The following is a 57,671-nucleotide window of genomic DNA, read 5'->3' on the forward strand; positions in this document are numbered from 1 at the left end:
CCAGAAGCAGCGCACATCTGCCGCGAGAGCGTTTATTCATGAACCGAGCATTATTTTCGCAGATGAGCCGACGGGCGCGCTTGATTCAAAATCAGCCTCTGATCTATTAAATAAGCTAAGCCAGCTCAATCAGAAACGCAACGCTACGATTATCATGGTCACCCATGATCCTGTCGCCGCCAGCTACTGCGGAAGAGTGATTTTTATGAAGGACGGGCAAATGTATACACAGTTAAATAAAGGAGGCCAAGACAGACAAGCGTTTTTCCAGGACATCATGAAAACGCAAGGCGTGTTAGGCGGGGTGCAGCATGAACATTAATCAGCTCATCCTAAGAAATTTGAAAAAGAATCTCCGCAATTACTATTTGTATGTATTTGCGCTGATCTTTAGCGTGGCGCTTTATTTCGCCTTTGTCACACTCCAGTATGACCCTGCGATTGATGAAGTAAAGGCTTCAATCAAGGGAGCCGCGGCCATTAAAACCGCTTCGATTTTGCTTGTGTTCGTGGTGGCGATTTTCATTTTATATGCCAATACGATTTTTATTAAGAGACGGAGTAAAGAAATCGGGCTGTTTCAATTAATTGGAATGACCAAACATAAAATCTTTCGTCTCTTAAGTGCGGAAAATATCATGCTGTATTTCGGTTCCTTAGCGATCGGGGTATTGGCCGGATTTTCGATATCAAAGCTAGTCCTGATGATTCTGTTTAAAATTGTCGATGTCAAAGCTGATGCGAAACTCCATTTTTCCGGGCAAGCCTTGATCCAAACGATCATTGTGTTCTGCGGCATTTACCTTTTGATTATGATCATGAATTATACGTTTATCAAAAAACAAAGTATTTTATCTTTGTTTAAAGTGACCTCTTCGACTGAAGATCAAGTGAAGAGAATATCATTTTTCCAGATGCTGATCGGCGCTTTAGGCATCGTGCTGATTTTGACGGGATACTATGTGTCTTCTGAGCTGTTTGGCGGTAAATTTAAGACCATGAATGAACTGTTCGGCGCGATGAGCTTTATTCTGGGGGCCGTCATTGTCGGAACGTTTCTCTTCTATAAAGGCTCGGTGACCTTTATCTCGAATATCATCCGAAAAAGCAAGGGCGGCTACTTACGTATCTCTGAAGTTCTGTCACTGTCATCGATCATGTTCAGAATGAAATCAAACGCGCTGCTATTGACCATTATTACGACCGTTTCAGCGCTTGCCATTGGGTTGCTCTCACTTGCTTATATTTCGTATTACTCAGCTGAAAAGACCGCTGAACAAAATGTGGCCGCTGATTTTTCATTCATGAATGAGAAAGATGCCAAAACATTTGAAAGAAGTTTGAATGAACGCAACATTTCATATGTGAAGAAAGAAACCCCTTTCCTGCAAGCGAATGTGGACATTGCAAATATTATGGATGGAGACCCGAAGGAAATGCAGGGTGATCCCCATAACATGCAGCTTGCGGTTGTGAGTGACAAAGAGGTGGAACAGGTCGATGTGCCAGAAGGGGAAGCCTTTTTATCCGGATATAACGATCTTCTGCAAAAAATCATGGTATTAAAAGATTCAGGCAGCATGAAAGTGAAAAGCAAGCATAAGACGACATCTCTACAATACAAAGGGTTAAGGAAAGAATTTCTTCTCTCCTTTCCGTTTACAAGCGGGGGATTGCCCGCTGTCATAGTGGATGACAGCCTGTTTCAATATCTGAACAAAAATAAAGACCCCCATATTCAGCTGGCGCAATCTGAATGTATTGCCATCAATGTCAAGCATGAAGACCAGCTGGAAAAAGCGAATGAGCTATTTCAAAAGGTGAACAAAAAAGACCAGCATTTATCAAGGCTGGATGCAAGCATCGCACAAAAATCACTATTTGGTATCGTGATGTTCATCGTTGGCTTCTTAGGATTAACGTTTCTGATTACATCTGGCTGTATCCTTTATTTTAAACAAATGGGTGAGAGTGAAGATGAAAAACCAAATTATACGATTTTGAGAAAACTCGGGTTTACGCAAGGTGATCTGATGAAGGGGATACGCATCAAACAAATGTACAACTTCGGCATTCCGCTTGTTGTCGGCCTCTTCCACAGCTACTTTGCCGTCCAATCCGGCTGGTTCTTATTCGGATCAGAGGTGTGGGCGCCGATGATTCTGGTGATGGTGTTATACACCGCGCTCTACTCCATTTTTGGTTTTCTGTCCGTTCTTTATTATAAGAAAGTGATTAAATCGTCGTTGTGAAACAGGAAAAGCTCCAGAGGTGCTGGAGCTTTTCGTTATCGTTTTGGCGGCCTGTAACCGGCAGCTTCAGCTTCTTCCACTGAGCAAAACATTTCAGCCGGGTCGGTTGTCCGGTCATAGTATGTACTGCCCGGTGTGTGATAGATGCCGCTTTTGCTTCCTTTTATATTGCAGCCTTCTGCTGTGTCAGGTGTTTTGGTTTCATTCTTTGTATTGCCGGAAGAACTTCCAGCGGTTTCTTGTGAACTTGCAGTATGGCTTTTGGCCTCTTTTAATTGCTTTTCAAGCTGTGTTTTATCTTGCCGCAGTGTTTCATTTTCAGCTTTTACCGTTTTTGTATCTTCTTTGAGCTGTTTTTGATTTTCTTGAAGCTCTTTTATTTCTGCTTTTAATGTTTTTTGATTCTCTTTTCGTTCACTATTTTCTTTTTCAAGCTGCTGGAGTTTGTCTTGGTCTTTTTTGTGGTCCTTCAATGTCTTTGCTTCAGAGCTTGCTTCTTCATATTTTTTCTCAAGTGTTTTATGCTCTTTCGTAAGGCTTTGATACTCGGTGTTGAGCGCTGAATATTTTTTCTCGGCATTTGCTGCGGCAGCGTCAGGTTCTGTCAATGCTGCTCCGGTGAAGAGCAGCGCCAGGCCTCCAATCAAAAGCGGCCAAAAGAGTTTCTTTAAGAAACGTTGATCCTTTTTCAACACATATCCGATGAGATGATACAATCCATAGCCAAGTGCAATGAGACATGCAAGAAATCCTAATAACACTAAAGCCATTTCCATCATATTCCCCCTTTTTCTATTTATTGTACATTTTTCAAACCATATTTGTTAGATTTTTTCACGCTCATCAGTTGAAAAAAATGAGATAGACAGATAGAATAAATGTGCTATGATCACTCGATTTGTACGGAGCCGTTTTAGGTTTCGTTTTTTTCATGAGCTTTTTTAGGCGAGAAAGGGGGATGAGTATGCCGCGTGCTCTTAAAATTTTAGTCATTGGAATGTTTATTAATGTGACGGGTGCTTCTTTTTTATGGCCGCTTAATACGATTTATATCCATAATCATTTAGGAAAGTCATTAACAGTAGCCGGGCTTGTTTTGATGCTGAATTCAGGCGCCAGTGTGGCTGGGAATTTAAGCGGCGGTTTTTTGTTTGATAAAATCGGCGGCTTTAAATCGATTATGCTTGGAATTGCGATTACGTTAGCAAGCCTGCTGGGCCTTGTCTTTTTTCATGAGTGGCCGGCTTATATTGTGCTGCTGACGATTGTGGGTTTTGGTTCCGGTGTTGTTTTTCCGGCCAGTTACGCAATGGCTGGATCGGTGTGGCCTGAAGGAGGAAGAAAGGCGTTTAATGCGATTTATGTCGCGCAAAACGCGGGTGTGGCTGTCGGCTCAGCGCTTGGCGGTGTCGTGGCTTCTTTCTCGTTTTCATATGTATTTTTGGCGAATGCTGCATTATATCTGGCCTTTTTCTTTATCGTATATTTCGGATTTCGAAACATTCAGACGAAGGATGCGTCCCAAACGTCTGTGCTTGATTATGATGCTGTGAACAGCAAAGCGAAATTTGCCGCGCTCATCATATTAAGCAGCGGCTATGTACTCGGATGGCTGGCTTATTCTCAGTGGTCAACCACCATTGCTTCGTATACGCAAAGCATTGGAATTTCTCTTTCCTTATACAGTGTGCTGTGGACGGTTAACGGAATGTTAATTGTGTTTGGCCAGCCGCTTGTCAGCTTTGTGGTGAAAAAATGGGCGGAGTCGCTGAAAACGCAAATGGTCATCGGATTTATCATTTTTATTGTATCCTTCAGTATGCTGCTGACGGCAAACCACTTCCCGATGTTTCTGGCTGCAATGGTGATCCTGACCATCGGGGAAATGCTTGTCTGGCCTGCGGTGCCGACGATTGCCAACCAGCTTGCCCCTAAAGGGAAGGAAGGATTTTATCAAGGCTTTGTCAACAGCGCGGCGACAGGCGGCAGAATGATTGGTCCGTTGTTCGGCGGTTTGCTTGTCGATCACTTCGGCATTCAAGCTCTTGTGTTATCTCTTTTGGTTTTGCTGTTGATCAGTATTGCCACCACGCTTTTGTATGACAAACGAATAAAATCGGCTAAAGAAACAAATAAGCATGCATCAGTCTCTTCATAATAAAAGATCCCGCTGGATGAGCGGGATCTTTTTACATAATCGGAAGCACGCTAACGGCATCCTTTACATTTGAGTATGTTTGCAGTGATGAAAAATTGGCATCCAGTTTATTCATCTTCATGGCCAATTCGGGTTTAATGCCTGTAATGATTAATTCGGTTCCGGTCAATTTCAGCAAATGGCTCAGCTTGAAAATCTGATCGGCGGTTTGTTCATTTACTTGGGCCAGCCCTGATAAATCAATGATCAAATAATCATCTTTGGATGTTGATAAGATATTCGTCAATGTGCAAACGATGGAATTAAATCGTTCCTCCGTCAAGTTGCCGACTAGCGGAAGAGCTGAAATGCCGTTGCGAATCGGGACAATAGGCGTTGAAAGTGCAGTGATTTCTGTGAGGGAATCCTCGAGAAGCTTCTCATACTCTTTTTGCCGGGTGATGTCTTTTTGAATGCCGACAAAATAGGTCTTGCCTTCAATCTCTAGCGGGTCAATATTCAATTCATTCCAGAACATCGTCCCGTCTTTTTTATAGTTTTGGATTTGGACGGTAACCGGCTCTTTATTTTGTAAAGCGGTTTTAATGTTTTTTACTTCAGCGGGGTCGGTATGTTTCCCCTGTAAGAAGCGGCAGTTCTTTCCTAAAATCTCCTCGGCCTCATAGCCGGTCATTTGAACAAAGCCTTGGTTTACGTAGACAATCGGATTATCTTCAAGTGCGGGATCTGTAATGACCACACCGACTCGCGCGTGATCAAGCGCTTTTTTGATGACTTCCAGCTGTCCTTGTATTCCAAATGATTGAAAACTAGCCATATAATTCCCCCTTAGGCTGCCAGCTAACTGTGCAAAAGCCTGATATTCCCCTTTTTTTAATGAATTCTACAGTAACCGTAGCACAACACATGTTCTGATTCAAGCAAGCACAGTTTGTTGTTTGTCATTAAGGCTTGTCCTCGTATACACTAAAAATAAGAACAGAAATTGAACATATGAACGGAAGTAGCTAAATGAGTGACTAGGTCAATGTCACTGGGTGAAAAATGAATCTAATGCATCAAGCTTACCGATCATGTGTTCACATATAATGGAAGAAACAAGCTTTTTTCAGATTTGCCAGTATGTAGATATCGAAAATCATCGGAATCGTTTAAGGGGGCTGGATGGCCTGAAGTCGCTTTACGAAATAAGGGCTTTAGGAAGGTGATGATGAAGATGCTGCATCAGGTACTCATTGCTTGTGTAATTGGAGGAATCATGGGGATTCTCGGTCATGTGAAAAAGAGAGGCAGGCTGGAGAAGCCCAGAATGACGAAGCGGTTTATCTATCTTGGATTTTTGGAAGATTGGTTTATCGGAATGACGGCTTCCATTTTACTTGTATTATCCGCTGACCCCGATTCAGGAATTCAACTTGTCATCTTATCCATTATCTCAGGCTACGGCGGTGAAGCTGTTCTCAGAAGTTTTGACTTTGTGAGAGAACTGAACAGCGGCGGCGAATCGGCCGAGTCCAAACGTCAAACCAAAACTCCACCCGAATAATTGTCCTCAATCTTCGCCCGTTCAGGGTACATTCCCATTGTATACAAACCTGCTTGCACTTATGAACAGAATTCTATAAAATACAGTTAAGATTACGGTTGCGATAAGAACAATGAAGAGGAGCAGTAAGAAGCAGATATTGTTGCAGAGAGTTGACGGCTGGTGAAAGTCAATCAAATTTGTTTCCGAACTCACCTCAGAGTTGCAGCGGTGAAAAGCCGCTGACGCATAACTGCGTTAAAAGTATCAAGTGAGTGCGGCGCATGCCGCGCTAACGAGGGTGGTACCGCGGGAAAACGAAAGTCTCTCGTCCCTTTTAGGGATGAGGGAGTTTTTTTTAGTTTGGGAATATTCTGAATATAATTCTCTCCTTCCCGTCAATACTTGAACCATAAACGCCGTATTCAATCAGAAGGAGGTTTTTACTTTGAGTTTTCAGCACAAAGAGATAGAAAAGAAATGGCAGACATACTGGCTTGAAAACAAAACATTTGCCACTCTTGATCATAATGAAAAACAAAAATTTTACGCGCTGGACATGTTTCCTTATCCGTCTGGAGCGGGTTTGCACGTCGGCCATCCTGAAGGTTATACAGCCACGGATATCCTGTCCCGTCTGAAGCGCATGCAGGGCTATGATGTCCTTCATCCAATGGGCTGGGACGCATTCGGCTTGCCGGCTGAACAGTACGCGCTCGACACAGGGAACGATCCCGCTGTATTTACGAAGCAGAATATCGATAATTTCCGCCGCCAAATTCAGTCGCTTGGTTTCTCATATGACTGGGATCGTGAAATCAATACGACTGATCCTGAATACTATAAATGGACACAATGGATTTTCTTAAAGCTGTACGAAAAAGGCCTTGCTTACGTTGACGAAGTGCCTGTTAACTGGTGTCCTGCCCTCGGTACGGTTCTTGCCAACGAAGAAGTCATTGACGGCAAGAGCGAGCGAGGAGGCCACCCGGTAGAGAGACGGCCGATGAAGCAGTGGATGCTGAAAATTACCGCTTATGCGGACAGGCTTCTTGAAGACTTGGAAGAGCTTGATTGGCCGGAAAGCATCAAAGATATGCAGCGCAACTGGATCGGCCGTTCAGAAGGCGCGCACGTTCATTTTGCTGTAGATGGACATGATGAGTCCTTTACGGTGTTTACGACTAGACCAGATACGCTGTTTGGTGCTACATACACTGTGCTTGCCCCGGAACACGCGTTGGTGGAAACCATCACAACGGCTGATCAAAAAGAAGCTGTCGAAGCATATGTCAAAGACATTCAATCAAAAAGTGATTTGGAGAGAACTGATCTTGCGAAAACAAAGACAGGCGTTTTCACGGGAGCTTATGCGATCAATCCTGTAAACGGAGAAAAATTGCCGATCTGGATTGCCGATTACGTTCTTGCGTCTTACGGAACAGGTGCTGTTATGGCAGTTCCTGGGCACGATGAGCGTGATTTTGAATTCGCCAAAACGTTCGGCCTTCCAGTGAAGGAAGTTGTGAAAGGCGGAAATGTTGAGGAAGCAGCGTACACTGGCGACGGCGAGCATGTGAACTCTGATTTTCTGAACGGCCTTAACAAGCAGGAAGCGATTGAAAAAATAATCGCTTGGCTGGAAGAAACGAAAAACGGCGAGAAGAAAGTGACGTACCGTCTGCGCGACTGGCTCTTCAGCCGCCAGCGTTATTGGGGCGAGCCGATTCCGGTCATTCATTGGGAAGACGGAACATCAACGGCTGTGCCGGAAGAGGAGCTGCCGCTGATTTTGCCGAAGACGGATGAAATCAAACCGAGTGGAACAGGCGAATCACCGCTTGCGAACATAAAAGAGTGGGTGGAAGTCACAGACCCTGAGACAGGAAAAAAAGGTAGAAGAGAAACGAACACAATGCCGCAATGGGCGGGAAGCTGCTGGTATTTCTTGCGCTATATTGATCCGCACAACCCGGATCAGCTGGCATCACCAGAGAAATTGGAAAAATGGCTTCCGGTTGATATGTATATAGGCGGTGCAGAGCATGCCGTGCTTCACCTTCTGTATGCCCGCTTCTGGCATAAGTTCCTTTATGATATCGGTGTAGTGCCGACGAAAGAACCGTTCCAAAAGCTGTACAACCAAGGAATGATTCTCGGCGAAAACAACGAAAAAATGAGTAAATCTAAAGGGAACGTTGTCAATCCTGACGAAATCGTTGCTTCTCACGGCGCTGATACACTAAGATTGTACGAAATGTTCATGGGACCGCTTGATGCTTCAATCGCCTGGTCTGAATCAGGATTAGACGGCGCGCGCCGCTTCCTTGATCGTGTATGGCGCCTGTTTGTTGAAGAAAGCGGTGAGCTTAATGGCAAGATCGTTGAAGGCGCAGGTGAAACATTAGAGCGCGTATATCATGAAACGGTCATGAAAGTTACAGATCATTACGAAGGCCTTCGTTTCAATACGGGTATTTCCCAGCTGATGGTCTTTATTAACGAAGCTTATAAAGCGTCAGCGCTGCCAAAAGAATATATGGAAGGCTTCGTAAAGCTTCTTTCGCCAATCGCGCCTCACTTAGCGGAAGAGCTTTGGGAGAAGCTTGGCCATTCCGGTACGATTGCGTACGAAGCTTGGCCTGTATATGATGAAACAAAACTTGTGGATGATGAAGTTGAAATCGTTGTTCAGCTGAACGGAAAAGTAAAAGCGAAATTACAGGTTCCTGCCGATGCGACGAAAGAACAGCTGGAACAGCTTGCTCAAGCAGATGAAAAGGTCCAAGAGCAGCTTGAAGGCAAAACGGTTCGAAAAATCATCGCGGTGCCTGGCAAGCTAGTCAATATTGTGGCAAACTAAGCCTGAGAAAAAATCCCCTTTGCCAAAAGGGGTTTTTTCATCAGTCTCTAAATAGCAATCGCCCGGCTGACTTTGCTATACTGAACATGACCATTGTGAATAGGAGTGTTTTCTTTGGAAATAAAAGAAATCAGCACAGCCGCTTTAAAAGAAAAAATTGAGGCGGACGAAGAATTATATTTGATTGATGTCAGAGAAGATGAAGAGGTGGCGGAAGGCATGATCCCGCAAGCCGTTCATATTCGCATGGGGGATATTCCTGAAAAAATGGACTCCCTAGATAAAGACAAAGAGTACGTGTTTATCTGCCGCTCAGGAATGCGCAGCATGAATGTCTGCAGGTACTTGGATGAGCAGGGCTTTAAAACCGTCAACGTTGAAGGCGGCATGATGGCCTGGGAAGGCGAAACAAAACCAAAAAACTAGGGGAGAACGGTCCCCTAGTTTTTTTATTTATATTCCGGAATCCAATCGCCGTGTGCCGCGAATAAATCGTCACACATGGAGATGATGTCATTCATGGAAAGCTCCGCGCTTGTATGCGGATCAAGCATTGCGGCTTGGTAAACCGCTTCTTTTTTACGTGTGACAGCGGCTTCAATTGTCATCAGCTGTGTATTAATATTCGTCCGGTTTAAGGCTGCAAGCTGCTCAGGCAGTTCTCCGGCGAAGCACGGGGTGATTTTTTTTCTGTCGGCGACGCATGTCACTTCCACAACCGCTTTGGAAGGAAGATTGGTGATGAGTCCCGTATTCAAAACGTTTCCTCCGAAAGTGAACGGCTCGTTCGTTTCCATTGCTTCTATTATTCTTGAACCATATTCCTTTGAGCGTTCGTGCGTAAGGTTTTTATTATTGACGATATCATCCCGCATTTTCTCCCAATGTTGAATCTGTTTGACGCACCTTCTCGGATATTCGTCGAGCGGGATTTGCAGCTCGCTGATCAGCTCGGGATAGTTCCGCTTAATAAAGTATGGATGGTACTCTGCATTGTGTTCGGACGATTCCGTCACATAATAGCCGAACTTATCCATCAATTCAAACCGCACCATATCACGATGCTTTGTTTTTTGTTTTTCCTTCGCTCTCCTTTTGATTTCCGGGTAGAGATCTGCGCCGTCTTTTTTGACCTCTAGAAGCCAAGCCATATGATTGATGCCTGCGATGCGCTCCTCGATTCCGTCATGCTCCATTCCGAGTGATTTGAACAAATCCTTCGTACACACTTGAACACTGTGGCAGAGCCCGATGGTTTTGATATTGGTATAGCGGAGCATAGCGCCTGTAAGTGAGGCCATTGGATTTGTATAATTTAAAAACCACGCATCCGGGCACATGTCCTCCATATCTTTTGCGATATCAAATAAGACCGGGATGGTTCTGAGTGACCTGAAGATTCCGCCGATGCCGACTGTGTCGGCGATTGTCTGTCGCAGCCCGTATCGTTTAGGAATATCGAAATCTATGACTGTGCTCGGTTTATATCCTCCAACCTGGATCGCATTGATGACATAGCTTGCGTTCTGCAAGGCGAGTTTTCTGTCATCGTAGCTGTTGATGGCCACGCTTGGGTTATAGCGGTCTCTCAGATTTTCGAGCATGAGCTGGGATTCCTGCAGGCGCTTTGGATCAATGTCAAAAAGTGCGAATTCAAAGCCATTCAACGCTTCTGTTAACAAGCAGTCTCCCAAAACATTTTTGGCAAAAATAGTGCTCCCTGCACCGATAAATGTAATCTTTTTCATACTGATTCCTCCTCAAGTGTTATCCTTTTACTGCTCCAGATGACAGGCCGGCAATAAAGTATTTTTGCAGCGCCAAAAACAGAATAACCATAGGGAGCATCGCCATTAGCGCGGCTGCGGCAACTAAATGCAGATTGTTGGCGTTTTCTCCGAAAAACCCTGCCATGGCTACTGTTAATGTTTGAACCTTTTGATCTTGTAAAAAGAAAATCGCAAATTGATAGTCGTTCCATATGAAGACACAGGAAATAATACAGATGGTCGCAGTGATCGGCTTCAGCAGAGGAAACACGATCGTAAAAAAGATTTTCAGCATGCCTGCGCCATCTATTCTTGCGGCTTCTTCAAGCTCTTTCGGAATGGTCGAACGGATGAAGCCAGAATACAAGAATACCGTTAATGGCATATAAGCCGCTGTATTGATCAAAATGGCGATGGCGTGGGTATTGACCATTCCGGCATCCACCACCATTCGGTACAGAGGCACCATCGATGTTAATGGAGGGATGATCATGATGGAAATCAGCAAGACGAAAACGGCTCTATTCAGCTTCGTTTCCCGCCGGGCAAGCGGGTAGGCGGCAAGAGAGCCGAATATTATTAACAGCAAGGCAGAAAAACCTGTGATGATGATGGTGTTCATAAAAGAGTTTGCTAACGAAGCGCGCTCCCACGCTTCTGAAAAATTGTGAAAGGAGATGTCAGCTGGAAACAGCCATTTTGAACTGTAGTCTCCTTTTGCTTTTAATGAAGTAGTCAGAAGGATGTAAAAAGGAATAAAATGCGCACAGGCCACTATGGCGGCAAGAATCGTAATCATCCGCAATTTTTTTGAACGGACTGCATTCATGACATTTCCGTCTCCTTTCTTTTAAAGTACGCAAGCGCGCAGAAGCTGATGATCAAAATAACAAATGCCATAAATATGCCTTGTGTTGCGGCATAGCCGGCATCCTGCCGTTTGAAGTACAAATCATACATAAACGTGGACATGGATTGCGACGCATTTCCGGGGCCGCCTGCGGTAAGAGCGATAATGACATCAAACAGCTTTAAGCCTCCGATAATGTTGATGACCATATTAATTGTGATCGAGGGCATTAACAGCGGCAGCGTAATGCTGAAAAACTGCTGGCTTTGTTTCGCGCCATCCATTTGCGCAGCTTCATAGTAGTCTTTCGGAATGCTTTGCAGGCCGGCTAAGTAGACAACCATAGCAATCCCGACATATTGATACGTGTTAATCATGACAATGAGCCACGGGTTGAGCGATGGACTGGCGAGCGCATTGATCGGGCTGATGCCGAATACACCGAGCAAATCGTTAAGCGCGCCTCCGTCATAGGAGAAGAAAAAGTACCAAATATAGCCCATAATGAGCGGGCTGATCATCACCGGCAAATAGACAAATGTTCTCGTTACCGCTTTCATTTTGATGCTTTGATTCAAAAGCAGAGCGTACAAGAGCCCAACCACATTTTGAAAAAAAGTGCTGCCGAGCCCGTAAAGCAGCGTGTTTTTTAAGATGTGCCAAGTGTCGGGATCAGAAAACAGCCTTTCATATTGCGCGAATCCCACCCATTGGTAGACTTGTGAAAAGCCGTTCCAGTTTGTAAAGGTGATTAATGTCCCTTTCACAAACGGATAAATCATAAAGATCAGAACGGAGAGCAAAGCAGGAATATACATCCACCAAAGGGAGGACTGCTTTTTCGGCTTAACCTGTTTCACATGAACGTCTCTAGCGATCTCACTCATTGCTCTTCAGCTCCCTGTGTTTGCGATTGCTCCCGGAGTCGTTTGTATTCTCTTCCCAGCTTTTTCGAAATCTCTTGTGGCGTCAAAATGTCAGCCGCAAGCTCCTGCCCGACCGTGCCTAGGACATCCCACATTCCGTTTGGCAAGTATAAACGGTCGAAGTAAGGCTCGACTTTGACGTCTTGATAATGCTCGTAGTCGTTGGCGTAGAAAATATCAGCTTTCACATTGGTCAGCCCTGCTGGAAGCGATGTGGCTTCAGCCATTTGTTTGGCATTGGCGGGACGGGCCATAAATGCGATGAATTTTTTTGCTTCCTTTACGTGAGGGGAGTCTTTCCAGGCTGCAAGCGTGTAGCGTTCACCGCCAATCCATATCGGATCATCTCCGGCATGTATGGCAGGTGTCGGGATAATGCCAACCTTGACGTTCGGATTAATCTGGGCAACGTCTTGGCCAAGTGTGCCGCCTTGCATTGTAAAGGCGATTTTGTTTTGGGCCATTAATTCAATGAGCTGTGATTTTTTTGCGGTTACAGCGTCAATATTGATTAATTTTTCTTTCTGCATTTGTTTAAGGATGTCTGATAAATGAGTGAATTTGCTCCATTGAAACGTGCCGTTGATGAGCTGTTTTTTTTCATTATGGGCAGGATCTGTGATGAGAAGAGGTGTAGCGAATTGGTCGTAATATTGGGCGAATGAGCTTTTGTCATAGCCGGCAAACCAGAAGGGCACAATGCTGCCTTTGCTCTTTTCTTTGATCGTTCTCAGCGCTTTGATAAAGTCATCCATGGTTTCCGGCGGGTTAATGCCGTAACGGTCTAACATATTGCGGTTATACGCCAGCCCGTCTTTTGCCTGATTGATCGGATAAGCATACACCTTTCCGCTTTTACTTTTGAGGATGCTGTTTAAATTTGGATCGAGGTTTTGAGTCCATTCCATATCCCGGAGATCCGCTGTATATTCTCCGTACCTGATTTTTCCCCAGCCATGTGTATCGAATAGATCAGGCAAATCATTGGCTGCCATTCTGACACGCATCATATTTTCATAGTCATTGCCTGGGAAATGAAGACTGACACGGATGTCCCTGTGTTCCTTTTCAAACGCTTCCGCCAGTTTTCTGAACGTAGCTCTTTCGCTGTCCGTTGACATTGTAGAATAAATGGTTAACGTCTTTTTTGCGGGATTTGCTGAGCTTTTTTCTGCTGAGCAGCCGGGCAGAACAAGCAGAATGAGAGAGAGAAATAAAACAAAAGTGTGTTTCATCTGTTCCTCCTTATGATCATGATGAATATGTTCTTATGTCACCTCCTTAGCTGAAGATCCGCAGCTTTGTCTCACGATTAATGTTGTGGGCAAGGTAACGCGGTGAGGAAGCTTCCGGCCATTGAGGCGGTCAAGCAGCAGTTTTACGCCTGTTCGGCCCATTTCCTCTGTGTATACCTTCACCGTCGTTAAAGGCGTACTGGCAAATTCAGCTTCTTCAATGCCATTAAAACTGACGATCGCTGTATCGCGCGGCACTTGCAATCCGGCTTCCTGAAGCGCTTTTAACGCGCCGATCGCCATCGAATCACTGGCGATAAAGAATGCGTCCGGCAGATTGCCTGAAGCGATTGCTTGCTTCATCAGGCGATAACCCTCGCGCATGCTGTATTCTCCGACCAGCACATGCTCGGGCTGGGGGGCGGCGGAAGCTAAAAAGGCGGTCAGGCGTTTATCTTCAATGACTCTGCGAATGCTTTGGCCGTCCTTCAGCGTATGTTCTTTTTCCTGTCCGCCAATGTAGCCTAACCGTTTGTAACCTAGGCCGAAAAGGTGATCAATTGCTTGGTGTGAAGCGAATTCAAAATCAATACTGATAGAATCATATGCTTGCGGATCGGGTGAATGATTGATAAATACGGCATGCTCCAGCCTTCCGCTGATATGCTTAACCGCTTCATCATGAACACGGCCGATGACAATGACACCATCCAGTTCACGAAAGATATGCTCCTGAAAGGAACCGAGATGAATCCAATTCGTAATGAAAATTTCCTGTTCGAAGCATTCCTTTTCAATGCCTTTGCGAATCGAGGAAAAATAAGGGTCCTGCCTTTCTTGATCAAGGGGCAGACAGCTCAGCACGCCGATCAGCGGATGGGCCCGCTGTTTTTGCCCGCGGGTTTTCCGGCGTTTAGCAACCGTTTGATAGCCGAGCTCTTCTGCGATAGCGATGACCCTTTGCCTTGTTTCGCCTGCCACAGAAAGCGACTCATCTTCGTTCAAAATTCTGGAAACAGTTGCGCTGGAAACATTAGCTTTCATAGCGATATCTTTAATCCGAACCATAGGTATCCCTCTCATCTATTTTAGTAAAATGTTAACCCATCTGTTTTGATAAATTGATGCTATCACATGAAAGTAAGCGGTTACAACAGTTATTTTCAGAATATTTAATTATATTTACTGAATATTTAGTAAATGATTCAATTTGTTTTGGAAAAATAAAGGGGAAACCAGATTCATCTCGTAAATGTGAAGTAAGCGAATAAGGAAGGGTGAGAGAATGAGTATGGAAAGAAGAAAGCAGCTGTTTCGATTGCTTGGAGATTTGCCTGACAGGAGCGAAATCAGAACGGAGACATTGCGTACTGAAGAAAGAGAAGGAAACATCATTGAAACGCTCCTGCTCGATCTAAACGGACATGAAAAAGTGCCCGCTTATTTTGTGAAACCGAAGTCCGCAGAAGGGCCGTGCCCTGCCGTATTGTTTCAGCATTCGCACGGAGGCCAGTATGACAGAGGAAAAAGTGAATTGATGGAAGGAGCGGATTATTTGAAAGCGCCTTCTTTCGCTCGTGAACTGACTTCTCTCGGATACGGCGTACTTGCGATTGATCATTGGGGTTTTGGAGATCGGCGGGGAAAAACGGAAAGCGAGATGTTTAAAGAAATGCTTCTTACCGGAAGAGTGATGTGGGGCATGATGATTTATGACAGTGTAAGAGCGTTAGATTATATGCAGTCACGCCCTGATGTTCAGCCTGACAGAATCGGGACCATCGGCATGTCTATGGGAGGGTTGATGGCGTGGTGGACAGCGGCGCTTGATGGCCGGATTAAGGTGTGTGTGGATTTGTGCAGCCAGGTAGATCATCACGTGCTGATGAAAACGCAGAATCTTGACCGGCATGGTTTTTATTATTACGTCCCGTCGCTTGCAAAGCATTTTTCTGCCTCGGAGATCCAAAGCTTGATCGCGCCGCGCCCGCACCTTAGCCTTGTGGGTGTACACGACCGTTTAACGCCGGCTGAGGGTGTGAACAAAATCGAAAAAGAATTGGCAGCTGTGTATGCTGGACAGGGCGCTTCTGATTGCTATCGGGTGGTCCGTTCCGCTTCTGGCCATTTCGAAACGGCAGTGATGAGGCATGAAGCTGTGCAGTTTTTGCAAAAGTGGCTGTGACGTTTAGTGGAATTGGCAGAAAGACGCAGATATGATCGAAGGAAGTGGAACCGATGGAATTGCAAGACATTTTGGATTGGGCTTTCCGGCGGCATCTCAATCCATTAAGCTGGTATATTCGTCCCCTCTTTTTACTCGTATTGGTTTATGCTGCGTATCAGCGCAGCTGGAAAGGCATCATCATCATTTTTGTATTGATGATGAGCAGTATGGTCTGGTTTCCGGAACCTAAGAAGATCGATCTGCACATGCAAAAAGTGCTGGAATTCGAGCAAAAGCTGTTAGGCAGCCCGATCTCGGCTGTTTTAACAATTGCTTTCATGATGGTTTTTCTCGGTTTGATTTTGGCTGCTTTCTGGAAGCGGTCGCTTGTATATGGTTTCATCCTATTGAATGTGATACTTGTTGGGAAGGTGGCTTTGTCCTTATTTTTCACAGGTGAGAATGGCTGGGCGCCGTTAGGCAATACGGTTTTTGGGCTGTTGATGATAAATGGGATCGGCTTGTTTATCAAGTGTAGAAATCGAAAAAAACGCAGAGGAATAGACATCTAAGGCTAGGACCGTTTTCCTGTAAAACGGTTTTTTTTGCTCGTTTCAAGGACCAGCTCCAAACAAAATGAAGATTTCCTATATTGACAGAATCATATGGGAATAATAATATTCTAATTGTTAACTTTTTTTATATTAGGTTAACAATTAGAATGGGATGTGAGAGACGTTCTTCAGTTTTCAGTGAAAGGGCGAGAAGAGATGCAAGAAGAAATATTTTATAGTGTCAGAATGAGGGCTTCTATGAATGGATCTCATGAAGCCGGCGGAAAGCATATATCCGGCGGAGAGCGGCTTATTCCTTTCCATGAGATGAAGCGTACAGTCAATGCCTTATTAGAAAAAGGGTTATCACATTCAAGAGGAAAGCCCGATTTTATGCAAATTCAATTTGAAGAGGTTCATGAATCGATAAAAATCATTCAGCCATTGCCAGTGCAAACAAATGAAGTGAATTCCCCCCAAGAGGGACAAAAGCTTGCCCGATTGTTATTGGAAAGAGAAGGTGTTTCACGAGAAGTGATTGATAAAGCATATGAACAAATCCCTGAATGGTCGGGTGTCAGTGGAGCGGTTTTGTTTGATATTCACTCAGGCGAGCGGATGGACCAAACAAAAGGAAAAGGGGTGCGGGTCTCAAGAATGGATTGGCCGGACGCTAATTTTCAAAAATGGGCGCTTCGCTATCACGTGCCGGCACATTCAAGAATAAAAGAGGCCCTTGCACTTGCTTCTAAGGTTGGCGCGCATCCGGCAGCCGTCGCAGAATTATGCTGGTCAGATGACCCCGATTACATAACAGGCTACGTTGCAGGCAAGAAAATGGGCTATCAGCGTATTACAGCAATGAAAGAATACGGGAATAAAGAGGGCTGCCGCATCTTTTTTATTGATGGCTCTGAAGATGTCAACACGTACATACATGAACTGGAGAAACAGCCTATTTTGATAGAGTGGGAGGAAGACCATGATTCATGATTTGATAGAAAGCAGTAAAAAACACCTCTGGCTGCCGTTCACCCAAATGAAAGATTACGATGAAAATCCCTTAATCATTGAAAGCGGCAATGGAATCAAAGTCAAAGACATAAACGGCAAGGAATACTATGACGGTTTTTCTTCTGTTTGGCTTAATGTCCATGGGCACCGCAAAAAGGAATTAGATGACGCCATAAAAAAACAGCTCGGAAAAATCGCGCACTCCACGTTATTGGGCATGACCAACGTTCCTGCAACCCAGCTTGCCGAAACATTAGTCAACATCAGCCCAAAAAACCTCACGCGAGTGTTTTATTCAGACAGCGGTGCAGAAGCGATGGAAATCGCCCTGAAAATGGCGTTTCAATATTGGAAGAACATCGGAAGGCCTGAGAAACAAACATTTATCGCCATGAAAAATGGGTATCACGGTGATACGATTGGTGCCGTCAGTGTCGGTTCAATTGAACTGTTCCACCACGTATACGGGCCGTTAATGTTTGATAGTTACAAAGCGCCGATTCCTTACGTGTATCGCTCTGAAAGCGGCGATCCTGACGAGTGCCGTGATGAGTGCCTGCGAGAGCTTGAACAGCTACTCGAGGAACATCATGAGGAAATTGCCGCACTTTCCATTGAATCAATGGTTCAAGGAGCGTCTGGTATGATTGTGATGCCTGAAGGATATTTGGCGGGCGTGCGCGAGCTTTGTACAACATACGATGTCTTAATGATTGTTGATGAAGTCGCAACAGGCTTTGGCCGTACTGGGAAAATGTTTGCGTGCGAGCACGAGAATGTCCAGCCTGATCTGATGGCTGCCGGGAAAGGCATTACAGGAGGTTATTTGCCAATCGCCGTTACGTTTGCCACAGAAGACATCTATAAGGCATTCTATGATGATTATGATAACCAAAAAACCTTTTTTCACGGTCATTCCTATACGGGGAATCAGCTCGGCTGTGCGGTTGCCCTTGAAAATCTGCGGTTATTTGAATCTGAAAACATTGTGGAACAAGTTGCGGAAAAAAGTGAAAAGCTTCATTCCCTTCTTCAACATCTTCACGCTCTTCCCCACGTCGGCGACATTCGGCAGCTGGGCTTTATGTGCGGCGCAGAGCTTGTTCAGTCAAAGGAGACCAAAAAGCCTTACCCTGCTGATCGGCGTGTTGGTTACAAAGTTTCGCTTAAAATGCGGGAATTGGGCATGCTGACAAGGCCGCTGGGCGACGTGATTGCATTGCTGCCCCCTCTCGCCAGCACAGCAGAAGAGCTCGCGGAAATGGTTGCCATTATGAAACAAGCGATCGAAGAGGTTACCAGTCTTGAAGATTGACGCCTGGTTAAACGAGCGGTTAGACAGAGTAAAGGAAGCCGGCATATACCGCAACCTGCGGACAATGGATGGGGCTCCGATTCCGGAAAGGAACATTGAGGGAGAAAATCAAACGGTCTGGTCTTCAAACAATTATTTAGGACTGGCAAGCCATAGCCGCTTGATCTCTGCAGCCCAAGAAGCACTGCGGCAATTCGGGGCAGGAAGCAGCGGCTCCCGTTTAACGACAGGCAATTCGGTTTGGCACGAAAAGCTTGAAAAAAAGATCGCCGCCTTTAAACGGACGGAAGCGGCTTTACTGTTCTCGAGCGGTTATTTAGCCAATGTCGGTATCCTTTCATCATTGCCGGAGAAGGAAGATGTCATTTTAAGTGATGAACTCAATCATGCAAGTATCATCGATGGCTGCCGTCTGTCTAAGGCCGATACAATGGTTTATCCGCATATTGATATGGACGATCTTGAAAATAAGCTGAGAGAAACACAGCGCTATCAGCGGCGTTTTATTGTGACAGACGGAGTCTTCAGCATGGATGGCGCGATTGCCCCTCTTGATCATATCATCTCGCTTGCGAAACGCTATCATGCCTTCGTAATCGTTGATGATGCCCACGCTACAGGTGTTTTAGGTGATTCGGGGAGGGGAACGAGTGAATACTTTGGCGTTTGTCCTGACATTGTGGTTGGCACCTTAAGCAAAGCTGTTGGCACAGAGGGAGGGTTTGCCGCAGGTTCAGCTGTCTCCATCGACTTCTTGCTGAACCATGCCAGAACATTTATTTTTCAAACCGCTATTCCGCCAGCCAGCTGTGCAGCCGCTTATGAGGCTTTTAACATCATTGAAGCCGGCAGAGAAAAACGGAAGCGTTTATTTTCTTATATCAACATGGTCAGAACGGGTTTGACGAACATGGGCTACCTGGTGAAAGGGGCGCATACGCCGATCATTCCTGTGATCATCGGCGATCCCCGAAAAACGGTCACATTTGCTGAAAAGCTGGAGGACAAGGGGATTTATGCCCCTGCCATTCGGCCGCCGACCGTTGCGCCTGGTGAAAGCCGGATCCGATTAACCGTCACTGCTGACCACAGGATGAGTGATATTGATCATTTGCTGACATCATTTCATTCAATTGGAAAGGAGCTGCATATCATTTGAGAGGTTTTTTTGTGACAGGAACAGATACAGAAGTGGGGAAAACCGTTATATCCAGCGGTCTCGCCGCTTTAATGCGAGAACATAACAGAGATGTCGGGGTGTTTAAACCATTTTTAAGCGGTATTTCTCGGCATCATCCGGAAAGTGACACTAGTATCCTGAAAGAAACGTCACAGACGAGTCTTTCTCATGAAGATATTACGCCTTTTGCCTTCAAAGCGCCGCTTGCGCCATATGTCGCAGGGAAGCTGGAGGGAAAGGCTGTCATTATGGAAGAGGTCTTAAGCCATTGGGAGCGGATAAGAGAAACACATGAATGCTTCATCGCAGAAGGTGCGGGCGGTATTTCTGTGCCACTGGGAGAGGGTTTTTTAGTCAGCCATGTCATAAAAGCGCTGCAGCTTCCCATGATCATTGTGGCACGTCCTCATCTCGGAACCATTAACCATACTTTTTTAACGGTCCAATATGCAAAAAGCATGGGGCTCCCAATCGCCGGCATTGTCATCAATGGAATCAGTGATTCTCTTCATGATGATGAAAAAACCAATCCTGAGATGATTGAGCGCTTATGTGGTGTGCCGATTTTAGGGATTACGCCAAAGCTTGTCAACGTGACGAAAGAAACGGTTCTACAGATGGTAAAAGACCATATCAATCTATCATTATTGATGAATCAAGTGGGGGTATGAGAATGAATCAATGGATGGAACTCGCAAACCGGGTGCTTGCTGGAGCGGAAGTGACCGACGAAGAGGCGCTTTCGATATTAAACTGTCCAGATGAAGACATCTTGCTTTTGATGCACGGGGCTTTTCAAATCAGAAAACACTTTTATGGAAAAAAAGTAAAGCTCAATATGATTATGAATGCGAAATCAGGACTCTGTCCGGAAAATTGCGGCTATTGTTCACAGTCTTCAATTTCAAAAGCCCCGATTCAGTCTTACCGGATGGTGAATAAGGAAACGCTTCTAGAAGGCGCAAAACGGGCGCACGATCTGAATATCGGCACATATTGCATCGTGGCAAGCGGCAGAGGGCCATCCAACAGAGAGGTGGATCAGGTCGTAGACGCGGTGCAGGAAATTAAAGAGACATATGGACTGAAGGTTTGTGCGTGTCTCGGGCTGTTAAAGCCAGAGCAGGCGAAACGCCTGAAAGAAGCTGGAGTAGACCGCTATAATCATAATTTGAATACGTCACAGAGAAACCATTCAAACATCACGACTTCGCATACATACGATGACAGGGTCAATACGGTTGAAATGGCGAAAGAATCAGGGCTGTCTCCGTGTTCAGGCGCTATTATCGGAATGAAAGAGACGAAACAGGACGTCATCGATATCGCAAAAAGCTTGAAGGCCCTTGACGCTGATTCCATTCCAGTGAATTTTTTGCATGCGATTGATGGCACACCGTTAGAAGGCGTCAACGAATTAAACCCGCTGTATTGTTTAAAAGTGCTGGCGCTGTTCCGTTTTATCAACCCGTCTAAAGAAATCCGCATTTCCGGAGGTAGAGAGGTCAATCTCCGCTCATTGCAGCCATTAGGGCTTTACGCCGCTAACTCCATTTTTGTCGGAGATTACTTAACAACTGCCGGCCAAGAGGAGACGGAGGATCATAAAATGCTGAGTGATCTAGGCTTTGAAGTGGAGTCTGTCGAAGAAATGAAGGCCAGTTTAACCGCGAAAAGCTGAAAGAATCAATACAAGCAATCGGTGTGATGTCGATTGCTTTTTATTTTGAAAGAGAGAGGAAAGGTACACATGACAATTACATCTTCTGCGTTTTTGAAAAACCCATATCCTTTTTACGAAACATTGCGCGCTGTCCATCCTATATATAAAGGGAGTTTCTTGAAATATCCGGGCTGGTATGTCACAGGATATGAAGAAACGGCAGCCATCCTGAAAGATGCCAGATTCAAAGTCCGGCCCCCGCTCCCTGAGATGTCAGTCAAATATCAGGATCTTCAATGTGTGCAAAGGCAGATGATGCTGTTTCAGAATCAGCCTGATCATAGGCGATTGCGGACGCTGGCCAGCGGAGCGTTTACCCCGAGAATGACAGAGAGTTATCGCCCGTATATCGATGAAACGGTCCATCATTTGCTAGATCAAGTGCAAGGTGAAAAAAAGATGGAGGTCATTTCAGACCTTGCTTTTCCTTTGGCGAGCTACGTCATCGCCAACATGATAGGTGTGCCGGCGGAAGATAGGGAGCAATTAAAAGAATGGGCTTCAAGTCTCGTCCAAACGATTGATTTTACCCGGTCAAGGAAGGCGTTAACAGAGGGCAATCATACCGCTGTGCAGGCTACGGCATATTTTAGAGCGTTGATTCAAAAGCGAAAACGGCATCCTAAACAGGATATGATCAGCATGTTTTTGAAGGGGACAGAAAATCATAAGCTGACGGAAGAGGAAGCGGCATCTGCGTGCATATTGCTGGCGATCGCCGGACATGAGACAACGGTGAATCTCATTAGCAATTCAGTTCTTTGTCTGCTGCAGCATCCAAAACAGCTTATGATGCTGAAAGAAAATCCTGATCTGATCGGTAACGCAATTGAGGAATGTTTACGCTATGAGAGCCCCACGCAAATGTCAGCCAGAGTTGCCTCAGAAGATATTGACATCAGCGGGGTGACGATCCGTCAAGGAGAACAAGTTTATCTTCTGTTAGGGGCTGCCAATCGAGACCCAAACATATTTACGAACGCCGATGTTTTCGATATAACGAGAAGCCCTAATCGGCATCTTTCATTCGGTCAGGGACATCATGTTTGCATAGGGTCCTCGTTGGCACGATTAGAGGCCCAAATTGCGATGACTATCCTCCTGCAGCGGATGTCCGGCCTCAAGCTTGCTGGTTCGGAATTTCAATACCGGCCGCTTTTTGGCTTTCGGGCGCTTGAGGAGCTGCCGGTGACTTTTGACTAAACCAGAAATGTGAGTGCCAAAAAAAGTGTCAGCTCCGCCGAAAATGGGCAATCTATAAAAAAGGGGAGTGAACACTGTGAAAAAAGTGCTGATCGCCGGCGGAAATGGTGTAATTGGGAGACTGCTGGTCGAAGGGCTGAGAGCAGATTATGAAGTGACAGTGCTTGATAAAGATCATTTTGATGGCACAGCCTCTTCCATTCAGGCTGACGCGGCAAATTATGGGGAGCTGTTGAAGAAGATTCCGAAAGATACAGATGTGATCTTGAATTTATTGGCTGTCAATATCAAATACGATATCATGGACATCAATGAATTTGAGAAAATGACGGATGTTTTCTATCGGGCAAGCTATTACTTGTGCCGCGCAGCTGCGGAGCTCGGCATTCCAAAGCTCGTGTTCGCCAGCAGCAATCATGTTACAGATGTGTATGAGAAAGACGGGCGTTCGCTCTTAGGACGTGAGATTACAACAAGCGATTATCCGCTGTCAAAAAACTTGTACGGTGTATTAAAGCTGACCTCGGAACAGATCGGCCATTTATTTTATTTGGAAAATAAACTTTCAGTAATCAACCTTCGAATCGGAACAGTCGTCACAAATGAAATGGATACGCTGCATGAAAAAGAACGGACGAAAAAGACACTGCTTTCTCATTCTGACCTGCTGTCGATTTTCAAAGCCGCTATTGAAACCAATATCCGGTACGGCACGTATTACGCCGTTTCTGACAACCCGGGCCGGCCATGGTCGATTGAATCCGCTGTCAACGAACTCGGTTTTTCGCCTCAAACCAATACAGCCGAACTTCTGGAAGAGGAAGAGAACGGAGCATAATCATTTTCTAAGATGATGCTCTTTTTCTTTTATCATCGGCTTTCATTTACGAGAGTCCCCGCCAGGCCGGGGACTCTGTTCAAATGATTATAGACGCGGCCATCACAGATTTGCTACATTTTAGACACGATATCGTCACATGCTGCAGCTCGTTTAACAAAGAATGATAACGCTTACAAAAGAGAGGTGGGAGCTATCGCACATTCACTAAAAAATCGCTTGTTTGACATGTTGATTTACGGGTTTTTGCTGATGTTCGCTTTAATATGCGTACTTCCGTTTATTCATGTGATCGCGGCATCCTTCGCCACAGTAGAGGAAGTCGTGTCGAAAACATTCATTTTAATACCGTCTACTTTTTCGCTGGATGCTTATCGTTACATTTTTTCAACAGACATTATTTATAAGAGTTTGTTTGTTTCTGTGTTTGTGACAGTGATAGGCACTGCGGTCAGCATGTTTCTTTCTTCCTTGATGGCTTACGGGTTATCCCGCCGTGAGTTAATCGGCCGGCAGCCGCTCATGTTTCTCGTCGTATTTACGATGCTCTTCAGCGGCGGCATGATTCCGACTTTCCTTGTCGTCAAATCGCTTGGATTGCTCGATTCATACTGGGCGCTCATTTTGCCGACAGCCATTAATGCCTTTAACCTGATCATTCTCAAAAACTTCTTTCAAAATATCCCGTCAAGCTTGGAAGAGTCTGCGAAAATCGACGGGTGCAATGACCTGGGCATTTTCTTTAAAATTGTGCTCCCGCTGTCTCTTCCTGCGATCGCAACGATTTCACTATTTTATGCGGTCACGTATTGGAACACGTATATGACGGCGATTTTGTACCTCAATGACTCGGCAAAATGGCCGATTCAGGTGCTTTTGCGCCAAATCGTGATTGTATCAAGCGGGATGCAGGGGGATATGTCCGAAATGGGATCTGGCAGCCCGCCGCCTGAGCAAACCATCAAAATGGCGGTCATAGTGGTGGCAACCATCCCGGTTCTGCTTGTCTATCCATTTATACAAAAGCATTTTGCAAAAGGAGCTTTGCTGGGATCTGTCAAAGGATAAAGAATATGAAACGGAGGGGTACGATGGGAAACAAATGGAGGGTGCTTTTGATTGTGCTTGTACTTGCACTTGGCGGTGTGCTGGCGGGCTGTAAAGGGGCTGATCAGTCTTCTGCTGAAGGGAAAGCTGACTCTGATGCAAAGGTGAAGCTGTCTTGGATGGCGATTTTGTATCACCAGCAGCCGCCGAAAGACAGGGCGATTAAAGAAATTGAAAAGCTGACAAATACAGAACTGGACATCACCTGGGTTCCAGACGCTGTGAAAGAAGACAGGCTGAATGCGGCGCTTGCAGCCGGCAATCTTCCGCAAATCGTGACCATCCAGGATATTAAAAATTCGTCAGTCATGAATGCTTTCAGATCAGGAATGTTCTGGGAAATTGGCGATTATATCAAAGATTACCCGAACTTAAGCAAAATGAACAAACTCATTAATAAAAACGTTACAATCGATGGCAAGCTCTACGGGATATACAGACAACGTCCGCTTTCCAGACAGGGGATCGTCATTCGGAAGGACTGGCTGGACAATTTGAATTTGAAAACGCCAAAAACGCTGGATGAGCTTTATGAAGTCGCCAAAGCGTTTACGGAGGACGATCCGGATAAGAATGGGAAAGACGATACATTTGGGCTGACAGACCGCAATGACTTAATTTACGGCGCGTTTAAAACGCTTGGCTCGTATGGAGGCATGCCGACAGATTGGAAGGAATCAGGCGGCAAATTCACGCCTGATTTCATGACGCAGGAATACAAAGACACGATGAACTACATGAAAAAACTGCGTGACAATGGCTATATGAATAAGGATTTTCCCGTCACAAGCAAAACCCAGCAGCAGGAGCTGTTTTCTCAAGGAAAAGCCGGCATCTACATTGGGAATATGGTAGATGCGGTTAATCTGCGCGACCATGCCTCCGATAAATCGATGGAGCTTGAAATCATCAACCGCATAAAAGGCCCGGATGGGAAAGAGCGGGTATGGGCATCGGGAGGGCATAACGGCTTATTTGCTTTTCCGAAAACAAGTGTGAAAACAGAAGCGGAGCTTAAACGGATTTTGGCGTTTTTTGACCGAATTGCCGAGGAAGACGTCTATAGTCTGATGACTTACGGCATTGACGGTGTTCATTACAAAAAAGGAGAGGGCAAAACGTTCACACGCGAAGAAAGCCAAGTGAAAGACTGGCAGACTGATATTCAGCCGCTGTCCGGCTTAATCGCCATTGATAAAGCCTACTTAAAAAACACTGGGGACCCGCTTCGGACAGCGTACGAGGAACTGACCGAAGACAATGAAAAGATCATCGTCTCAAACCCTTCTGAAAGCCTGTATTCCGCTGCGGAGTCGGAACGGGGAGATGAACTGAAGAAAATCATCGATGACGCGACCTATAAATATATGATTGGAGACATCACAGAAGCCCAGTTTGATAAAGAAGTGGAAAAATGGAAGTCAAGCGGCGGAAAGCAAATTATTCAGGAATACGAAGAAGCGTTTAAACAAGCAAAATAACACTGGAAAAACCCAAAACGCAAGCGGTTTTGGGTTTTTTACATGCTTCTTTTTTGCTGGCGGTAGGTTCCAGGTGTTATCCCTTCCAGTTTCTTAAATGATCTGATAAAATTTTGCGAGTTTTTATATTTCAGCTTTTCGGCAATGTCTTTCACCGCCATGTCGGTTTCAGCAAGCCAGCTTTTCGCCATATGATGGCGGTAGCCGGAGACGTATTCGCTGAATGAAATGCCCATCTCTTTTTTGAAAATGCTGCTTAAATAATTTGGATTGTAATGAAGCCTGCGGGCGATTTCGTCCAATGTCAAATCAGATTCAAACTCATGGTGGATGATATGAATGATGTTGTCGGAAATATTTTTGTACTGGGCACCCGCACGGGCGTTCACTTTGTCTGTCATTGGATGAATGAACTCATTCTTGAGCCAGTTTTCGGTATCCTCAAACGTTTTCAGCTCGAAAATTTGGTCATACAGCATTTTGTTTTCTTCAAGCTCAAACAATTCGATCCCAAGTACGTGCATCAGTTCAATCACATGGTTCAAAAAGCGGGCAATGGCGATTTGGAATTGGTATGGATTGGTGTTTTGGGTGAAGATCGCTTTTAAAATCGCGTGCAGGCATTTGTCCGCTTTCTCCTTGTCCCCCGCTTTTACGGCATCAAACAGCTCATGCTGAAGCTGTTTTGGAAAATGGGTTTTGAAGGTTTTTTTCTGGTCGAGGTCTTCATAAAAGATGATTGATTTGTTTTCCGCTTTGAGCCGGTATTTCAATGCCTCAGAACCTTCCACATAGGCTGTTTTCGCCTTTGCCAGCGCATCAAACGGCTTGCTGATGCCGATGCTGACAGACAGCTGCAGCTCCGTTTCCGCCTTTTCTTGAATCATCCTGGCAGTCTCATTCAGCTCAGCCATGAATGCTTCTTTTGTTCCACTCTGATTGATCAAAATGGTTGCCTGCTGTTTATCCACGACGGCGGGGGCAAGGTGTTTGTCTGCCGGGATGTTGCGCTCGATCAGGCTGTTGACGGCAAACAAAAGCAGATCCATATCCTTTTTCTCATAAGGCGTATGATTCAGCGTATCAATTTGGAGCACGAGCAGGGCGAGATGCCGCCAATTTTGCTTTAAACCGAGGCTTTCAAAACGATTATAGACCTCCTCATCCGTCAGTTTTCCAAGCATGAGCCTGACCATAAAATAGTGCTGCAGATGAGTTGCCTGCTGTTTCATCGTTTCTTCAAGATCGTCATTTCTGTCCTTTAGCTGCTTAAAGCTCTGCTCGATTAACTCAAATTCATTTTGAGGCGGCTGTTTCTCTTGTATGGCACCATGTTTTGCGAAAGATTCGTAAAGCAGCCGGATCGGTTTGTAAAAATGGCGGGAGCCAAGCCAAGAGAATAATAATGAAAGCGCTAACAAAATGAAGCATACCGTAACCGTGATCCAGCCGATTGATTTGGCTTCTTTTTTTAATTCAGGCAAGGAAACGAGAGAGAAATAAGTCCATGTGTTATAGTCGGATTTTTGATAGGTGACTTTATAATGAACCCGGTCAATAACGGTTTCAAACTGACCGCTATTGGCGGTCTGCGCCAGCATTTTTTGGACAAAGTCGTCGTTTTGAAGAGATTCGCCGATGTCAGACATGTTGTTATGCAGGATGATGCGGCCTTTTTCATTAATGATAAACAGGTTGTTGGCGTTTGAATAATCAGGCATGTTTTTGACAAGCGAACAGCTCGGGATGCTTGCGGCGGCCAATCCCTTCGTAATCGTGCTGTTTAGAGGAAGCTGTTTAATCAAATTAATATTGTAGCGGCAGTTGTCTGATGTCCCTTCTTTTGTCGAAATCAAATGATTGTTTTCTTCAAGCGTCCAATACGAGCGGCTTGCTTTGTGTGTTGTATATGCTGCGGCTGCTTCGTGAAGAGAGTTTGTATTCAAACGGTATAAGCCGGAATTGTTCATGTACCATTTTTTCATATAGCTGACTAGCGTCATGTTGGACAGGTCGGTATCGAAGCTTTGCAGGTAGTTGAGCTCTTGGTTCACTTGGTTATAGATTTGAAATTGGTCAGAGTGCAAAGGCTCGGACAGTGTGCGAAGGAGAGGCGGCGAACTCACATAGTGGGTTAAAGAGTGATCGACGGTTTTTAATATATGTTCGATGCTTTGCTGGGTCTGCTGGAGTGTGTCGAGTTTTTCCTCCGATACATTGGAGATAGCCGTTTTCTGAGAATGCTCGTACGAAAACAATCCAACTAGAATGACAGGAATGGTGCTGAGCAGACAGAAAAACGTGATGAGTTTGTTATAAAACTTGTATTGGCTTCTTTTCATAAAACCCCCCATTTCAAACATCCACTTTTATCTTAATACAATTAATCCAAAGATTGATAGATATTGTCAATAATCATTTTCTAATATCGGTGTCTTTTTTTCAGGTGGAACGGCTGAACCCTTGATTATAAAGGGATTAGGCAGGATGTGATGTTATGATTGTAGACGGACTTTTGCCTGCTGCGCTACAGTGAATGCAAGAACCCGTGAAAGGAGGTTTTGGAAAAGATGAAAACAGCAGAAGCGCAAGTGCCGGCTGTTGATGCAGTCATTTTAAAAAAAGAAAAAAGAAAGCGCTTACTAAATAAGCTGGTCCAGCAGAAATATTTGTATTTGATGATTTTGCCGGGTTGTATTTATTTTTTGCTTTTCAAATATGCCCCGATGTGGGGAATTGTGATTGCGTTTCAGGATTATCAGCCGTTTCTCGGCATTTTGGGGAGCGAATGGGTCGGGCTGAAGCATTTTATCAGGCTGTTTACAGAGCCTACATTTTTTCTCCTGTTAAAAAACACGCTCGTGCTATTTGCTTTGAACCTGGCTATATTTTTCCCGGTGCCGATTCTGCTGGCGCTTCTATTAAACGAAGTGCGGATCGCTCTCTTTAAAAAATTTGTTCAGACACTGATTTATATCCCGCATTTTATGTCTTGGGTTATCGTTGTATCGCTTTCGTTTGTGCTTTTGACGGTAGACGGAGGCTTGATTAATGAACTGATTGTGTTTTTTGGCGGCGAAAAAATCAATTTTCTGCTGAATGAAGAATGGTTCCGGCCCTTGTATATTCTGCAGGTCATTTGGAGAGAAGCGGGGTGGTCGACGATCATTTATCTGGCGGCCATTACAGCGGTAGACCCACAGCTGTATGAAGCGGCGAAAATGGATGGAGCGGGACGGCTGCGGCAAATGTGGCATATTACACTGCCCGCCATTAAAAGCGTCATCGTCGTTTTGCTGATTTTAAAAATCGGGGACACACTGGAGCTTGGCTTCGAGCATGTGTATTTACTGTTAAACGCGACAAACAGGGAAGTGGCGGAAATTTTTGACACGTACGTTTATACTGCGGGGCTGAAACAGGGCCAATTCAGCTACAGTACAGCAGTCGGCGTATTTAAAGCGGCAGTCGGGCTGATTTTGGTCATGCTTGCAAATCGTTTGGCGAAGAAGTTTGGCGAGGAAGGAATCTATTAAGAAAGGGATGGGACCATGGATCAATCAATCGCTGTAAAATCGCCTCTTACGTATGCGGAGGCATTGGCAAAAACCATTATGGATACGTACACAGTGGAGGAGCTGCCGCCAGCAAACCGCTGGCACTACCATCAGGGTGTTTTCTTATGCGGTGTATTGCGGCTGTGGGAAGCAACCGGGCAAAAACGGTACTTTGAGTATGTGAAGGCTTATGCAGATCTCTTAATCGATGATTATGGCAATCTATTATTTAGAAGAGACGAGCTGGACGCCATTCAAGCGGGTCTTATTCTTTTTCCATTATACGAAACGACGAAGGATGAGCGGTATGTCAAAGCGGCAAAAAGGCTGCGCGGCTTGTATGGAACGCTGAACCGGACGTCAGAGGACGGCTTTTGGCACAAGGACGGCTATCCTTACCAAATGTGGCTTGACGGTTTATACATGGGCGGGCCGTTCGCGCTGAAATACGCCAATCTGAAGCAGGAACGGGAGCTGTTTGATCAGGTCGTGCTTCAGGAGTCGCTGATGAGAAAGCATACGAAAGATTCCAAAACCGGACTCTATTATCACGCTTGGGACGAAGCGAGAAAAATGCCTTGGGCCAATGAAGAGACAGGCTGTTCACCGGAATTTTGGGCGCGTTCCATCGGCTGGTACGTAATGTCTCTCGCCGACATGATTGAAGAGCTGCCGAAAAAGCATCCAAACCGTCACGTGTGGGAAAAAACGCTGCAAGACATGATAGAAAGCATTTGCCGCTATCAAGACAAGGAGACCGGATTATGGTACCAGATCGTTGACAAGGGTGACAGGTCTGACAACTGGCTGGAAAGCTCAGGGTCCTGCCTGTACATGTACGCAATCGCGAAAGGAATCAATAAAGGCTATCTAGACAGAGCTTACAAAACAACACTGTTCAAAGCGTATCAAGGTTTGATTCAGCAGAAAACCGAAACAACAGTAGACGGTGCGTTTCTCGTCAAAGATATATGTGTCGGAACATCGGCCGGTTTCTATGACTATTATGTCAGCCGCGAAAGAAGCACAAACGACCTGCACGGGGCAGGCGCGTTTATTTTGGCCATGACAGAGTTGGAGACTCTTTTTAGGTCGGAGGGGAAATGACAACAACTCTACGTACGGCTTTGTGTGTGATCGTCTCAGTGCTCTTTTTGGCATCATGCTCAAGCAGGCCGGACGGAATGCATGTCATCCTCTTTTCCGATATGCAGGAAGATGTACAGGAACACATAAAAGAGGCCGCTGAGCAGAAGGCCGGGAAGGTTGATATCTTTCCGGTGATTCCGGAAAAACTGCTGACGGAAATCACCGCTCATGAGGGAGATGTTTTCATCGTGCCTGAAGACATGTTTCAAGCGTACGATGATCCGGACAATTTTCAGCCGTTAGACGGATTGCCACCTGACAAAACATCTCCCTATACAACTGTTGATCAAAAAACGGGAGAAAAAACAGTCTATGCCGTTCAGATCGAAAAAGGGGAAAAACAGCTGAACGGCTATTCTTTTCGATTGAATCGCAATATGGCGGCGTTTATCCCTGTGTACGCTAAAAAAACAGAGGAAGCGCTGCAGCTGATTTCCCAACTAACTGAAGCGCGATAGAGGTGAGAACATTGAAGAACATTGTCATTTGCGGATTGAGTAGCAGAGCTCTCAGTATGTTTATCAAACCGCTGATGGATCGGTTTTCAACACAATATGAGATTACGGGATTGCTGGATGCCGATCCAAAACGTTTTGCCGTTTGTAAGAAGAGGTTTCCGGAGCTTGTCCACGTGCCGGAGTACAACGAAGACGCTTTTGATGAGATGATGCGTGTTTCAAAGCCTGATATCGTCATTGTGACTGGCAGGGATGACACACATGTCACTTACATCTTAAGAAGCCTTCAGTGGGATACGGATGTGATTACAGAAAAACCAATGGTGACGACGGTGCGGGATGCGAACCGGGTGCTTGAGGCAGAGGCGAAGAGCAAAGGAAAAGTCACCGTCGCGTTTAATTACCGCTACAGCCCGTTTCATCGGAAAATAAAAGAAATGATACTGAAAGGAAAAATAGGCAGGGTAACCTCTGTTGATTTGAATTGGTATATTGATACGTATCATGGCGCCAGCTATTTTAAACGCTGGAACCGGTCGAGGCTATTTTCCGGCGGCCTTTCTGTTCATAAATCAACACATCACTTCGATCTCGTCAATTGGTGGCTTGGGCAAAATCCGGCGGAGGTATTTGCTTATGGCGCCTTGAATTACTATGGCCCAGACAGTGAGTGGAATCCGCTGCCGGAAGAAGACGGGCGTTTTTGCGGAACATGCCGGGTCAAAGAAAAATGCCATTACTATTCAAGATGGCATCCCCGCTCGTCCGCTGCTTCTGTAAAAGATGATCATCTCCAAGCGGGAGACCAGTCCAGCTTGTATACAGCATACAGGCCTGACGCGTGTATTTTTGACAAGGAGATTGACATCGAGGACACGTACGTCGCGACTGTCAAATACGACGGCGGCGCGCTTTTGAGCTACTCGATCATATTTTCCGCTCCGTATGAAGGCTACCGGCTGACAATCAACGGGACAAAAGGGCGTATCGAATCTAATGAATTTCACGAGCCTTCCAGAATTCCATTTGCATTTCCTGAGCAAACAATTGAATATTATCCGCTTTTTGAATCAAAGCAGACAATACAAGTTGTCAAAAACGAGGGCGGACACGGCGGGGGAGATCCGCTATTGCTTGAGGATCTTTTTTTAGGAAAAGACCCGCTTCGCCCCTATGATATTTTAGCCGGTGCCGAAGCAGGAGCTTACTCTATCGCGGTTGGTGAGGGGATGTGGCGCTCGGTTGCCGAAAAGAAGCCGATCGACATTCAGAAGCTGTTTCACATACAAAATGTGTAATCCGAAAAGGAGGGTGCGCCGTGGAGCATGATGGCTCAATGGGGCGGGTGCTGCGCTTTTGCGAGTGGATGATGAGATTTGCGTATACAAACTTGCTTTGGCTGTTTTTTACGCTGATGGGTCTCGGGCTGTTCGGCATCATGCCCGCGACCGCAGCTTTATTCGCTGTCATGCGGAAATGGGTTCAGGGGCAGGATAACGTTCCTGTCTTACAAACGTTTTGGCGGGAATACAAGGCTGAATTTCTCCGTTCCAATCTGATCGGCGCTGTGTTGGCGCTCATCGGTTTGATTATTTATATCGATTTGGTATTTATTTATCCGAGCCATATCCTTCTGCATGTCCTCCGTTTTGCCATTATGATATTTGGATTTTTGTACGTATCCATGCTGTTTTATGTGTTTCCGCTGCTTGTTCATTTTGACTGGAAAAAACGTTTGTATGTGACATATTCGCTCTTGCTCAGTGTGGCATATTTGCAATATACACTCGTGATGCTTGCGCTGACTGCCGCTCTTTTTTTCTTGCTTGCGTACCTGCCCGGCATTGTCCCTTTTTTCAGCGTCAGCCTGGTCAGCTACTGCCATATGCGAATCGTTTATGCCGTCTTGCTCAAAGTGGAGCGGCAAGACGATGAGCCGCAAAAGAAACGCCAAACAAGGGAAGCTTTTTATCCGAAGGCGAGGTAATCAAGATTTCTCTATCATAACGCTGTTCCAAGCGGAATAGATTGATAGAGAAAGGAGAGCGGATAAGATGCTGAAGGTGGCGGTATTTGATGAAGAGCATGAAAAAGATTTGCAGACGGAAATCAATTCATTTTTAAAAGGGATATCGGAGGAGCAGTTGATTGATATCAAATATACCGTTTCGGCGGCATGTGACCCAGACGGCGAACAGCTTTACTGTTTTTCCGCCCTTATTTTATATCGGAAATAAAAAAGATCTTCCCGCACAAGCGGGAAGATCTTTTTGGTGATTAAGCCTTTTTCACTCTCGGACTTCTCGGTTTCTGAAGCTTCTCTGCTTGTCTGATCTCTTTTCTTTCTTTTGCCAAAGATTTATAAAGAGCGACAATCATCAGCAGGATGACGATCGAAAACGGCAGTGCCGCGAGTATCGCCGTGTTTTGCAATGCGGAAAGTCCGCCGGAATAAAGGAGGACAGCAGCTACGGCAGATTGAATGACGCCCCAGCTGAATTTTACTGAAGTGGCCGGGTTCAATGAACCATATGTCGTCTGCATGCCGAGCACAAATGTTGCGGAGTCTGCAGACGTGATAAAGAACACAGCAATCAGGATCAATGACATAATAGATGTCAGCATCGTCAGCGGATAGTGGTCGAGTGTTCCAAACAGCATCGTTTCACTTGATAACTTCGCGACATCGAATATGCCTTTTTGCTGAATATCCATAGCCGATACGCCAAAGATAGAGAACCATAGGAACGCAAGAATACATGGTGTTACCAAGACGCCGATCAAAAATTCACGAATCGTCCGCCCACGGGATACCCGGGCAATGAAAATGCCCACAAATGGAGACCAGGAAATCCACCATGCCCAATAGAAAATCGTCCAGCCGTTAATCCATTCACGTTTCTCAAGTTCGTACGGCGTCAGTCTGAAGCTCATTTGCACGATGTTTTGAATATACTGTCCGATAGAATCTGTAAAAGAGTTCATAATCAATACGGTAGGGCCTGCAAACAGCACAAACAGCATTAACAGTCCAGCCAATACCATATTGGTGTTGCTTAAATACTTAATGCCTTTTCCGAGTCCGGTCCATGAAGAAGCCAAGAAAAGGATCGTAACAACAGTTATCAAAATCAATTGAACGAGAAAGTTATTTGGTATCCCAAATAAGTAATGCAATCCGCCATTGATTTGAGTTGCCCCGATACCAAGGCTTGTCGCTACCCCGGCGACTGTGGCAAAAACAGCGATACAGTCAATCAGTTTTCCGATCGGGCCGTTCACTTTATCACCGAGAATCGGTGACAGCGTGCTGCTGATTAATCCAGGAGCGCCTTTTCGGAATTGGAAATAGGCAATGCATAATGCCACAACGGCATAAATGGCCCAAGCGTGCAGACCCCAGTGGAAAAACGTATAACGGAGCGCATCTCTGAAGGCTTGGGGGGTTTCTGTTTCACCTGATGGAGAGCTAATTGCGTAATGGCTGATCGGTTCAGCCGCACCATAGAATACTAAGCCGATTCCCATGCCTGCGCTGAACAGCATGGCAAACCATGATAATAACCCGAATTCCGGTTTTTCATCGGGCCTACCGAGTTTAATTTTTCCGATCGGGCTGAAAATCAAAAACAGACAGAACCCGACAAATAACGAAACAACTAAAAGATAATACCAGCCAAACGAATTGGTGATAAAAGCTTGCGCAGATTGGGATACGTTTTGCAGGCTGTCAGGAGACACAACGCCCCACAATACAGCAGCAGCTGTGATCACAATCACAATCCAAAATACACTAGATATATTTTTCAAATATTCTCACCCTCTAAATTTTTTGTGTACGCCTATATCTTGCTCGCAGGCTTAGTATGGTCGTACGATGGCAGATCATTCCTCTCTTAAAATTACCCCGCAATCAGGTGAAACAAAACAAGTCTCACAGTACCATGAATGCGGAGAATTTTCAAATGTTCAGCGTTTTGTAAAAATTTGAAAAGGCTGGTCAAGAGCGGGCAAAGTGACCGGCATTGAGCCCCGCAAGCCTTCCTGTTACAAGGGCGGAGGTAATATTGTAGCCTCCTGTGTACCCGTGGATATCGAGAATTTCACCGCAAAAATACAGCCCCGCCATTTTTTTAGAAGCCATCTTTTTCGGGTCAATTTCTTTTACAGATACCCCGCCGCCTGTGACGAATGCCTTGTCGAGTGACAGTGTGCCGTTTGCGAGTACGGTAAACTGTTTGCAGTCCTTGACAAATTGTCTGAAAGGCTCCTTCGGCAGCTCAGAAAACGATACGTCCGGAGAGATGCCGTTTTTTTCGAGCAAGAATAGAAGATAGCGCTCCTGCATCCAGGGCTTCAGTACGTTTTTAATGGTTTTTTTCGGTGCTTCCTTCAGTTCTTTATACATCTTTTGGAATAACGTTTCTTCATTGATATCCGGATACAAATCAATTTTGATCGGCACTTGCGGCTGTTTTTTCAGCTCTTTCACGACAAATTGGCTGCATCTGAGAATGGCCGGTCCTGAGAGGCCGAAATGGGTAAACAGCATGTCCATTTTATGTGTGATAACCGGTTTTCCTTTTTTATTTAACACACTGACGGCAACATTTCTTAGTGATAAGCCCTGAAGTGTTTTTTGCTTGATGAACGGCTCGGCAGATGTGACGGGAACTTCTGTCGGGAACAGCTCTGTAATGGTATGGCCCGCAGCTTCAGCCCATTCATATCCGTCTCCCGTGCTTCCAGTATGAGGAACACTTTTCCCGCCGACAGCGATAATGACTGCCTGGCTATGGATCATTTCGCCGTTATTCGTCACAATCCCTGCTGTTTGTCCATCTTCATAGATAACAGATTTAATTTTCTCATTCGTTCGGATGGTTACGCGGAGCTGTTTCAGCCTGCTTAACAACGCGTCGACAACACTTTGCGCTTTGTCTGTCACAGGAAACATCCGGCCGTGATCCTCTTCCTTCAATTGAATGCCGAGCTGTTCAAAAAACTTGATAATGTCTTCATTATTAAATTCAGAAAACGCGCTGTACAAAAAACGGCCGTTGCCTGGGATATGCTTAATGATTTCTTCGACAGGAAGGCGGTTCGTCACATTGCAGCGGCCGCCTCCGGAAATCGCGAGTTTCCGCCCTAGCTTATTTCCTTTATCTATCAGCAACACATCAGCGCCCTGTTCTCCTGCAGCAATTGCGGCCATCAATCCTGAAGGGCCTCCGCCGATTACGATTACGTCAAACTGTTTCATCTTTATCATCAACTTTCTTTTTCCATTTCGTCTGCGGACACCCCGTCCTCAATACTATTATAGCGAAAGAAAGCCTCTCCTTAAACGTCTTTTGCCGGGAACCTGAATCATTCACAAGATTGCTTTTGTATTTATTACCGTCTAAATGCCTAGTTGTGGTAAAATAGAAAAGTTGAATCTTCGTAGAAAATGGTGATGAAGAAACATGTCAAGCAAACTGTTAAGAGGCACGTTTGTGTTAACGCTCGGTACATATATATCGCGGATTCTTGGAATGGTCTATTTAATTCCTTTCAGCATTATGGTCGGGGCGACAGGCGGTGCATTATTTCAATACGGATACAACCAATACACATTATTTTTGAATATTGCCACGATGGGCTTTCCGGCCGCCGTTTCTAAATTTGTTTCTAAATATAATTCCAAAGGGGACTATGAAACAAGCAGAAAAATGCTTAAGGCGGGCATGTCGATTATGCTTGTCACCGGAATGATTGCCTTTTTCATTTTGTATTTATCCGCGCCGTTTTTTGCGGAAATATCGCTGGGAGGCAAAGATAATAACGGCCTGACAATTGACCATGTCGTTTATGTCATCCGCATGGTCAGCTTAGCGCTTTTGGTCGTGCCGATTATGAGCCTTGTCCGCGGATTCTTTCAAGGGCACCAAATGATGGGGCCTACGGCTGTTTCTCAAGTCGTTGAACAGATTGTCCGCATCATCTTTTTATTGAGTGCGACATTCTTGATCTTGAAGGTTTTGAACGGCGGCCTTGTGATCGCTGTAGGGTATGCGACCTTCGCAGCGCTGATCGGCGCCTTCGGTGGACTGATCGTGCTGTATATTTATTGGAATAAACGGAAGGGCAGCCTGCTGGCGATGATGCCGAATACAGGGCCGACAGCAAACTTAAGCTACAAGCAAATGTTTTTCGAACTGTTCAGCTATGCCGCTCCGTACGTTTTTGTCGGACTAGCCATCCCTTTGTATAACTATATTGATACAAATACGTTTAACAAAGCGATGATCGAAGCCGGACATCAAGCCATCAGCCAGGACATGATGGCGATTCTTACCTTGTATGTGCAGAAGCTCGTGATGATTCCGGTTTCTCTTGCAACAGCTTTCGGATTGACATTAATTCCAACGATTACTGAATCGTTTACAAGCAGAAACTATAAGCTGTTGAATCAGCAGATTAATCAAACGATGCAGACGATCCTGTTTTTAATTATTCCGGCAGTTGTCGGGATTTCAGTATTGGCGGGACCGACATATACGTTCTTTTACGGATCAGAGAGCCTTCTTCCTGATCTGGGGGCAAATATTTTGTTTTGGTATTCGCCAGTCGCGGTTTTGTTCTCTTTATTTACGGTCAACGCAGCCATTCTGCAGGGCATCAATAAACAAAAATTTGCGGTTGTCAGCCTTGTGATCGGCGTCGTGATCAAGCTTGTGCTGAATATTCCGCTGATTAAGCTGATGCAGGCTGACGGCGCGATTTTAGCAACGGCGCTTGGATATAGCGCGTCGCTTTTGTACGGATTTATCATGATCAAACGCCATGCGGGCTATTCGTATAAGATTCTAGTCAAACGGACTGTGCTGATGCTCGTCTTGTCAGCCATTATGGGTATAGCCGTGAAAATCGTACAGTGGGTGCTAAGCTTTTTTATTTCCTACCAAGATGGTCAAGTGCAAGCTGCGATCGTTGTCATGATTGCGGCTGGTGTTGGCGGCGCAGTCTACCTGTATTGCGGCTACCGGATAGGGTTTTTGCAGAAAATATTAGGCCGCCGTTTGCCCGGGTTTTTAAAGAAAGGCAGACATGCCGGCTAATGAACAAGATCATCAAGAAACAGAGGGCTCGCATGCTGCGGGCTTTCTTTTATAAAGGAGAGATTTGGGAATGAGACTTGATAAGCTGCTTGCCAACAGCGGATATGGCTCCAGAAAAGAAGTCAAAGCTGTTGTGAAGGCGGGGGCCGTCATGGTCGACGGAAAACCGGCCAAAGATGTAAAGGCGCACGTTGATCCTGATGCGCAAGAGGTTACTGTATACGGGGAACCGGTTGATTACCGGGAATTCATTTATCTCATGATGAATAAGCCGCAGGGAGTGCTGTCTGCGACTGAGGACAGCCGCCAGCGGACAGTGGTCGATCTGCTGACGCCGGAAGAGATGAGATTTGAGCCCTTTCCTGCCGGCAGGCTTGATAAGGATACAGAGGGCTTTTTGCTGCTCACAAATGACGGCCAGCTGGCACATCGGCTTCTATCGCCTAAAAAGCATGTTCCAAAAACGTATGAAGTCCATTTGCAATCACAGATTTCACCGGAAGCTATCGCGGATCTGGAAGCGGGTGTCTACATAGAAGGCGGCTATAAAACAAAGCCGGCAAAAGCGGAAGTCAAGACAAACGACAACGGCAATACCGTGATTTACCTGACGATTACTGAAGGGAAATACCATCAGGTCAAGCAGATGGCAAAGGCGGTCGGCAATGAAGTGATGTATTTGAAACGGCTATCAATGGGGCGTGTTTCTTTGGATCCTGCCTTGGCGCCGGGAGAATACCGTGAGCTTACAGAAGAAGAACTTCATTGGCTGAATGAGCCGCAGGCATAAAAAAATCCCGCATTTTCGATATGCGGGATTTTTTATCTATAAGCACACAAAAACAAGGCTCAGACGGTCTTCGCCTTGTATCGATCAGGCCGCTATCAGGCGGCCCTATGTAATATGCAATGTTTATGATGTAATCTTTACTTTCTTTCTCGTTGTCTCCCACTTGCCACGGCTTGGACTATGAACAAGATCATTATATGCCAACACATTTAAGTCTCTTTGAATTGTTCTAGGTGTAATGCCGAATTCGTCAACCAGTTCCTGTGTTGTCACAAGGCCTTTTTCTTGGATAAACATGTAAACTGATTTAATTCGAGTTAGCATACGGTTTGTTGAAGGTTTCAAAAAACCACTCCCTATCATAAGATCGGATGGACTTGACTAACCACAACTCACGACTATCAACTGCGTACGAATAGCAACAAAGGCAGACATTTTTTCGTTTTTAGATAATTCGCCCTCATTATACACGATATCGCAGCGATGAATCTAGGGATAACTCCTATTAATTTTTTCCAATTTGAGCTGGGCGGCCATCCTTGTTGGATTACTATGTATTTCGGCACAATATTATTATGGTTAAAGAAACTTTTTTTATTCTGTTCCGTAGTAAATTCTGGAGGAGGAGTGAAAATTGACAAAATTGCTTGAGGCTTCAATAGAACAGGCAGGATATACAAGCCGAAAAAAAGTGCTCAACGATGTTTTTCTGGAAGTCGGAAAAGGGGAGCTTGTCGGGCTGATCGGAGCAAACGGAGCTGGAAAAAGCACCGCTATCAAAGCGATACTCGGCCTTTCAGAAGACTTTAAAGGGCATATTGACTGGAATGACTGTTCATTTGCCTATATTCCGGAGCACCCCTCTTTTTACGAAGAACTGACGTTGTGGGAGCATTTGGATTTGGTCAGCACGCTCCGCGGTATGGAGGAGAGTGAATTTGCGCCGCGGGCCGAAAGCTTGCTTCAGGCGTTTTCGCTTGATCATGTCATGCACGAGCTGCCTGTCACCTTTTCAAAAGGCATGCAGCAAAAACTGATGCTCATTCAAGCTTTTCTTTCTAAGCCGGAAATGTATGTGATTGATGAACCATTTATCGGCCTTGATCCGATTTCAACGAAACGTTTTGTGGACATGCTTAAAGATGAAAAACAAAGGGGAGCCGGCATTCTTATGTGTACACATGTACTCGATACTGCAGAAAAAATCTGTGACCGGTTTTACATGATTGAGAAGGGCTCTTTGTTTCTCCAAGGTACATTACAAGATATTCAGGAACAGGCCGGACTAGTGGGGCAGTCGTTGCTAGACTGCTTTTATAAGGCGGTCCAAGGTGATCAGTCATGAACGGGCGATCGTTCTTTTTTCGAAGGCTGCTTGACTACTATAGGTATCAAATTAAGGTATTGCATGCGGTCATTGACTGGACAGTCGCTCTCTATATTGTTTTACCGGCGCTTGCTTTTGTCATCTATCAATATATCGATTTGATGAACGGAAGAGGCCTTATTTATGAGTGGTCTGAGATGATGGAATGGAGATGGCTGTATGCTGTGTGTGTGCTGATCGTGTGCACGGGCTCGGTCCATACGTTTTTAATGGAAGCGGACAACGTGTTTTTGCTGCAAAAGAAAGAGATAATCTATCAGCTCAAACGGTACGCGCTGGTGTATTCTTTTTTGGTCACGCTGGCCAAATGGATGCTGCTCTTTTTCATTGCTCTTCCCTTCATTAGTTTTTCTGTTCACATCACATGGGCAGAAAGCGCGGCTTTATTTTGCTATCTGTTTGGCCTTCATATGTTCTTCTTATCCTTAAAGCAAGATAGGATCAGAAAGCCGCGCTCCATGTCTAGCCGGATTGCCGACGTTTTTGTCAGAGCCGTTCTTTTCTCTGGTTCTGCGGTCCTGATCGTTTTCGCTGAGTGGGGATTGCTTGCGCTCATCGGCACTTTGTTTTTGATTGTCTCCCTGGTCCGCGGTTTGAAAAAGGCAGCATCGTTCTCAGCTTTTGAAGCAGAGGTGACTGAAGAGACAAAAAGCCGGCTTGCGCTTGCCGGGCTTGTGATGATGATGAGCCAGAAGTCGGAAGTGCCGAAAGTGAAAGACAGGATGAGAAGGAAGCCGTTAGTATACCGGCATTCAAGAAGGATATTTAAAAGAAGGACAATTGAGACAGGCTATAAGGAATTGTTTTTGAAAGTTTTTTTGAGAAATGGCGAGTATATAAGGCGGATGTGCATGCTGTTGTCAGCATTCATCATTCTCATCTTTGTCTCCCCGATCTGGTTGAAGCTGATTGCGATTCTGGTGTATACAGGTGTTTGCCGTTATATCCTTGCGCTTATCTTTGACAAAGTGATGGATGCGCCTATTTTAATTGGCGCCGATAAAGAAAGTGATGAGTATTACCGATCTAGAAAAAGCTGTATGAATACCCTGCACTATGCATTTGTCGCCTGCTGCTTTTTAGCGGCCGCTGTTTCTTTATTGTTTACATAAAAAACCCAAACGCTGCCGTTTGGGTTTTCTGTATATGCTATAAGATAAACAGCTGAATGAAAAACAGAATGGCGAAAACGATCACGAGCGGATGAATCTCTCTCCATTTTCCGCGCGCTGCTTTTACAATTGGGTACGAAATAAAGCCAAGCGCGATGCCTGTAGAAATGCTGGATGTCAAAGGCATCGACAGAATGACGAGAAACGCAGGAAATGCTTCGTCCATCTCTTTCCAGTTCATATTGGAAACCGAGCGCATCATCAGGCTGCCGACGATAATTAAAGCAGGGGAGGTGATGGCGGCTATGCCGGATAAGGCACTGACAAGCGGACTAAAAAACATTGAAACCCCAAACAGCACCGCAACAGTCAAAGCGGTAAGCCCTGTTCTTCCCCCGGCTGCGACACCTGCGGAAGATTCAACAAATGCGGTCGTTGGGCTTGTGCCGAAAACAGCCCCTACTGTTGTCGCCGTTGAATCAGCAAGCAGCGCTTTTCGCACATTCGGCAGCTTGTTATTTTTCATCAGCCCGGCTTGCTCTGCTACGCCGATCATCGTGCCTGTCGTATCAAATATCGTGACCAGAAGAAAAGAAAAGACAACAGCGTACAGGCCGTGATGAATGACATCGCCAAAAGCGGAAAACGGATTTGAAATGATCAGGCCGTCCGGCAAATGAGGAAGCGACATAAACCCCTTAGGCAAATGCAGCTGGCCGGTAAAAAAGGCGATCAAAGCAGTCGCTGCCATTCCGATAAATAAGGCGCCGCTTACGTTCAAAACCATCAAGACCACACTGATCAAAAGCCCGATCAGCGTTAAAATCACACCCGGTGAATGCAAATTGCCGAGAGTAACCAAGTTTGATTCATCAGCCGCCACAATTCCCGCCTGCCGCAAGCCGATAAAAGCGATAAACAGCCCGATCCCGGTTGTGATCCCGTATTTTAAATTGTTTGGAATCGCTTCTATCAGTTGTTTTCTTAAAGGCGTTAACGATAGAATAATGAAGAGAACCCCTGCTGTAAATACGGCGCTGAAAGCTGTTGCGTATGTGATGCCGCCATCGCTTGCGCTTACGACATGAAAGGCTAAATAAGCGTTCAAGCCCATGCCGGGCGCAATAGCAATCGGATAATTTGCTGCCAGGGCCATCCACAGCGTTCCGACAATGGAGGCAATAATCGTTGCGGTGAAAACCTGGTCGAAAGGAACCCCGGCGTTAGCCAGAATGACCGGATTAACCACAACGATATAGACCATGGTGAAAAAGGTTGTCAGCCCTGCTATGATTTCTTGCTTTATGGACGTTTGCTGCTCTTTTAGATGAAACATAGTATCCTCCAATTACGAACGTTTTAACAAAACACCATTAATATTATTCGTTTTATTTGGTTTTTGCAAGTGATTTCTTGCGGAAAGGGGATCATGATGAACTGGGAAGTTGAAGTGATCAGAAAAAAAGAGGATTTAATTCGTGATACACAGGCATTTTTGAGAATCAACAGTGTGATGGATGAAACAACCGCCGGACCCGGCAAACCGTTTGGAAAAGGAGTAAACGCCAGCCTGACTTCCTTGCTGGAGCTTGGAGAAAAAGAAGGCTTTACAACAAAAAATCTTGACGGCTTCGCAGGCCATATTGAATGGGGCCAGGGGGATGACATTGTCGGCGTACTTTGTCATGTTGACGTCGTACCGCCGGGAGACGGGTGGACAAGTGATCCGTTTTCAGCTGATATTCGTAACGGACGGATTTATGCAAGGGGCGCCATTGATGACAAAGGTCCGACAATGGCTGCGTTCTACGCGCTGAAAATCGTGAAAGACATGAACCTGCCGCTGTCCAAGCGTGTCAGAATCATTATCGGAACAGATGAAGAAAGCGATTGGAGATGCGTGGAGCATTATTTCAAGCATGAAGAAATGCCAACGCTGGGTTTTGCGCCTGACGCCGATTTTCCGATTATTAACGCGGAAAAAGGGATCATTGATGCTTCATTGCTCATCCCGCATCGCTCAAAGCAAGCTGATTCTGAGGCATTGCTTGTCTCGTTTCAGTCAGGCCTTCGCCTGAACATGGTGCCTGACGCTGCGGAAGCTGTCATTGAAGGACCGAAACAAGAAGAGATTCTTGCTTCGTTTAAAGACATGCTTCGCACAACGGATCAAAAAGGGGAAGCTGACATAAAGAACGGACAGCTCATTTTGCGTATGTACGGGCTTTCCTGCCATGCGATGGAACCGAACAATGGAATCAATGCCGGCATTTTATTGTGTGAATTTCTGCAGCAGGCTGAGCTTGACGAAGCAGGACAGCGATTTGTGCAAGTTGTGACAGATAAGTTTTCAGGCGATACGAGAGGAAAGAACCTGAATGTTGATTGCGAGGATGACATTAGCGGAGAGCTGACATTAAATGTCGGGACGCTGCGCTATACGAAAGGGCAAGGAGGCGAGCTTGGCATCAATATCCGCTATCCTGTGACTGCAGAAAGCAAAGTGATCCGTGATGCATTCGAAAGCGCCTCTGAATTTGAGCTGGGAGAATTCAAAGACAGCAAGCCGCATCACGTGTCAGCAGACCATCCGTTAGTCAAAACCCTGCAAAAGGTTTATGAAGGCCAGCTGGGCAAAAAAGCTGATTTAATCTCAATCGGCGGGGGGACTTATGCCAGATCTTTAAAAGCCGGTGTCGCGTTCGGCCCGCTCTTCCCCGGACGCCCTGACAGCGCACACCAAAAGGATGAATATATTGAAATCGATGATTTGCTGAGATCGACAGCGTTATATGCGCAGGCGATCTACGAGCTTGCAAAATAAAAGACGGGCTTCTTCTGAAGCCCGTCCCAGCGTGTCGATAAACCCTCGCATTCGTTGTCAGTCCTGCGCGTTGGTGCTCACGAATTGCTACATTCGCTGTGCTCCAATGCTCGTCCTTCCTAGACTTCAAGGGTTTTCAATCACGCTGAAAAGATACAAAGTCATAAAACGAAAACCGTTTTATGACTTTGTCAACAATCTGAGACGGGCTTCTTCTGAAGCCCGTCCTTTTTTAAATAAATGACCATAAATCAGTTGATAAATACCGTTCTCCCGTATCGGCTGTCATGCAGACCACGACTTGGTCAGGAGAGAGGCGTTTCGCTGTTTCGATTGCCGCATAGCAGGCAGCGCCTGATGAAGGGCCGACAAGTATTCCTTCTTCGGCAGCAAGGCGCCTAGTCGTCGTATAGGCGTCTTCATCAGAGATTTTAATAATTTCGTCATAGACGTCTTGATTTAAAATGGGAGGAATAAAGCCCGGGCTTGTCCCTACAAGCTTATGTGCGCCGGGCTTTCCTCCGGATAATACAGGCGAACCCGCGGGCTCAACAACATGAACCGTGATATCCGGGAAAAGCTCTTTGAGCGCTTCGCCTGTTCCTGTAATGGTTCCTCCTGTTCCGGAAGAGGCGACAAAAGCGCCGAGCGGTTTGCCGATTTCCTCTATTGCCCGGGCAATTTCAGGCGCCGTTGTTTTTCGGTGCGCGTCAGGATTTGCAGTGTTATCAAACTGCATGGGAATATAGCTGTTCGGAATTTGTTCAGCAAGCTCTTTTGCTTTTTTGATGCTGCCCGGCATTCTTTCCGCTCCGGGTGTTAACACAACCTCTGCGCCGTAAGCTTTAAGAAGGTTGATTCGTTCCTTTGTCATCGTATCAGGCATGACTAAGATTGCCTTGTAGCCGCGTGCCGCCGCATTCATGGCGAGCCCGATGCCGGTATTTCCGCTAGTCGGCTCTATAATCACTGATCCCGGTTTGAGCAAACCGTTTTGTTCTGCTTCTATTATCATATGATAAGCGGCTCTGTCTTTCACACTGCCGCTCGGATTGAAAAATTCAAGCTTTAAATAGACTTGTGCCGCGTTTTCCGGCTGAAGCCGATTCAATCTCACAAGCGGTGTATCTCCAATCAGATCAGCTGTATTTTCAACGATTTTCAACATTGTCATTCCTTTCTGAATAAAACAAGTGTCATATAATATCCTAACATAATAAACGTTTGTGCGAGAGTGTTTTCATACACTGTTCCTCTATTCGCACAGCCTCTTTATTGATAAAATAATAGCAGTTGCAGAAGGGAGTGTCAGACGGATGCCAGATATACGGCCTCATTATTTCATCGGCGTTCCCATTCCTGAGGGAATTGCGAATCCGATTTACCGGGCTGCGAAAAACGAGCCGGTTTTGACGTTTCAAAAATGGGTGCACCCGCTTGACTATCATATTACGTTAATTTTTCTAGGAGCGGCGGATGATACACAAATCCAGCAGCTTGAAGGCTCGCTGGCTGCGCTTGCTTCAGATACCGATCCGTTTCCGATTGAGTTTGGCAAAATTGATGTATTCGGCGACCGGAGAAGGCCGCGTGTTTTACACCTCGAGCCAAAGAAAAACAAGGCACTTGAAACCCTTCGGGAACAAACAAAACAGGCTGTTCTCCAAGCCGGCTTTCAAGTGGAAAAAAGGCCGTATCACCCGCATATGACGCTGGCCAGAAAATGGACAGGCGAAGAAGGATTTCCGTCACATGTTCCATTTGAAAGCGGCGAGGTTTCGATGCGGGCTGAACGGTTTTCGCTCTTTCAAATACACTTAAACCAATCACCAAAATACGAAGAAATATTTAAATTTCATTTATCATAATTCATTGCGGAGTGGAGAAACCAATATGGCACAAATCATCAAAATTCATGATTATATATCGAGATATGAGCTTGATCCGTACCATTACATCAATCAGTTTGTACGGCTGAAAAAAGAGCGCTGGCTTTCACTATTAGAAGCAGCGGAGCGCCAGCATGAAGAAAGACAAGCCAGGGCCAAAGAGCCGGAACCGGTGCAGAAACGAAAAAAATTTTCATTGAAAAGAAGAAAAGAAGAGATAAACGCCGATATACAAGAAGAGAGACACCAATGGTTTGAGGAAGAGGACAATTTCCATGTAAGGCTGCCGACGAGCAGAATGGCGCTTGCTTCTTTTTATAAAAGACATTTATATGAATTTCAGCTCAAATGGGCAAGCTCTACTCTTGCAGAAATGTCTCATCTCTCAAACCAGGTGAAGCAGGACCGCATTTTGCGTTATCTGACCCAGCAGCTGCCTGATTCTTATTTCATTATGTATAAGCCTGTGCTGAAAATTCAGCAGGCGGCGGTTGAATTAAGCATTGTGATTATTTCCCCTCTAGACATTTATTGCGTTACGTTCTTAGAGGCGGAAGAAGACAGTGTGTACATAGGGTCTAAAAATCGTTTTTGGGAGAAGAAAACAGCCTCTCAAACTGCATCAGTGTTAAATCCGGGGCTTAGCCTGTTTCGAACGGAATCCGTTGTGTCAAAGATCATAAAGGAAAAGCAGGCCGATATACCGGTTCGCAAATTGCTTCTGAGCAGAACATCGTATATCGATTATCCGGAGGCGCCATATGGATTGGAAATAGTGGATAAGCGGAGCGCCGAAGAGTGGATGGAGCGGCAGAAGAAAAACACCGCCCCGGTTAAACATCATCAGGTAAAGGCTGCAAAGGCTCTATTGTCTTACTGCATGTCTGATTCCTATCGCAGACGAGAATGGCTGGAGTAAAAGAGAACGATTTGAGCGGTTTTCTCATAACATAAGCAGGTGAGAAAGATGAGCCATTGGTTTTTTATTATTAATCCGACAGCGGGGCATCGAAACGGCCTGCGTGTTTGGAAGTCTATTCAAAAGGAATTGGTCAAACGAAAAGTCGAGCACCGCTCATTTTTAACTGAACACCCGGGACACGCAGAGGTGCTCGCCAGGCAGATTTCAACGATACAGGAATACAAGCTGAAGCGCCTGATTGTCATTGGCGGAGACGGAACCATGCATGAAGTTGTCAACGGACTGAAAGATGTTGACGATATCGAACTAAGTTTTGTGCCAGCGGGTGCATATAATGATTTTTCGAGAGGATTTTCTATTAAAAAAATGGATCTGATACAGGAAATCAGGAAGCAAAAGCGTCCGTTAACCAGAACCTTTCATTTAGGGAGCGTTCAATTCCTTCAGGATAAATCACAGATCCTTTTTTTTATGAATCATATCGGGATCGGGTTTGACGCATATGTCAATAAAAAGGCGATGGAATTTCCGTTAAGACGGGTTTTACTGTTTCTGCGCCTGCGATTTCTTGTGTACCCGCTTTCCCATTTGCACGCCTCGGCGACCTTTAAGCCGTTTTCATTAGCTTGTACAACGGAAGGCGAGACGCATGAATTTCATGATGTGTGGTTTGCGATTGTATCCAACCATCCATTTTATGGGGGCGGCATGAAGGCGGCGCCGCTTGCAAATCCGCGCGAGAAGGCATTTGATATCGTGATCGTTGAAAATCAGCCGTTTTTGAAAAAATATTGGCTATTATGTCTGATGGCTTTTGGTAAACATACAAAGATGGCCGGCGTTACGATGTTTAAAGCAAAAGACATTACGTTTTACACGAAGGACAAAATTCCGTTTCATGCTGACGGTGAAATCATGGGAACCACCCCGTTTCGTTTGGCATCCAGTCCTTCACCCCTAAAGATCAAAACATAAACGCCGTTAGGAGGAGAGCTTCCGATGGTCAGTATCCGCCGCAGCTTTGAAGCGTATGTCGATGACGTGAATATCATTACGGTTCTAATTCCGGCTGAACAAAAAGGCATCATGAAACCGCCTTTTCGGCTGGAGACAGAAACAACAGATGTCCCTTTGATTGTCAGGGAGGAATATCCGCTTGAAGAAAAATATAAGTACGTCTGCGTAGCGGACCGTGCAGTGACTCTCGGGACAACACATGCGGTGAGTGCGTCCAGCGGCGACAAAACGGATCTCCAAATAGGCGCGGTCATCCGGACGGGCGCGTTTGATGATGAATTTTATTATGACGGAGAGCTGGGGGCTGTTTATACTGCGGATTATACTGAATTTAAAGTATGGGCGCCTGCCGCGGCCTCGGCTGCTGTCAGGCTTTCACATCCGAATAAAAGCGGGCGCACATTCCAAATGGTTCGGATGGAAAAAGGCGTCTACACCGTAACTGTCGCCGGTGATCTTCACGGGTATGAATATGTGTTCTGCATTTGCAACAATTCAGAATGGACGGAAACCGTTGACCCGTATGCAAAGGCCGTGACGGTAAATGGGGAGAAGGGTGTCGTCCTGCGTCCGGATCAAATGAAAGAGGGCGACCCTCTCGCACCATTCTCCAATCCTGTGGATGCTGTCATTTACGAGATGCACATCCGCGACTTCTCCACCGATGAAAACAGCGGCATGAAAAACAAGGGAAAATACTTAGCGCTGACGGAAACTGATACGCAAACCGCAAATGGCTGTTCTTCCGGACTGGCGTATGTAAAAGAGCTCGGCGTTACACATGTAGAGCTTCTGCCGGTAAATGATTTTGCCGGAGTTGATGAAGAGAAGCCGCTTGATGCTTACAATTGGGGATATAACCCGCTTCATTTTTTTGCCCCGGAGGGAAGTTACGCCTCAACTCCTCATGATCCTCAAATAAGAAAAACAGAGTTAAAACAAATGATCAAAACCCTTCATCAGCATGGCCTGCGCGTCATTTTGGATGTTGTCTTTAACCATGTGTACGAAAGGGAGAATTCCCCTTTTGAAAAGACAGTGCCAGGCTATTTTTTCCGGCATGACGAATTTGGGATGCCGTCAAACGGCACAGGCGTTGGCAATGACATCGCGTCAGAAAGACGGATGGCGAGAAAATTCATCGCGGATTGCGTCATCTATTGGATTGAGGAATACGATGCCGACGGCTTCCGCTTTGATCTGCTCGGTATTTTAGATATGGACACCGTGCTTTACATGAAAGAAAAAGCAACAGCGGTAAAGCCCGGAATTCTGCTTTTTGGAGAAGGATGGGATTTGGCGACACCGCTGCCTCATGAACAGAAAGCCACTTTGGCGAATGCTTCAAAAATGCCGGGCATCGGCTTTTTTAATGATATGTTTCGTGATGCTGTGAAAGGGAACACCTTTCATCTCATGGCAGCGGGCTTTGCGCTCGGCTGCGGTGAAGCAGCGGAAACCGTTATGCACGGAATTGCCGGGTCTTCGGGATGGAAGGCATTAGCACCAATCGTTCCTGAACCGAGCCAGTCCATCAATTATGTTGAGTCACACGACAATCACACTTTTTGGGATAAAATGTCCTTTGCGCTGCCTCAAGAAACTGACAGCCGAAAGAGAAGCAGACAAAGGCTGGCAGCCGCGATTATCTTGCTTGCCCAGGGAGTGCCGTTTATTCACAGCGGACAGGAATTTTTCCGAACGAAGCAGGGTGTGGAAAACAGCTATCAATCCAGTGACAGCATCAACCAGCTGGATTGGGGTCGGCGTGAAACATTCAAAGAAGATGTTGACTACATCCGCAGACTGATTTCGCTAAGAAAAGCGCACCCGGCGTTCCGTCTCAGATCGGCTGCAGACATCAAGCGCCATTTGGAATGTTTGACGCTCAACGAACTCCTCATCGCATACAGGCTTTTTGATCTCGGCGAGGTTGATGAATGGGAAGACATCATCGTGATCCACCACGCGAGTCCGGAATCTGTGGAGTGGAAGTTGCCAAACGACAAAACGTACCGGCTTTTATGTGATACATCGGGTTTTCGGCAAGACCTGAAAGAAATCAAGAAAGCGGTTGCGGTAAACGGTCTCGGAACGGTTATCTTATATTTAGCATCAGATCTTAAGAGTTTTGCTTGACGAAGTTTGTGCTATAGCGCTAAAATTTAAAGGACGGCTATTGATTAGCATATGAGACTCTCAATAGCTGTCTTTTTTATTTTCATACGATTCTTACGAAAAAGGCACTCGCGGGATAGACTAGAGACGATTAGCCTTTATTCTAAAATATTTTAAGAAATGATGGGTTGAACATTGATATGAACTGGTTGGGACAATTACTAGGTAGCGATTGGGAGATCTTCCCCGCCGGAGGAGCTACAGGAGATGCATATTATGCGAAACATAACGGGCAGCAGCTTTTTTTAAAACGTAATAGCTCACCTTTTTTAGCTGTTTTATCCGCCGAAGGCATTGTTCCGAAGCTGGTTTGGACAAAACGGATGGAAAATGGGGACGTGATAACGGCCCAGCACTGGATGACCGGCAGAGAGCTGAAGCCAAAAGATATGAGCGAACGGCCCGTTGCTGAATTGCTTCGTAAAATACACACATCAAAAGCCTTGCTGGACATGCTGAAGAGACTTGGAAAAGAACCGCTGAACCCGGGGGCTCTTTTGTCTCAGCTTAAGCAGGCTGTATTTGCTGTGCAGCAATCTTCGCCGCTGATTCAAGAAGGGATCAAGTATTTAGAAGAACATCTGCATGAAGTGCATTTCGGTGAGAAAGTCGTTTGCCATTGTGATGTCAATCATAATAACTGGCTATTGTCTGAAGACAACCAGCTGTATTTAATTGACTGGGACGGCGCCATGATCGCCGATCCGGCGATGGATCTCGGCCCTTTGCTGTACCACTACGTCGAAAAGCCAGCTTGGGAGAGCTGGCTGAGCATGTACGGCATTGAGCTAACAGAGGGCCTGCGCCTACGAATGGCTTGGTATGTGTTAGCTGAAACAATCACTTTCATCGCCTGGCATCATGCAAAAGGCAATGATAAGAGATTTCATGATGCGATGGAAGAACTGCATATACTCATGAAACGTATCGCTGAATAATCAGGAATATGAATCCATTTGCTCTACCCATTGAGACAGGCTGGTCTGATGCTCTTGTATGTGTGAGTCGATGGATTTGGACGATATTCCTGATTGGCTGTAGCGGTAAACATCTTCAAGCACGTTTTTGAAGTTTGAATCAAGCTCGGTGTTTGCCATGAGCGATTTAATCACGCGTTCAAGCTGCTCGTACTCTGCAACGGTTCCGCAGCAGTCCAATTGATGGTCAGTCAATATATCCTTTAATAAATGAACTTGATGCTCATAATGTAAACCCATAACGGTACACATCCCTTCAGTATCATACGGGTTAAATTGTTCAAAACAGAGCGTTTTTATACATGTGAAAGGAGTGTTCCGACAGACGGGAACCTCTTTTTTTATATACTCAGCTTTAGCAGGCACGCTTTAAAAAAACGAGCTTGCGGGTCTTTTTAATTCATGGTATGTTGTTAGTCGAAATAATAGATAGAGGTGTCAATCATATGAGAATGCGCCACAAGCCTTGGGCTGATGACTTTTTGGCTGAAAACGCAAATATTGCCATCAGCAACCCTGCTGATTATAAAGGAAAATGGAACACAGTGTTTGGCAACGACAATCCCATTCATATCGAGGTGGGGACAGGAAAAGGGCAATTTATTTCTGGAATGGGCAAACAAAATCCAGACATCAATTATATTGGAATTGAGTTATTTAAAAGCGTTATCGTGACAGCCGTGCAAAAAGTAAAAGATAGTGAAGTGCCAAATGTAAAACTTCTGAATATAGATGCGGACACGTTGACGGATGTATTTGAGCCAGGTGAGGTCAAACGGGTTTACTTAAACTTTTCTGATCCTTGGCCGAAGAAACGCCATGAAAAACGCCGTCTGACATATTCCCACTTCCTCAAAAAATATGAAGAAGTAATGGGGAAAGGCGGAGCGATTCATTTTAAAACGGACAACCGCGGCTTGTTTGAGTACTCTTTGAAGAGCTTCTCTGAGTACGGCCTGCTGCTGACATATGTCAGTCTCGACCTGCATAACAGCCATCTGGAAGGCAATATTATGACAGAATATGAAGAAAAATTCTCAGCGCTCGGCCAGCCGATCTATCGGGCTGAGGTTGAATGGAGAACATAAACAGACTCTGATACAGGAGTCTGTTTTTTTTATGGGCCGTTTGCTACCATGATGACAGGAGGGATGAAAATGGAAACAATGAAAATGGGAAATTTCACGTTGACCTGGCTTAACGGAGGCGTGACACATATGGACGGAGGCGCCATGTTCGGCGTTGTTCCAAAGCCGCTATGGTCTAAAAAATATCCAGTTAATGAAAAAAACCAGATTGAACTAAGGACAGATCCGATTCTCATTCAAAAGGACGGGCTCAATATTATCGTCGACGCCGGGATTGGTTCCGGCAAGCTGACTGATAAACAAAAACGAAACTATGGTGTGACACAGGAGTCGAATGTGAAAACCTCATTAGCGGCACTCGGATTAACGGTGAATGATATTGACGCTGTCGCTATGACACACCTCCATTTCGACCATGCCTGCGGTTTGACGGAATATGAAGGAGAGCAACTCGTGTCAGTTTTTCCGAATGCAGTGATTTATGCATCAGCTGTTGAGTGGAATGAAATGCGCCATCCTAATATCAGGTCAAAAAATACGTACTGGAAAGAAAACTGGGAGGCTGTTGCCGGCCAAGTCAAAACCTTTGAAGACACCTTCACGATCACAGAGGGGATTACGCTGCATCACACCGGGGGCCATAGCAACGGCCACAGTGTACTTATATGCGAGGATGCGAGTGAAACCGCCGTACATATGGCTGATCTGATGCCGACACACGCCCACCAAAATCCCCTATGGGTGCTGGCTTATGATGATTATCCGATGACCTCCATCCCGCAAAAGCAGAAATGGCAGGCATTCGCGGCGGAAAAAGACGCTTGGTTTATTTTTTATCACGATGCCCAATACCGTGCGCTGAAATGGGATGAGAATGGAAGTATCAAAGATGCAGTCAAGCGCATAAAGCAATAGCATATTTTCATGTTTACCCTGCATGTTTTCCGGATAATAATGCAAACCTAGTACCAATTATGCTCAGAAAGGAAGAGGCAGGGTGAAACAATTCAAAGTAACAAACGAAGGAGACATTCAAACAACATTAAGAGGCCTTGAAATACTCTCTGTTCCTTTTTTGAACAAAGGTGTTGCTTTTACTGAGGAAGAAAGAAAAGAACTGGGGTTAAAAGGCTTTCTCCCGCCAAAGGTATTAACGATTGAAGATCAGGCGAAAAGGGCGTATGAACAATATTCCGCTCAGCCTGATGATTTGAGCAAAAATGTGTATTTAACCGCGCTGCATGATCGGAATGAAACGCTGTTTTACCGCCTGTTAAATGATCACTTAGGGGAAATGCTACCGATTGTCTATACACCCACAGTTGGAACGGCGATCCAGAGATACAGCCATGAATACAGAAAGCCAAGAGGGCTTTACCTATCAATCGATGACCCAGACGGTATGAGAGAAGCATTCAAACAGTATAAAGATCAACGCGATACAATCGATTTAATCGTTGCAACGGATGCGGAAGGAATTTTAGGAATCGGAGACTGGGGTGTCGGCGGAATCGCGATTTCTATTGGCAAGCTGGCGGTTTATACGGCGGCTGCCGGCATAGATCCAAGCAGAGTGCTGGCTGTTGTTTTAGATGCGGGGACAAACCAGGAGAGCCTCTTGAACGACCCGCTTTATGTCGGCAACCAGCATTCCAGAGTGCGCGGTGAACGCTATGACCAATTTATTGACGAGTATGTTGCGCTCGCGAGAGAATCATTCCCGAATGCGTTGCTGCACTGGGAGGATTTTGGAGCGAAAAACGCGCGCAGCATTTTGAAACGTTATAAAGACAAAATTTGTACATTTAATGATGATATCCAAGGAACAGGCGCGGTTTCACTGGCGGCCGTTTTATCTTGTGCAAAAGCGTCTAAAGTGCCGCTGAGAGATCACAGAGTCGTCATATTCGGAGCGGGGACGGCAGGAATCGGGATTGCTGAACAGCTGCGCGAGGCTTTGGTGCGTGAAGGATTGAGTGAGGAAGAATCTTTCAACCGCTTCTGGTGCATAGACCGAAACGGACTGTTAACAGATGATATGGAGCAGCTTCTTGATTTCCAAAAGCCTTACGCGCGTCCGGCTGATGAGGTCAAGGATTATCAGCGGAACGGAGAAGGAGGAGGCATTGATCTCCTTGAAGTGGTCCGGCAGGCGAAACCGACGATCCTGATCGGCACATCAACTGTTTCGGGCGCATTTACTGAAGAAATTGTTAAAGAAATGGCTTCACATGTGAAACGGCCGGCCATTTTGCCAATGTCGAATCCGACCGCTCTTTCCGAAGCGAAACCTCAGGATTTGATCAAATGGACGGAAGGCCGCGCACTTGTCACGACAGGAAGCCCGTTTGCGCCTGTGGAATATGACGGCGTCACGTACCATATCGGCCAGGCAAACAACGCGCTTGTTTTTCCTGGTCTCGGGCTTGGAACGATTGTCACCAAATCAAAATTAATAACTGATGGCATGTTCGAAGCATGTGCCCGGGCGATCGCAAGTATGGTCAATGTCGGAGTGCCTGGCGCGCCGATGCTGCCGAAGATAGAGGATTTGCGGACTGTATCGGCAACCGTTGCGGTGGAAGTGGCTAAAACAGCGATTAAGGAAGGCGTTGCGACGGAAGAGCCTGAAGACATCATACAGGCTGTGCAGGACGCCATGTGGTATCCGGTATACAAACCGATACGCGCGATTTCATAAAAAGAGCCGCTGCGTGGGCAGCGGCTTCTATTTTATGCTTGTCCGGTGTTAGGAGGCAATTGTATCAATGACATCTACAATTTCCCCCGTTTTCGCATCCACCATGACTTCATACTGCTCTAATTCTCCGAAAGCGGATCGTGTAATGCCGGTTTTGTATACCTGTACCGTTTCTCCGTTCACATTGTAAGGCTCCGGCTGGGTGTAAATCCATGATCCGTCAATCGGCCCCCGTTGCTTAAAAGCGGATTTTACGATTCGAAGCGCTTTTTCTGAAGAAATATAAGGCTTCATCACATACTGTTTCACAACGACGGCCGTACAAATGCCAAGTCCTGCTCCTAAAAGAAGATGACGCAATTTCATAATAAAGCACCTCCTGGTTGGTCGTACTTTTCATTATACAGAAACCGCCAAATCCTGTTAAGCAATACGCGGCTGTTGGAGCAGATTCAGTCACGGTGCTTGGAAAACTAGAATTTTTCGAATAAAATAAAAGGACTACATAGAAATGAGGGGAAAACATGAATCAAGAAACGAAAGCGCTTTTCCAAACACTGACGCAGCTTCCCGGCGCGCCGGGCAATGAGCATCAGGTTCGTGCTTTTATGAAGCAAGAGCTGGCTAAATATGCCGATGACATCGTTCAGGACAGACTGGGAAGTGTTTTCGGAGTCAGACATGGTCAAGAGGGCGCACCGAGAATTATGGTTGCCGGGCATATGGACGAAGTCGGCTTCATGGTCACGTCAATTACAGACAACGGGCTGCTCAGGTTTCAGACGCTCGGGGGCTGGTGGAGCCAGGTGCTGCTTGCACAGCGAGTTGAAATTCAGACAGATAATGGGCCCGTTCCGGGTGTGATTTCAAGCATACCGCCGCATCTGCTGACAGACGCCCAACGAAACCGCCCGATGGATGTCAAAAACATGATGATCGATATTGGCGCGGATGATAAGGAAGACGCTATTAAAATCGGCATCAAACCGGGACAGCAAATTGTGCCTGTCTGTCCGTTTACGACGATGGCGAATGAAAAGAAACTTTTATCAAAGGCATGGGATAACCGATATGGCTGCGGCTTGAGCATTGAACTTCTGAAGGAATTGCACGGGAAAGAACTTCCGAACACGCTCTATGCGGGTGCGACCGTTCAAGAAGAAGTGGGGCTGAGGGGCGCGCAGACGGCTTCCCATTTGATTAAGCCGGACTTGTTTTTCGCCCTTGACGCCAGCCCGGCAAACGATATGAGCGGTGACAAAAACGAATTTGGCCAGCTTGGAAAAGGCTTTTTACTCCGCATTCTTGACAGAACGACAGTCATGCACCGCGGTATGAGAGAATTTGTTCTTGATATGGCGGAAACGCATGACATTCCGTATCAATATTTTGTATCCGGCGGGGGAACGGATGCGGGCAGAGTCCATATTTCGAACAGCGGCGTTCCGTCAGCGGTAATCGGAATTTGTTCACGCTACATTCATACGAACGCTTCTATCATTCATATTGATGACTATGCGGCTGCGAAAGAAATGCTCATCAAACTTGTGACAGCCTGTGATAAGCAGACGGTGGATGCGATTAAAGAAAATATGTAGATATTGTGAAAGCTTGTTGAACGGGGCCGTAAGCCCGGATTCGACAAGCTTTTTTCTTATTCTGTTTCAAATAGATAGGAGAGGGCTTTGATAGCTTGGTTCACGGTTTCAACCGTTATATTTGCTTTGTTGGAAAGCTCTTTTAAAGGATGATGGAGCGACTCCGGCCGGATCATAATCAGGGGTTTCCCTTTTGCAATCGCATATGAGGCATCCATTGCCGTGTTCCACTGTTTGTATTTTTCGCCAAACAGAGCGATCACAAAGTCTGCTTTATTCATCAGGACAGCGGTTCTGAAGTTGTTCATGTCAGAGGCTTTGTCATCCTTCAAAACGGCATTTGGCTGAACGCCTACAATTTCCTCTCCGATATTGTCTGAGCGGTCATGATTCTCCATTGGGCCGACAAACGTAATCGGCAGCTTCAGTGATTTTGTTTTCTCTTTGATTTCCTCCCGCCAATTGCTGTGGATTTCTCCAGCTAAGTAGACGATAAACTCCATACTAAAATCACTCCTTATGTATGTCCATCTGTAAATGTTACCCTTATGAACACGATGTTAAACGAAACGAGCTTGATAATGCAAATAAAATATGATAATGATAATGGGAAAGCCAATCTTACATATTCATTTATTGCATATAAGTGGTGTTGCCGCAAGCAGTTTGGTATGATCCAAATGGACGAGTATCGATAAACCAACATGTAAGAACATCAACAACTGGAGGGATATGAAATGAAAAAAATTGAATCAACTCAA

At 45.6% G+C, this 57,671-nt stretch carries 55 protein-coding genes and 1 other annotated feature (2 of these 56 cut by a window edge); of the genes, 39 read left to right on the top strand and 16 right to left on the bottom strand.

The features are described from left to right. Both bceA and BV11031_RS02625 read left to right on the top strand, forming a co-directional pair. Positions 1–322 carry the end of a bacitracin ABC transporter ATP-binding protein BceA gene (gene bceA, locus BV11031_RS02620; protein WP_010329532.1) on the top strand. Its footprint begins 440 nt before the window's first position, so 322 of the gene's 762 nt are visible here — the last part of the coding sequence; the start codon falls outside the window, past its left edge; the stop codon is at positions 320–322. Then, positions 312–2,252: an ABC transporter permease gene (locus BV11031_RS02625; protein WP_010329533.1), complete on the top strand. Its 1,941-nt coding sequence runs from the start codon at positions 312–314 to the stop codon at positions 2,250–2,252. The genes bceA and BV11031_RS02625 overlap by 11 nt, the downstream gene beginning before the upstream one ends. 35 nt (positions 2,253–2,287) lie before the next feature. Here BV11031_RS02625 and BV11031_RS02630 read toward each other — a convergent pair whose 3' ends face one another. Next, the gene (locus BV11031_RS02630; protein WP_010329534.1) at positions 2,288–3,028 is read right to left on the bottom strand and encodes an LMBR1 domain-containing protein; all 741 of its coding nucleotides are present in this window, start codon (positions 3,026–3,028) and stop codon (positions 2,288–2,290) included. A gap of 188 nt (positions 3,029–3,216) precedes the next feature. Between BV11031_RS02630 and BV11031_RS02635 the strand changes: the two genes are divergently transcribed. After that, complete coding sequence (locus BV11031_RS02635) at positions 3,217–4,410, top strand: MDR family MFS transporter (RefSeq protein WP_010329535.1); 1,194 nt, start codon at positions 3,217–3,219, stop codon at positions 4,408–4,410. Positions 4,411–4,441: 31 nt separating this feature from the next. Here BV11031_RS02635 and ytvA read toward each other — a convergent pair whose 3' ends face one another. Continuing rightward, positions 4,442–5,227 carry a YtvA family blue-light photoreceptor gene (ytvA, locus tag BV11031_RS02640; RefSeq protein ID WP_010329536.1) on the bottom strand — a complete coding sequence of 262 codons (786 nt, stop codon included), beginning with the start codon at positions 5,225–5,227 and terminating at the stop codon, positions 4,442–4,444. A 393-nt stretch (positions 5,228–5,620) separates the two neighbouring features. On the opposite strand from ytvA, the gene BV11031_RS02645 reads away from it, so the two are divergent. From BV11031_RS02645 to BV11031_RS02655, 3 genes are all read left to right on the top strand, one after another. Continuing rightward, positions 5,621–5,956, top strand: a complete 336-nt coding sequence (locus BV11031_RS02645; RefSeq protein WP_026014487.1) for a DUF4257 domain-containing protein — start codon at positions 5,621–5,623, stop codon at positions 5,954–5,956. A 103-nt stretch (positions 5,957–6,059) separates the two neighbouring features. Then, positions 6,060–6,274 (top strand) — a binding site (T-box leader). Positions 6,275–6,383: 109 nt separating this feature from the next. Further along, positions 6,384–8,798, top strand: coding sequence for a leucine--tRNA ligase (leuS, locus tag BV11031_RS02650; RefSeq protein ID WP_010329538.1), 2,415 nt, complete (start codon positions 6,384–6,386; stop codon positions 8,796–8,798). A gap of 114 nt (positions 8,799–8,912) precedes the next feature. Further along, a complete protein-coding gene (locus tag BV11031_RS02655) occupies positions 8,913–9,224 on the top strand; it encodes a rhodanese-like domain-containing protein (RefSeq protein ID WP_010329539.1) in 312 nt (103 codons plus the stop codon). A gap of 23 nt (positions 9,225–9,247) precedes the next feature. On the opposite strand, the gene melA is transcribed toward BV11031_RS02655, so the two are convergent. The 5 genes from melA to BV11031_RS02680 are packed head-to-tail and all read right to left on the bottom strand — an operon-like array spanning position 9,248 to position 14,646. Further along, entirely contained in the window at positions 9,248–10,546 is a 1,299-nt protein-coding gene (gene melA / locus BV11031_RS02660; protein WP_010329540.1) for an alpha-galactosidase MelA, read from the bottom strand. Positions 10,547–10,565: 19 nt separating this feature from the next. Next, a complete protein-coding gene (locus BV11031_RS02665) occupies positions 10,566–11,396 on the bottom strand; it encodes a carbohydrate ABC transporter permease (RefSeq protein WP_010329541.1) in 831 nt (276 codons plus the stop codon). Next, the gene (locus BV11031_RS02670; RefSeq protein WP_010329542.1) at positions 11,393–12,304 is read right to left on the bottom strand and encodes a carbohydrate ABC transporter permease; all 912 of its coding nucleotides are present in this window, start codon (positions 12,302–12,304) and stop codon (positions 11,393–11,395) included. The genes BV11031_RS02665 and BV11031_RS02670 overlap by 4 nt, the downstream gene beginning before the upstream one ends. Next, positions 12,301–13,578: an ABC transporter substrate-binding protein gene (locus BV11031_RS02675; RefSeq protein WP_010329543.1), complete on the bottom strand. Its 1,278-nt coding sequence runs from the start codon at positions 13,576–13,578 to the stop codon at positions 12,301–12,303. The genes BV11031_RS02670 and BV11031_RS02675 overlap by 4 nt, the downstream gene beginning before the upstream one ends. Positions 13,579–13,611: 33 nt before the next feature. Next, positions 13,612–14,646, bottom strand: coding sequence for a LacI family DNA-binding transcriptional regulator (locus tag BV11031_RS02680; RefSeq protein ID WP_010329544.1), 1,035 nt, complete (start codon positions 14,644–14,646; stop codon positions 13,612–13,614). 217 nt (positions 14,647–14,863) lie between these two features. On the opposite strand from BV11031_RS02680, the gene BV11031_RS02685 reads away from it, so the two are divergent. The 11 genes from BV11031_RS02685 to BV11031_RS02735 all read left to right on the top strand — a co-directional run bounded on the left by BV11031_RS02685 (position 14,864) and on the right by BV11031_RS02735 (position 26,160). Beyond that, positions 14,864–15,763, top strand: a complete 900-nt coding sequence (locus BV11031_RS02685) for a dienelactone hydrolase family protein (protein WP_010329545.1) — start codon at positions 14,864–14,866, stop codon at positions 15,761–15,763. A gap of 53 nt (positions 15,764–15,816) precedes the next feature. Then, positions 15,817–16,317, top strand: a complete 501-nt coding sequence (locus BV11031_RS02690) for a hypothetical protein (protein WP_010329546.1) — start codon at positions 15,817–15,819, stop codon at positions 16,315–16,317. 198 nt (positions 16,318–16,515) lie between these two features. Then, positions 16,516–17,292 (top strand): 6-carboxyhexanoate--CoA ligase, encoded by a 777-nt coding sequence (gene bioW, locus BV11031_RS02695; RefSeq protein ID WP_010329547.1) that lies wholly within the window; start codon positions 16,516–16,518, stop codon positions 17,290–17,292. After that, positions 17,282–18,628 carry an adenosylmethionine--8-amino-7-oxononanoate transaminase gene (gene bioA, locus BV11031_RS02700; RefSeq protein WP_129550678.1) on the top strand — a complete coding sequence of 449 codons (1,347 nt, stop codon included), beginning with the start codon at positions 17,282–17,284 and terminating at the stop codon, positions 18,626–18,628. Before bioW ends, bioA begins: the two co-directional genes overlap by 11 nt. Then, a complete protein-coding gene (bioF, locus tag BV11031_RS02705) occupies positions 18,618–19,787 on the top strand; it encodes an 8-amino-7-oxononanoate synthase (RefSeq protein WP_010329548.1) in 1,170 nt (389 codons plus the stop codon). The genes bioA and bioF overlap by 11 nt, the downstream gene beginning before the upstream one ends. After that, entirely contained in the window at positions 19,784–20,479 is a 696-nt protein-coding gene (bioD, locus tag BV11031_RS02710) for a dethiobiotin synthase (protein WP_010329549.1), read from the top strand. The genes bioF and bioD overlap by 4 nt, the downstream gene beginning before the upstream one ends. Positions 20,480–20,481: 2 nt before the next feature. Continuing rightward, positions 20,482–21,489 (top strand): biotin synthase BioB, encoded by a 1,008-nt coding sequence (gene bioB, locus BV11031_RS02715; protein WP_010329550.1) that lies wholly within the window; start codon positions 20,482–20,484, stop codon positions 21,487–21,489. Positions 21,490–21,558: 69 nt separating this feature from the next. Continuing rightward, the gene (gene bioI, locus BV11031_RS02720) at positions 21,559–22,734 is read left to right on the top strand and encodes a biotin biosynthesis cytochrome P450 (RefSeq protein WP_010329551.1); all 1,176 of its coding nucleotides are present in this window, start codon (positions 21,559–21,561) and stop codon (positions 22,732–22,734) included. Positions 22,735–22,810: 76 nt separating this feature from the next. Beyond that, positions 22,811–23,572 carry an NAD-dependent epimerase/dehydratase family protein gene (locus BV11031_RS02725; RefSeq protein ID WP_010329552.1) on the top strand — a complete coding sequence of 254 codons (762 nt, stop codon included), beginning with the start codon at positions 22,811–22,813 and terminating at the stop codon, positions 23,570–23,572. A gap of 228 nt (positions 23,573–23,800) precedes the next feature. After that, a complete protein-coding gene (locus tag BV11031_RS02730) occupies positions 23,801–24,640 on the top strand; it encodes a carbohydrate ABC transporter permease (RefSeq protein WP_082246344.1) in 840 nt (279 codons plus the stop codon). Positions 24,641–24,663: 23 nt separating this feature from the next. Continuing rightward, a complete protein-coding gene (locus tag BV11031_RS02735; protein ID WP_010329554.1) occupies positions 24,664–26,160 on the top strand; it encodes an extracellular solute-binding protein in 1,497 nt (498 codons plus the stop codon). A 38-nt stretch (positions 26,161–26,198) separates the two neighbouring features. Here BV11031_RS02735 and BV11031_RS02740 read toward each other — a convergent pair whose 3' ends face one another. Beyond that, positions 26,199–28,514, bottom strand: coding sequence for a helix-turn-helix domain-containing protein (locus BV11031_RS02740; RefSeq protein WP_010329555.1), 2,316 nt, complete (start codon positions 28,512–28,514; stop codon positions 26,199–26,201). 216 nt (positions 28,515–28,730) lie between these two features. On the opposite strand from BV11031_RS02740, the gene rmgP reads away from it, so the two are divergent. The 6 genes from rmgP to BV11031_RS02770 all read left to right on the top strand — a co-directional run bounded on the left by rmgP (position 28,731) and on the right by BV11031_RS02770 (position 33,561). Next, a complete protein-coding gene (gene rmgP / locus BV11031_RS02745; protein ID WP_010329556.1) occupies positions 28,731–29,696 on the top strand; it encodes a polygalacturonan/rhamnogalacturonan ABC transporter permease in 966 nt (321 codons plus the stop codon). A gap of 15 nt (positions 29,697–29,711) precedes the next feature. Beyond that, positions 29,712–30,824, top strand: a complete 1,113-nt coding sequence (gene rmgQ, locus BV11031_RS02750; protein ID WP_010329557.1) for an unsaturated rhamnogalacturonyl hydrolase — start codon at positions 29,712–29,714, stop codon at positions 30,822–30,824. After that, entirely contained in the window at positions 30,821–31,324 is a 504-nt protein-coding gene (locus BV11031_RS02755) for a type 2 periplasmic-binding domain-containing protein (protein ID WP_010329558.1), read from the top strand. The genes rmgQ and BV11031_RS02755 overlap by 4 nt, the downstream gene beginning before the upstream one ends. Positions 31,325–31,335: 11 nt before the next feature. Then, a complete protein-coding gene (locus tag BV11031_RS02760; protein WP_010329559.1) occupies positions 31,336–32,622 on the top strand; it encodes a Gfo/Idh/MocA family protein in 1,287 nt (428 codons plus the stop codon). Positions 32,623–32,642: 20 nt separating this feature from the next. Further along, positions 32,643–33,311, top strand: coding sequence for a YesL family protein (locus BV11031_RS02765; protein WP_010329560.1), 669 nt, complete (start codon positions 32,643–32,645; stop codon positions 33,309–33,311). Positions 33,312–33,378: 67 nt separating this feature from the next. Continuing rightward, positions 33,379–33,561 carry a sporulation protein Cse60 gene (locus BV11031_RS02770; RefSeq protein WP_003223398.1) on the top strand — a complete coding sequence of 61 codons (183 nt, stop codon included), beginning with the start codon at positions 33,379–33,381 and terminating at the stop codon, positions 33,559–33,561. Between the two features lie 40 nt (positions 33,562–33,601). Here BV11031_RS02770 and opuD read toward each other — a convergent pair whose 3' ends face one another. Together opuD and BV11031_RS02780 are read right to left on the bottom strand one after the other, a co-directional pair. Beyond that, a complete protein-coding gene (opuD, locus tag BV11031_RS02775) occupies positions 33,602–35,134 on the bottom strand; it encodes a glycine betaine transporter OpuD (RefSeq protein WP_010329561.1) in 1,533 nt (510 codons plus the stop codon). A 190-nt stretch (positions 35,135–35,324) separates the two neighbouring features. Then, positions 35,325–36,587: a BaiN/RdsA family NAD(P)/FAD-dependent oxidoreductase gene (locus BV11031_RS02780; RefSeq protein WP_026014489.1), complete on the bottom strand. Its 1,263-nt coding sequence runs from the start codon at positions 36,585–36,587 to the stop codon at positions 35,325–35,327. A 205-nt stretch (positions 36,588–36,792) separates the two neighbouring features. Here BV11031_RS02780 and murJ point away from each other — a divergent pair, with 205 nt between their 5' ends. Then, entirely contained in the window at positions 36,793–38,427 is a 1,635-nt protein-coding gene (murJ, locus tag BV11031_RS02785) for a lipid II flippase MurJ (protein WP_010329563.1), read from the top strand. A gap of 70 nt (positions 38,428–38,497) precedes the next feature. Beyond that, on the top strand, positions 38,498–39,217 hold the full coding sequence (locus tag BV11031_RS02790; protein ID WP_010329564.1) for a pseudouridine synthase: 720 nt from the start codon (positions 38,498–38,500) through the stop codon (positions 39,215–39,217). Between the two features lie 123 nt (positions 39,218–39,340). On the opposite strand, the gene BV11031_RS02795 is transcribed toward BV11031_RS02790, so the two are convergent. Next, positions 39,341–39,562, bottom strand: coding sequence for a DeoR family transcriptional regulator (locus BV11031_RS02795; RefSeq protein ID WP_003152337.1), 222 nt, complete (start codon positions 39,560–39,562; stop codon positions 39,341–39,343). 289 nt (positions 39,563–39,851) lie between these two features. Between BV11031_RS02795 and BV11031_RS02800 the strand changes: the two genes are divergently transcribed. Continuing rightward, on the top strand, positions 39,852–40,562 hold the full coding sequence (locus tag BV11031_RS02800) for an ABC transporter ATP-binding protein (RefSeq protein WP_010329565.1): 711 nt from the start codon (positions 39,852–39,854) through the stop codon (positions 40,560–40,562). After that, complete coding sequence (locus tag BV11031_RS02805) at positions 40,559–41,716, top strand: ABC transporter permease (RefSeq protein ID WP_010329566.1); 1,158 nt, start codon at positions 40,559–40,561, stop codon at positions 41,714–41,716. Before BV11031_RS02800 ends, BV11031_RS02805 begins: the two co-directional genes overlap by 4 nt. 37 nt (positions 41,717–41,753) lie before the next feature. On the opposite strand, the gene pbuO is transcribed toward BV11031_RS02805, so the two are convergent. Then, the gene (gene pbuO / locus BV11031_RS02810) at positions 41,754–43,052 is read right to left on the bottom strand and encodes a hypoxanthine/guanine permease PbuO (protein WP_010329567.1); all 1,299 of its coding nucleotides are present in this window, start codon (positions 43,050–43,052) and stop codon (positions 41,754–41,756) included. Positions 43,053–43,148: 96 nt separating this feature from the next. Here pbuO and pepV point away from each other — a divergent pair, with 96 nt between their 5' ends. Then, entirely contained in the window at positions 43,149–44,540 is a 1,392-nt protein-coding gene (gene pepV / locus BV11031_RS02815) for a dipeptidase PepV (RefSeq protein ID WP_010329568.1), read from the top strand. Between the two features lie 232 nt (positions 44,541–44,772). On the opposite strand, the gene cysK is transcribed toward pepV, so the two are convergent. Beyond that, positions 44,773–45,708, bottom strand: a complete 936-nt coding sequence (gene cysK / locus BV11031_RS02825; protein WP_041952565.1) for a cysteine synthase A — start codon at positions 45,706–45,708, stop codon at positions 44,773–44,775. 148 nt (positions 45,709–45,856) lie between these two features. Between cysK and thpR the strand changes: the two genes are divergently transcribed. From thpR to BV11031_RS02850, 5 genes are all read left to right on the top strand, one after another. Beyond that, positions 45,857–46,408 (top strand): RNA 2',3'-cyclic phosphodiesterase, encoded by a 552-nt coding sequence (thpR, locus tag BV11031_RS02830; RefSeq protein ID WP_010329570.1) that lies wholly within the window; start codon positions 45,857–45,859, stop codon positions 46,406–46,408. Between the two features lie 25 nt (positions 46,409–46,433). Then, positions 46,434–47,348 carry a hypothetical protein gene (locus BV11031_RS02835; protein ID WP_010329571.1) on the top strand — a complete coding sequence of 305 codons (915 nt, stop codon included), beginning with the start codon at positions 46,434–46,436 and terminating at the stop codon, positions 47,346–47,348. A 48-nt stretch (positions 47,349–47,396) separates the two neighbouring features. Continuing rightward, positions 47,397–48,326: a YegS/Rv2252/BmrU family lipid kinase gene (locus BV11031_RS02840; protein ID WP_010329572.1), complete on the top strand. Its 930-nt coding sequence runs from the start codon at positions 47,397–47,399 to the stop codon at positions 48,324–48,326. A gap of 24 nt (positions 48,327–48,350) precedes the next feature. Further along, a complete protein-coding gene (gene pulA / locus BV11031_RS02845) occupies positions 48,351–50,507 on the top strand; it encodes a type I pullulanase (protein ID WP_010329573.1) in 2,157 nt (718 codons plus the stop codon). Positions 50,508–50,686: 179 nt separating this feature from the next. Further along, positions 50,687–51,484, top strand: a complete 798-nt coding sequence (locus tag BV11031_RS02850) for a phosphotransferase family protein (protein ID WP_010329574.1) — start codon at positions 50,687–50,689, stop codon at positions 51,482–51,484. Here BV11031_RS02850 and BV11031_RS02855 read toward each other — a convergent pair whose 3' ends face one another. After that, positions 51,485–51,763, bottom strand: a complete 279-nt coding sequence (locus BV11031_RS02855) for a YtzH-like family protein (RefSeq protein WP_010329575.1) — start codon at positions 51,761–51,763, stop codon at positions 51,485–51,487. Between the two features lie 206 nt (positions 51,764–51,969). Here BV11031_RS02855 and trmB point away from each other — a divergent pair, with 206 nt between their 5' ends. From trmB to BV11031_RS02870, 3 genes are all read left to right on the top strand, one after another. Then, positions 51,970–52,611 (top strand): tRNA (guanosine(46)-N7)-methyltransferase TrmB, encoded by a 642-nt coding sequence (trmB, locus tag BV11031_RS02860; protein ID WP_010329576.1) that lies wholly within the window; start codon positions 51,970–51,972, stop codon positions 52,609–52,611. A 69-nt stretch (positions 52,612–52,680) separates the two neighbouring features. Then, complete coding sequence (locus BV11031_RS02865; RefSeq protein WP_010329577.1) at positions 52,681–53,526, top strand: YtnP family quorum-quenching lactonase; 846 nt, start codon at positions 52,681–52,683, stop codon at positions 53,524–53,526. 82 nt (positions 53,527–53,608) lie between these two features. Next, a complete protein-coding gene (locus tag BV11031_RS02870) occupies positions 53,609–55,312 on the top strand; it encodes an NAD-dependent malic enzyme (RefSeq protein WP_010329578.1) in 1,704 nt (567 codons plus the stop codon). A 48-nt stretch (positions 55,313–55,360) separates the two neighbouring features. Here the strand turns inward: BV11031_RS02870 and BV11031_RS02875 are convergent, their stop codons facing one another. Next, positions 55,361–55,678, bottom strand: coding sequence for a PepSY domain-containing protein (locus BV11031_RS02875; protein ID WP_003223432.1), 318 nt, complete (start codon positions 55,676–55,678; stop codon positions 55,361–55,363). Between the two features lie 158 nt (positions 55,679–55,836). Here BV11031_RS02875 and BV11031_RS02880 point away from each other — a divergent pair, with 158 nt between their 5' ends. Next, the gene (locus BV11031_RS02880; protein WP_010329579.1) at positions 55,837–56,910 is read left to right on the top strand and encodes a M42 family metallopeptidase; all 1,074 of its coding nucleotides are present in this window, start codon (positions 55,837–55,839) and stop codon (positions 56,908–56,910) included. 56 nt (positions 56,911–56,966) lie between these two features. On the opposite strand, the gene BV11031_RS02885 is transcribed toward BV11031_RS02880, so the two are convergent. Further along, on the bottom strand, positions 56,967–57,413 hold the full coding sequence (locus BV11031_RS02885; RefSeq protein ID WP_010329580.1) for a YtoQ family protein: 447 nt from the start codon (positions 57,411–57,413) through the stop codon (positions 56,967–56,969). 78 nt (positions 57,414–57,491) lie between these two features. Here BV11031_RS02885 and BV11031_RS02890 point away from each other — a divergent pair, with 78 nt between their 5' ends. After that, the gene (locus BV11031_RS02890; protein WP_121643765.1) at positions 57,492–57,608 is read left to right on the top strand and encodes a hypothetical protein; all 117 of its coding nucleotides are present in this window, start codon (positions 57,492–57,494) and stop codon (positions 57,606–57,608) included. Positions 57,609–57,647: 39 nt separating this feature from the next. Continuing rightward, positions 57,648–57,671 carry the beginning of a thioredoxin family protein gene (locus BV11031_RS02895; protein WP_010329581.1) on the top strand. Its footprint extends 300 nt past the window's final position, so 24 of the gene's 324 nt are visible here — the first part of the coding sequence; it begins with the start codon at positions 57,648–57,650; its stop codon lies beyond the right edge, outside the window.

The sequence above is a fragment of the Bacillus vallismortis genome (assembly GCF_004116955.1).
GTDB lineage: Bacteria > Bacillota > Bacilli > Bacillales > Bacillaceae > Bacillus > Bacillus vallismortis.

Bases quoted from the DNA above. Each gene is read 5' to 3' on its own strand.
- BV11031_RS02625 (WP_010329533.1), top strand. From the start codon at position 312: ATGAACATTAATCAGCTCATCCTAAGAAATTTGAAAAAGAATCTCCGC.
- BV11031_RS02630 (WP_010329534.1), bottom strand. From the start codon at position 3,028: ATGGAAATGGCTTTAGTGTTATTAGGATTTCTTGCATGTCTCATTGCA.
- BV11031_RS02635 (WP_010329535.1), top strand. From the start codon at position 3,217: ATGCCGCGTGCTCTTAAAATTTTAGTCATTGGAATGTTTATTAATGTG.
- ytvA (WP_010329536.1), bottom strand. From the start codon at position 5,227: ATGGCTAGTTTTCAATCATTTGGAATACAAGGACAGCTGGAAGTCATC.
- BV11031_RS02645 (WP_026014487.1), top strand. From the start codon at position 5,621: ATGAAGATGCTGCATCAGGTACTCATTGCTTGTGTAATTGGAGGAATC.
- melA (WP_010329540.1), bottom strand. From the start codon at position 10,546: ATGAAAAAGATTACATTTATCGGTGCAGGGAGCACTATTTTTGCCAAA.
- BV11031_RS02665 (WP_010329541.1), bottom strand. From the start codon at position 11,396: ATGAATGCAGTCCGTTCAAAAAAATTGCGGATGATTACGATTCTTGCC.
- BV11031_RS02670 (WP_010329542.1), bottom strand. From the start codon at position 12,304: ATGAGTGAGATCGCTAGAGACGTTCATGTGAAACAGGTTAAGCCGAAA.
- BV11031_RS02675 (WP_010329543.1), bottom strand. From the start codon at position 13,578: ATGAAACACACTTTTGTTTTATTTCTCTCTCTCATTCTGCTTGTTCTG.
- BV11031_RS02680 (WP_010329544.1), bottom strand. From the start codon at position 14,646: ATGGTTCGGATTAAAGATATCGCTATGAAAGCTAATGTTTCCAGCGCA.
- BV11031_RS02685 (WP_010329545.1), top strand. From the start codon at position 14,864: ATGAGTATGGAAAGAAGAAAGCAGCTGTTTCGATTGCTTGGAGATTTG.
- BV11031_RS02690 (WP_010329546.1), top strand. From the start codon at position 15,817: ATGGAATTGCAAGACATTTTGGATTGGGCTTTCCGGCGGCATCTCAAT.
- bioW (WP_010329547.1), top strand. From the start codon at position 16,516: ATGCAAGAAGAAATATTTTATAGTGTCAGAATGAGGGCTTCTATGAAT.
- bioA (WP_129550678.1), top strand. From the start codon at position 17,282: ATGATTCATGATTTGATAGAAAGCAGTAAAAAACACCTCTGGCTGCCG.
- bioB (WP_010329550.1), top strand. From the start codon at position 20,482: ATGAATCAATGGATGGAACTCGCAAACCGGGTGCTTGCTGGAGCGGAA.
- bioI (WP_010329551.1), top strand. From the start codon at position 21,559: ATGACAATTACATCTTCTGCGTTTTTGAAAAACCCATATCCTTTTTAC.
- BV11031_RS02730 (WP_082246344.1), top strand. From the start codon at position 23,801: ATGTTGATTTACGGGTTTTTGCTGATGTTCGCTTTAATATGCGTACTT.
- BV11031_RS02735 (WP_010329554.1), top strand. From the start codon at position 24,664: ATGGGAAACAAATGGAGGGTGCTTTTGATTGTGCTTGTACTTGCACTT.
- BV11031_RS02740 (WP_010329555.1), bottom strand. From the start codon at position 28,514: ATGGGGGGTTTTATGAAAAGAAGCCAATACAAGTTTTATAACAAACTC.
- rmgP (WP_010329556.1), top strand. From the start codon at position 28,731: ATGAAAACAGCAGAAGCGCAAGTGCCGGCTGTTGATGCAGTCATTTTA.
- rmgQ (WP_010329557.1), top strand. From the start codon at position 29,712: ATGGATCAATCAATCGCTGTAAAATCGCCTCTTACGTATGCGGAGGCA.
- BV11031_RS02755 (WP_010329558.1), top strand. From the start codon at position 30,821: ATGACAACAACTCTACGTACGGCTTTGTGTGTGATCGTCTCAGTGCTC.
- BV11031_RS02770 (WP_003223398.1), top strand. From the start codon at position 33,379: ATGCTGAAGGTGGCGGTATTTGATGAAGAGCATGAAAAAGATTTGCAG.
- BV11031_RS02780 (WP_026014489.1), bottom strand. From the start codon at position 36,587: ATGAAACAGTTTGACGTAATCGTAATCGGCGGAGGCCCTTCAGGATTG.
- murJ (WP_010329563.1), top strand. From the start codon at position 36,793: ATGTCAAGCAAACTGTTAAGAGGCACGTTTGTGTTAACGCTCGGTACA.
- BV11031_RS02790 (WP_010329564.1), top strand. From the start codon at position 38,498: ATGAGACTTGATAAGCTGCTTGCCAACAGCGGATATGGCTCCAGAAAA.
- BV11031_RS02805 (WP_010329566.1), top strand. From the start codon at position 40,559: ATGAACGGGCGATCGTTCTTTTTTCGAAGGCTGCTTGACTACTATAGG.
- pbuO (WP_010329567.1), bottom strand. From the start codon at position 43,052: ATGTTTCATCTAAAAGAGCAGCAAACGTCCATAAAGCAAGAAATCATA.
- pepV (WP_010329568.1), top strand. From the start codon at position 43,149: ATGAACTGGGAAGTTGAAGTGATCAGAAAAAAAGAGGATTTAATTCGT.
- cysK (WP_041952565.1), bottom strand. From the start codon at position 45,708: ATGTTGAAAATCGTTGAAAATACAGCTGATCTGATTGGAGATACACCG.
- thpR (WP_010329570.1), top strand. From the start codon at position 45,857: ATGCCAGATATACGGCCTCATTATTTCATCGGCGTTCCCATTCCTGAG.
- BV11031_RS02835 (WP_010329571.1), top strand. From the start codon at position 46,434: ATGGCACAAATCATCAAAATTCATGATTATATATCGAGATATGAGCTT.
- BV11031_RS02840 (WP_010329572.1), top strand. From the start codon at position 47,397: ATGAGCCATTGGTTTTTTATTATTAATCCGACAGCGGGGCATCGAAAC.
- pulA (WP_010329573.1), top strand. From the start codon at position 48,351: ATGGTCAGTATCCGCCGCAGCTTTGAAGCGTATGTCGATGACGTGAAT.
- BV11031_RS02850 (WP_010329574.1), top strand. From the start codon at position 50,687: ATGAACTGGTTGGGACAATTACTAGGTAGCGATTGGGAGATCTTCCCC.
- BV11031_RS02855 (WP_010329575.1), bottom strand. From the start codon at position 51,763: ATGGGTTTACATTATGAGCATCAAGTTCATTTATTAAAGGATATATTG.
- trmB (WP_010329576.1), top strand. From the start codon at position 51,970: ATGAGAATGCGCCACAAGCCTTGGGCTGATGACTTTTTGGCTGAAAAC.
- BV11031_RS02865 (WP_010329577.1), top strand. From the start codon at position 52,681: ATGGAAACAATGAAAATGGGAAATTTCACGTTGACCTGGCTTAACGGA.
- BV11031_RS02875 (WP_003223432.1), bottom strand. From the start codon at position 55,678: ATGAAATTGCGTCATCTTCTTTTAGGAGCAGGACTTGGCATTTGTACG.
- BV11031_RS02880 (WP_010329579.1), top strand. From the start codon at position 55,837: ATGAATCAAGAAACGAAAGCGCTTTTCCAAACACTGACGCAGCTTCCC.
- BV11031_RS02885 (WP_010329580.1), bottom strand. From the start codon at position 57,413: ATGGAGTTTATCGTCTACTTAGCTGGAGAAATCCACAGCAATTGGCGG.
- BV11031_RS02890 (WP_121643765.1), top strand. From the start codon at position 57,492: ATGCAAATAAAATATGATAATGATAATGGGAAAGCCAATCTTACATAT.